Source organism: Geodermatophilus maliterrae, from assembly GCF_041018925.1.
Classification (GTDB): domain Bacteria; phylum Actinomycetota; class Actinomycetes; order Mycobacteriales; family Geodermatophilaceae; genus Geodermatophilus; species Geodermatophilus maliterrae.
The window spans coordinates 1-47,863 of record NZ_JBFNXQ010000033.1 but is presented as its reverse complement, the minus strand read 5'-3'; the positions used below and the strand labels follow the sequence as shown (position 1 = coordinate 47,863).

Annotated in this window: 50 protein-coding genes; 21 read left to right on the top strand and 29 right to left on the bottom strand. The window is 76.9% G+C overall.

Going from position 1 to position 47,863, the window contains the following annotated elements:
• The 3 genes from ABQ292_RS12290 to ABQ292_RS12280 all read left to right on the top strand — a co-directional run.
• Positions 1 to 460 (top strand): VldE C-terminal domain-containing protein (locus ABQ292_RS12290; RefSeq protein ID WP_499803278.1); only part of this gene is annotated, 460 nt, incomplete at its 5' end.
• A gap of 112 nt (positions 461 to 572) precedes the next feature.
• A complete protein-coding gene (locus tag ABQ292_RS12285) occupies positions 573 to 782 on the top strand; it encodes a hypothetical protein (RefSeq protein ID WP_369206670.1) in 210 nt (69 codons plus the stop codon).
• Positions 775 to 1,650: a DUF6807 domain-containing protein gene (locus ABQ292_RS12280; protein WP_369206668.1), complete on the top strand. Its 876-nt coding sequence runs from the start codon at positions 775 to 777 to the stop codon at positions 1,648 to 1,650. The genes ABQ292_RS12285 and ABQ292_RS12280 overlap by 8 nt, the downstream gene beginning before the upstream one ends.
• Here ABQ292_RS12280 and ABQ292_RS12275 read toward each other — a convergent pair.
• Entirely contained in the window at positions 1,613 to 2,185 is a 573-nt protein-coding gene (locus tag ABQ292_RS12275) for a dienelactone hydrolase family protein (protein WP_369206666.1), read from the bottom strand. The genes ABQ292_RS12280 and ABQ292_RS12275 overlap by 38 nt on opposite strands.
• Before the next feature lie 44 nt (positions 2,186 to 2,229).
• A complete protein-coding gene (locus tag ABQ292_RS12270) occupies positions 2,230 to 2,616 on the bottom strand; it encodes a WhiB family transcriptional regulator (protein WP_438940588.1) in 387 nt (128 codons plus the stop codon).
• Between the two features lie 325 nt (positions 2,617 to 2,941).
• On the opposite strand from ABQ292_RS12270, the gene ABQ292_RS12265 reads away from it, so the two are divergent.
• Positions 2,942 to 3,289: a YciI family protein gene (locus ABQ292_RS12265; RefSeq protein ID WP_369206664.1), complete on the top strand. Its 348-nt coding sequence runs from the start codon at positions 2,942 to 2,944 to the stop codon at positions 3,287 to 3,289.
• 20 nt (positions 3,290 to 3,309) lie between these two features.
• Entirely contained in the window at positions 3,310 to 4,569 is a 1,260-nt protein-coding gene (locus ABQ292_RS12260) for an RNA polymerase sigma factor (protein WP_369206662.1), read from the top strand.
• 6 nt (positions 4,570 to 4,575) lie between these two features.
• On the opposite strand, the gene ABQ292_RS12255 is transcribed toward ABQ292_RS12260, so the two are convergent.
• The 3 genes from ABQ292_RS12255 to ABQ292_RS12245 form a co-directional block, all read right to left on the bottom strand.
• Positions 4,576 to 5,226: a maleylpyruvate isomerase family mycothiol-dependent enzyme gene (locus ABQ292_RS12255; RefSeq protein ID WP_369206660.1), complete on the bottom strand. Its 651-nt coding sequence runs from the start codon at positions 5,224 to 5,226 to the stop codon at positions 4,576 to 4,578.
• 88 nt (positions 5,227 to 5,314) lie between these two features.
• The gene (locus ABQ292_RS12250) at positions 5,315 to 5,791 is read right to left on the bottom strand and encodes a hypothetical protein (RefSeq protein WP_369206658.1); all 477 of its coding nucleotides are present in this window, start codon (positions 5,789 to 5,791) and stop codon (positions 5,315 to 5,317) included.
• 69 nt (positions 5,792 to 5,860) lie between these two features.
• Positions 5,861 to 6,331: a heme-degrading domain-containing protein gene (locus tag ABQ292_RS12245; protein ID WP_369206656.1), complete on the bottom strand. Its 471-nt coding sequence runs from the start codon at positions 6,329 to 6,331 to the stop codon at positions 5,861 to 5,863.
• A gap of 227 nt (positions 6,332 to 6,558) precedes the next feature.
• Here ABQ292_RS12245 and ABQ292_RS12240 point away from each other — a divergent pair, with 227 nt between their 5' ends.
• From ABQ292_RS12240 to ABQ292_RS12230, 3 genes are all read left to right on the top strand, one after another.
• Positions 6,559 to 7,278, top strand: coding sequence for a hypothetical protein (locus ABQ292_RS12240; RefSeq protein WP_369206654.1), 720 nt, complete (start codon positions 6,559 to 6,561; stop codon positions 7,276 to 7,278).
• An 89-nt stretch (positions 7,279 to 7,367) separates the two neighbouring features.
• A complete protein-coding gene (locus ABQ292_RS12235) occupies positions 7,368 to 7,976 on the top strand; it encodes a DUF6529 family protein (RefSeq protein ID WP_369206652.1) in 609 nt (202 codons plus the stop codon).
• A 100-nt stretch (positions 7,977 to 8,076) separates the two neighbouring features.
• Positions 8,077 to 11,181, top strand: a complete 3,105-nt coding sequence (locus ABQ292_RS12230; RefSeq protein WP_369206650.1) for an FAD-dependent oxidoreductase — start codon at positions 8,077 to 8,079, stop codon at positions 11,179 to 11,181.
• A gap of 9 nt (positions 11,182 to 11,190) precedes the next feature.
• Here ABQ292_RS12230 and ABQ292_RS12225 read toward each other — a convergent pair whose 3' ends face one another.
• Positions 11,191 to 12,273, bottom strand: coding sequence for an FHA domain-containing protein (locus ABQ292_RS12225; RefSeq protein WP_369206648.1), 1,083 nt, complete (start codon positions 12,271 to 12,273; stop codon positions 11,191 to 11,193).
• A gap of 299 nt (positions 12,274 to 12,572) precedes the next feature.
• On the opposite strand from ABQ292_RS12225, the gene ABQ292_RS12220 reads away from it, so the two are divergent.
• Positions 12,573 to 13,904, top strand: a complete 1,332-nt coding sequence (locus ABQ292_RS12220) for a serine/threonine-protein kinase (protein ID WP_369206646.1) — start codon at positions 12,573 to 12,575, stop codon at positions 13,902 to 13,904.
• Here the strand turns inward: ABQ292_RS12220 and ABQ292_RS12215 are convergent.
• From ABQ292_RS12215 to ABQ292_RS12185, 7 genes are all read right to left on the bottom strand, one after another.
• Positions 13,820 to 15,187, bottom strand: coding sequence for a cytochrome P450 (locus ABQ292_RS12215; protein WP_369206644.1), 1,368 nt, complete (start codon positions 15,185 to 15,187; stop codon positions 13,820 to 13,822). The two genes, ABQ292_RS12220 and ABQ292_RS12215, sit on opposite strands and share 85 nt — an antisense overlap.
• Before the next feature lie 136 nt (positions 15,188 to 15,323).
• On the bottom strand, positions 15,324 to 16,229 hold the full coding sequence (locus tag ABQ292_RS12210) for an SCO6745 family protein (protein ID WP_369206642.1): 906 nt from the start codon (positions 16,227 to 16,229) through the stop codon (positions 15,324 to 15,326).
• Between the two features lie 10 nt (positions 16,230 to 16,239).
• Positions 16,240 to 17,451: an MFS transporter gene (locus ABQ292_RS12205; protein WP_369206640.1), complete on the bottom strand. Its 1,212-nt coding sequence runs from the start codon at positions 17,449 to 17,451 to the stop codon at positions 16,240 to 16,242.
• Positions 17,452 to 17,652: 201 nt separating this feature from the next.
• Complete coding sequence (locus ABQ292_RS12200; RefSeq protein WP_369206638.1) at positions 17,653 to 18,453, bottom strand: class I SAM-dependent methyltransferase; 801 nt, start codon at positions 18,451 to 18,453, stop codon at positions 17,653 to 17,655.
• Positions 18,454 to 18,962: 509 nt separating this feature from the next.
• Positions 18,963 to 19,232: a YciI-like protein gene (locus ABQ292_RS12195; protein WP_369206636.1), complete on the bottom strand. Its 270-nt coding sequence runs from the start codon at positions 19,230 to 19,232 to the stop codon at positions 18,963 to 18,965.
• A 10-nt stretch (positions 19,233 to 19,242) separates the two neighbouring features.
• Positions 19,243 to 20,595, bottom strand: coding sequence for a diacylglycerol/lipid kinase family protein (locus tag ABQ292_RS12190; protein WP_369206634.1), 1,353 nt, complete (start codon positions 20,593 to 20,595; stop codon positions 19,243 to 19,245).
• Between the two features lie 103 nt (positions 20,596 to 20,698).
• Positions 20,699 to 21,196: a hypothetical protein gene (locus ABQ292_RS12185; RefSeq protein WP_369206632.1), complete on the bottom strand. Its 498-nt coding sequence runs from the start codon at positions 21,194 to 21,196 to the stop codon at positions 20,699 to 20,701.
• A 139-nt stretch (positions 21,197 to 21,335) separates the two neighbouring features.
• Between ABQ292_RS12185 and ABQ292_RS12180 the strand changes: the two genes are divergently transcribed.
• From ABQ292_RS12180 to ABQ292_RS12170, 3 genes are read left to right on the top strand one after another with little or no spacing between them, the layout of a single operon-like run.
• Positions 21,336 to 21,719 (top strand): response regulator transcription factor, encoded by a 384-nt coding sequence (locus tag ABQ292_RS12180; RefSeq protein ID WP_369206630.1) that lies wholly within the window; start codon positions 21,336 to 21,338, stop codon positions 21,717 to 21,719.
• Positions 21,707 to 23,473, top strand: a complete 1,767-nt coding sequence (locus tag ABQ292_RS12175) for a sensor histidine kinase (protein ID WP_369206628.1) — start codon at positions 21,707 to 21,709, stop codon at positions 23,471 to 23,473. Before ABQ292_RS12180 ends, ABQ292_RS12175 begins: the two co-directional genes overlap by 13 nt.
• Positions 23,473 to 24,108 (top strand): response regulator transcription factor, encoded by a 636-nt coding sequence (locus ABQ292_RS12170; protein WP_369206626.1) that lies wholly within the window; start codon positions 23,473 to 23,475, stop codon positions 24,106 to 24,108. The genes ABQ292_RS12175 and ABQ292_RS12170 overlap by 1 nt, the downstream gene beginning before the upstream one ends.
• A gap of 24 nt (positions 24,109 to 24,132) precedes the next feature.
• Here ABQ292_RS12170 and ABQ292_RS12165 read toward each other — a convergent pair whose 3' ends face one another.
• Positions 24,133 to 24,459, bottom strand: a complete 327-nt coding sequence (locus ABQ292_RS12165) for a GYD domain-containing protein (RefSeq protein WP_369206624.1) — start codon at positions 24,457 to 24,459, stop codon at positions 24,133 to 24,135.
• Between the two features lie 120 nt (positions 24,460 to 24,579).
• Positions 24,580 to 25,056, bottom strand: a complete 477-nt coding sequence (locus ABQ292_RS12160; RefSeq protein WP_369206622.1) for a DUF5709 domain-containing protein — start codon at positions 25,054 to 25,056, stop codon at positions 24,580 to 24,582.
• Between the two features lie 304 nt (positions 25,057 to 25,360).
• On the opposite strand from ABQ292_RS12160, the gene ABQ292_RS12155 reads away from it, so the two are divergent.
• Positions 25,361 to 28,156 (top strand): helix-turn-helix transcriptional regulator, encoded by a 2,796-nt coding sequence (locus tag ABQ292_RS12155; protein ID WP_369206620.1) that lies wholly within the window; start codon positions 25,361 to 25,363, stop codon positions 28,154 to 28,156.
• A 25-nt stretch (positions 28,157 to 28,181) separates the two neighbouring features.
• Here the strand turns inward: ABQ292_RS12155 and ABQ292_RS12150 are convergent, their stop codons facing one another.
• Complete coding sequence (locus ABQ292_RS12150; RefSeq protein WP_369206618.1) at positions 28,182 to 28,781, bottom strand: TetR/AcrR family transcriptional regulator; 600 nt, start codon at positions 28,779 to 28,781, stop codon at positions 28,182 to 28,184.
• 205 nt (positions 28,782 to 28,986) lie between these two features.
• Between ABQ292_RS12150 and ABQ292_RS12145 the strand changes: the two genes are divergently transcribed.
• The 4 genes from ABQ292_RS12145 to ABQ292_RS12130 are packed head-to-tail and all read left to right on the top strand — an operon-like array spanning position 28,987 to position 31,359.
• Entirely contained in the window at positions 28,987 to 29,706 is a 720-nt protein-coding gene (locus ABQ292_RS12145) for an alpha/beta fold hydrolase (protein ID WP_369206616.1), read from the top strand.
• Positions 29,707 to 29,719: 13 nt separating this feature from the next.
• Complete coding sequence (locus tag ABQ292_RS12140; RefSeq protein WP_369206614.1) at positions 29,720 to 30,061, top strand: cupin domain-containing protein; 342 nt, start codon at positions 29,720 to 29,722, stop codon at positions 30,059 to 30,061.
• 15 nt (positions 30,062 to 30,076) lie between these two features.
• Positions 30,077 to 31,078, top strand: coding sequence for an alpha/beta fold hydrolase (locus tag ABQ292_RS12135; protein ID WP_369206612.1), 1,002 nt, complete (start codon positions 30,077 to 30,079; stop codon positions 31,076 to 31,078).
• Positions 31,075 to 31,359 carry a DUF6510 family protein gene (locus ABQ292_RS12130; protein WP_369206610.1) on the top strand — a complete coding sequence of 95 codons (285 nt, stop codon included), beginning with the start codon at positions 31,075 to 31,077 and terminating at the stop codon, positions 31,357 to 31,359. Before ABQ292_RS12135 ends, ABQ292_RS12130 begins: the two co-directional genes overlap by 4 nt.
• Positions 31,360 to 31,387: 28 nt before the next feature.
• Here ABQ292_RS12130 and ABQ292_RS12125 read toward each other — a convergent pair whose 3' ends face one another.
• The 4 genes from ABQ292_RS12125 to ABQ292_RS12110 form a co-directional block, all read right to left on the bottom strand.
• Positions 31,388 to 31,786: a CBS domain-containing protein gene (locus tag ABQ292_RS12125; protein ID WP_369206608.1), complete on the bottom strand. Its 399-nt coding sequence runs from the start codon at positions 31,784 to 31,786 to the stop codon at positions 31,388 to 31,390.
• 76 nt (positions 31,787 to 31,862) lie between these two features.
• The gene (locus tag ABQ292_RS12120; RefSeq protein ID WP_369206606.1) at positions 31,863 to 32,621 is read right to left on the bottom strand and encodes an FAD-binding oxidoreductase; all 759 of its coding nucleotides are present in this window, start codon (positions 32,619 to 32,621) and stop codon (positions 31,863 to 31,865) included.
• Entirely contained in the window at positions 32,591 to 33,196 is a 606-nt protein-coding gene (locus ABQ292_RS12115; protein ID WP_369206604.1) for a molybdopterin-dependent oxidoreductase, read from the bottom strand. The genes ABQ292_RS12120 and ABQ292_RS12115 overlap by 31 nt, the downstream gene beginning before the upstream one ends.
• Before the next feature lie 98 nt (positions 33,197 to 33,294).
• Complete coding sequence (locus ABQ292_RS12110; RefSeq protein ID WP_369206602.1) at positions 33,295 to 34,716, bottom strand: LuxR C-terminal-related transcriptional regulator; 1,422 nt, start codon at positions 34,714 to 34,716, stop codon at positions 33,295 to 33,297.
• Between ABQ292_RS12110 and ABQ292_RS12105 the strand changes: the two genes are divergently transcribed.
• Complete coding sequence (locus ABQ292_RS12105) at positions 34,678 to 35,202, top strand: helix-turn-helix domain-containing protein (protein WP_369206600.1); 525 nt, start codon at positions 34,678 to 34,680, stop codon at positions 35,200 to 35,202. The two genes, ABQ292_RS12110 and ABQ292_RS12105, sit on opposite strands and share 39 nt — an antisense overlap.
• On the opposite strand, the gene ABQ292_RS12100 is transcribed toward ABQ292_RS12105, so the two are convergent.
• The 4 genes from ABQ292_RS12100 to ABQ292_RS12085 form a co-directional block, all read right to left on the bottom strand.
• Positions 35,118 to 35,561, bottom strand: coding sequence for a VOC family protein (locus ABQ292_RS12100; RefSeq protein ID WP_369206598.1), 444 nt, complete (start codon positions 35,559 to 35,561; stop codon positions 35,118 to 35,120). The two genes, ABQ292_RS12105 and ABQ292_RS12100, sit on opposite strands and share 85 nt — an antisense overlap.
• A 61-nt stretch (positions 35,562 to 35,622) precedes the next feature.
• Entirely contained in the window at positions 35,623 to 35,811 is a 189-nt protein-coding gene (locus tag ABQ292_RS12095; protein WP_204694353.1) for a hypothetical protein, read from the bottom strand.
• A 30-nt stretch (positions 35,812 to 35,841) separates the two neighbouring features.
• The gene (locus ABQ292_RS12090) at positions 35,842 to 36,282 is read right to left on the bottom strand and encodes a VOC family protein (protein ID WP_369206672.1); all 441 of its coding nucleotides are present in this window, start codon (positions 36,280 to 36,282) and stop codon (positions 35,842 to 35,844) included.
• A 595-nt stretch (positions 36,283 to 36,877) separates the two neighbouring features.
• Positions 36,878 to 39,853 carry an ATP-binding protein gene (locus tag ABQ292_RS12085; protein ID WP_369206596.1) on the bottom strand — a complete coding sequence of 992 codons (2,976 nt, stop codon included), beginning with the start codon at positions 39,851 to 39,853 and terminating at the stop codon, positions 36,878 to 36,880.
• 236 nt (positions 39,854 to 40,089) lie between these two features.
• On the opposite strand from ABQ292_RS12085, the gene ABQ292_RS12080 reads away from it, so the two are divergent.
• Positions 40,090 to 40,761: a VOC family protein gene (locus ABQ292_RS12080; protein WP_369206594.1), complete on the top strand. Its 672-nt coding sequence runs from the start codon at positions 40,090 to 40,092 to the stop codon at positions 40,759 to 40,761.
• A 286-nt stretch (positions 40,762 to 41,047) separates the two neighbouring features.
• On the opposite strand, the gene ABQ292_RS12075 is transcribed toward ABQ292_RS12080, so the two are convergent.
• Both ABQ292_RS12075 and ABQ292_RS12070 read right to left on the bottom strand, forming a co-directional pair.
• Entirely contained in the window at positions 41,048 to 42,376 is a 1,329-nt protein-coding gene (locus ABQ292_RS12075; RefSeq protein ID WP_369206592.1) for a dihydrolipoyl dehydrogenase family protein, read from the bottom strand.
• Positions 42,333 to 43,313, bottom strand: coding sequence for an alpha-amylase family glycosyl hydrolase (locus ABQ292_RS12070; RefSeq protein WP_369206590.1), 981 nt, complete (start codon positions 43,311 to 43,313; stop codon positions 42,333 to 42,335). The genes ABQ292_RS12075 and ABQ292_RS12070 overlap by 44 nt, the downstream gene beginning before the upstream one ends.
• Before the next feature lie 6 nt (positions 43,314 to 43,319).
• Between ABQ292_RS12070 and ABQ292_RS12065 the strand changes: the two genes are divergently transcribed.
• Positions 43,320 to 44,729, top strand: a complete 1,410-nt coding sequence (locus ABQ292_RS12065; RefSeq protein ID WP_369206588.1) for an NAD(P)/FAD-dependent oxidoreductase — start codon at positions 43,320 to 43,322, stop codon at positions 44,727 to 44,729.
• 19 nt (positions 44,730 to 44,748) lie between these two features.
• On the opposite strand, the gene ABQ292_RS12060 is transcribed toward ABQ292_RS12065, so the two are convergent.
• The gene (locus ABQ292_RS12060) at positions 44,749 to 45,033 is read right to left on the bottom strand and encodes a hypothetical protein (RefSeq protein WP_369206587.1); all 285 of its coding nucleotides are present in this window, start codon (positions 45,031 to 45,033) and stop codon (positions 44,749 to 44,751) included.
• 262 nt (positions 45,034 to 45,295) lie between these two features.
• Between ABQ292_RS12060 and ABQ292_RS12055 the strand changes: the two genes are divergently transcribed.
• The gene (locus ABQ292_RS12055; protein WP_369206584.1) at positions 45,296 to 45,712 is read left to right on the top strand and encodes a hypothetical protein; all 417 of its coding nucleotides are present in this window, start codon (positions 45,296 to 45,298) and stop codon (positions 45,710 to 45,712) included.
• On the opposite strand, the gene ABQ292_RS12050 is transcribed toward ABQ292_RS12055, so the two are convergent.
• Together ABQ292_RS12050 and ABQ292_RS12045 are read right to left on the bottom strand one after the other, a co-directional pair.
• A complete protein-coding gene (locus tag ABQ292_RS12050) occupies positions 45,709 to 46,677 on the bottom strand; it encodes an NAD-dependent epimerase/dehydratase family protein (protein WP_369206582.1) in 969 nt (322 codons plus the stop codon). The two genes, ABQ292_RS12055 and ABQ292_RS12050, sit on opposite strands and share 4 nt — an antisense overlap.
• Positions 46,674 to 47,863: AMP-binding protein (locus tag ABQ292_RS12045; protein WP_369206580.1), on the bottom strand; the 1,190-nt coding region annotated here is incomplete at its 5' end. The genes ABQ292_RS12050 and ABQ292_RS12045, both read right to left, overlap by 4 nt.

Below are 47,863 nucleotides of genomic sequence, written 5' to 3'. Positions count from 1 at the left end.
GGAGGCAGCCGCGCAGGAGGCCGCCGAGGCCCCCGCCTCGTCGTCCGCGAGCTCGTCCGCCGCGGCTGCCGCCGGCTCGGGGACGGCGGCCACGGCCACCGCGCGCATCAGCAACAGCACCGGCCCTGTGCAGGCCGTGGTCCAGGCGGCCGCGAACGCCGTGGTCAGCAACGTGGCCGGCGCCGGCGGGATCACGCTCGGTGGCACCCGGGCCAGCGCCGCCGACCCGAACGGCCACCCGTCGGGCCTGGCGCTGGACTACATGGTCATGTCCGACACCGCGCTCGGGAACGCGATCGTGCAGTACCACGTCGCGCACTGGGACGAGCTCGGCGTCGACTACCTGATCTACCAGCAGGAGATGCTCAGCTCGCCCGGCGGCAGCTGGTCGCAGATGGCCGACCGCGGCAGCGCCACGGCCAACCACTTCGACCACGTGCACGTCAACTACGTGGGCTGACCCCGCCTGCGGGCCGGGCCCGACCGACCCCGGGACCGATCGGGCCACCGGTCTCGAGTGCTCGGCCTGACGATACGGTCGACGTCCGGACCGACCCCAGGAGGACGCCGGCATGGCGCCACCGAGCTCCGTCCCCACCGTGCTGACGGGCGTCCACGGCCGGGAGCACCCGGCCGACGTCGTGCGGGCCACGCCCGCCGGGGTCCCGGTGCACCCGGCCGGCACCTGCGACCCGCGGCCGCTTTCGGACGTCGAGCGCGCGCTGCTCCCGGGACCCGGCCTGCCGTGCGCGCGGGCGGGTGGCGCGGTCGTCCGTGGCTGAGCCGGCGCTCACCCTGCTGCGGCTCGGCGGCGTGGTGGTGGCCGGGTACGCCGGCGGCGGCGGGCTCGACCCGGCGCTGGCGCCGCGGCCGTACCTGCACCCGGTCCGCACCCTCGACGGCCGGACGGTGACCGACGCCCAGCCCCCCGACCACCCCTGGCACCTCGGCGTCTCGATCGGGGTCCAGGACGTCGGCGGCGCGAACCTGTGGGGTGGCCCGACCTACGTGCGCGGCCACGGCTACACCGCGCGGGCCGACCACGGCCGGATCGAGCACGCCGGCTTCCCGGCCCGGGACGACGACGGCTTCCACGAGGCGCTGCGGTGGCGCGGTCCCGACGGCCGGTTGCTGCTCGGCGAGCACCGCCGGGTGCGGGCGCGGCCGGTCCCCGCCGGCTGGGAGCTGGGGCTCACGACCGCGCTCACCAACGCGACCGGCGGGGAGCTGGCGCTCGGCAGCGCGGCCACCAACGGGCGGGCGGGCGCGGGCTACGGCGGGTTCTCCTGGCGGCTGCCAAGAGCGCCCGGGCCGTGGGTGCGCACGCCCGTGGCCGCGGGGGAGCAGCGCACGCACGGCTCGGTGGCGCCCTGGCTGGCGTGGACCGACCGCGTGGCGGGGTTCACCGTCGCCCTCGCCGGAGTCGACGACGCCACGCGCGCCGACCCGTGGTTCGTCCGGGTCGGGGACTACCCGGGCATCGGCTCGCAGCTGGCCGCGCGGCACCCGCTGGTGCTCTCGCCCGGCGGCACGGTGACGCGGGGCTTCCGCGCCCTCGTCGCCGACGGCGTGCTCGACGACGCCGCGGTGGGGGAGTGGGCGGGCGCGGGACTCAGCAGCGGGCGAGCAGGTCGAGCACCCGCCCGGTGAGCAGCGCGGCAGCGGCCGGGTCGTGGGACGGCAGCGAGCTGTCGGCGTAGCAGTGCCGGTCGCCGGGGTAGAGGAACAGCTCCCCGTCGTCGGCCCCGGCGACCAGCGCCCGGGCGGCGTCGACGTCGCCCTCGTCGACGAAGTACGGGTCGGCGTCCATGCCGTGCACCTGCACGGGGATGCCGGCCGGCCACGAGCCGAACACCGACGCCGGCACGCAGGCGTGGCAGAGCACCGCCCCGCGGGCGAGCGGCCGGTTCTGCGCCAGGCTCTGCGCCGGCAGCACGCCGAGGGAGAAGCCGGCGTAGACGAGTTCCGCGGGCAGGCCCTCGACCGCGCGGGTGCCGCGCTCGACCACCTCGCCGGGACCGATCTCCTGCACGTGCGCCGTGCCCTCGCCGATGGAGCCGAACGTGCGGCCCTCGAACAGGTCGGGCGTGTGCACGCGGTGCCCGGCGGCGCGCAGCTCGTCGGCGAGGGCGACGACGCCGGGCGTCAGGCCCCGCACGTGGTGGAAGACGACGACCTCGGCCATCTCGGGCCGCCCCGACAGGACGGGGAGTGCCGGCCGCGCGGCCGTCAGGCGCTGAGCGGGGACCGGCGCTGCAGGCGCACCCGGCGCCGCTCGCGCTCGGACAGGCCGCCCCAGATGCCGAAGCGCTCGTCGTTGGCGAGGGCGAACTCCAGGCACTCGGCGCGCACGGAGCAGCCGGAGCAGACGCGCTTGGCCTCGCGGGTGGAGCCGCCCTTCTCCGGGAAGAACGCCTCGGGGTCGGTCTCGGCGCACAGCGCGTCGAGCCGCCACCCCTCCGCGCCGCCGGGGTTCTCACCCATGGCGATCTCCGACCAGGACATCTCGTTCCAGGACGTCGTGGGCTGGTAGGCCGGCGCGTAGGACGGCTCGGGAGCGGGCTCGTAGGCGGCCGACTCGGTGAGCAGGCTGAGGTGGGGGCGGGAGGGGAACACGGGAAGCTCCTCGGTTCGGTACTCGATCGCACCGGCGGTGACGGACCGGTACGGGCTGGCTGCTGTCCGTCACGTTACGGATTCCCCGCGGCACTCCGCACTGGCAGGAACTAGCCGAAACCACGCCGTCGGGTTGTCGGATCGTGACCTGGCGTCCTCCGCCTCCCGTGTCGGGTGAGCCATGGCGGCGTGCGGGCGACGGTCCCACCAGCCGCGGATCGACGAGAACATCTCGATTCCTCGCCGGGAGCTGTCGATCCGGCCCGGCGGTGCGTGTCGGACAGACGAGGGCCCGAGAGGCGGGCCCCGACCGAGAGGGAACGAGATGTCCCAGTACCTGATCCTGATCTACGAGGACGAGACCCGGTACGAGACCGCGTCGCCCGAGGTGATGGGCGAGATCATGGAGGAGCACAACGCCTTCGCGGCCGGGGTCGAGGCGCACGGCGCGAAGCTGCTCGGCGGCGAGGCCCTCCAGCCGACCGGGACGGCGACCAGCGTGCGCGGCGGTTCCGAGGTGACCGACGGCCCGTTCGTCGAGACCAAGGAGGCGCTCGGCGGCTACTACCTGGTCGACGCGCCCGACCTCGACACCGCACTCGCCGTCGCCCGGACCGTCCCGGCGCGCTTCGGCGGCGTCGAGGTCCGCCCGGTCATGACCTTCGACGACTGAGCCCGGCCGGGCCGCACGGCATGACCGTCCCGGACACCTCCGCCGTCGCGGCCGCGGTCGCCGACGCGCACCGTCGCGAGTGGGCCTTCGTGCTCGCCGCGACGGTGCGCGTCACGCGCGACCTCGACGTCGCCGAGGAGTGCGTCCAGGAGGCGTTCGCGGCGGCGCTCACCGACTGGCGCACGTCCGGCGTCCCCTCCCGGCCGGGGGCCTGGCTGACGACGGCGGCCCGGCGCCGGGCCCTCAACGTCGTCCGCCACCGGGGCGTGGAGTCCCGCCACCTGCCGCTGCTCGTCGAGGAGGAGACCATCCCGGGGCCCGGCGACGCACTCGACGACGAGGGCGCGCCGATCCCCGACGACCGGCTGCGGCTGGTGGTCACCTGCTGCCACCCCGCGCTCGACCGGCCGGCCCAGGTGGCCCTGACGCTGCGGCTGCTGTGCGGTCTGTCCACGGCCGAGGTGGCCCGCGCCTTCCTCGTCAGCGAGTCGACCATGGCCGCGCGGATCACGCGGGCCAAGAAGAAGATCGCCGTCGCGCGCATCCCGTACCGGGTGCCGCCGGCCGCGGAGCTGCCCGAGCGGGTCGACGCCGTCCTGTCGGTGGTGCACCTGCTGTTCACCACCGGGCACACGACGCCGGCCGGGGACGAGCTGGTGCGCCGCGACCTGGTGGAGCGGTCGGTGGAGCTGTGCCGCATGCTGCGCCGGCTGCTGCCGCGGGACCCGGCCGTGGCGGGCCTGCTGGCGCTGCTGCTGCTCACCGACGCCCGGCGGGAGACCCGGACGGCGCCGGACGGGCGGCTGCTGCTGCTCGAGGAGCAGGACCGTGCCCGGTGGGACCGCGCGGCGATCGCCGAGGGCGTGTCCCTGGTCCGCGAGGCGCTGCGGGCCCGGCCGCCCTCGCGGTACGCGCTGCAGGCCGCCATCGCCGCCGTCCACGCCGAGTCGCCGAGGTGGGAGGACACCGACTGGCGGGAGGTCCTCGCCCTCTACGACGTCCTCGTCCGGCTGTGGCCCTCGCCGGTGGTGGCGCTCAACCGGGCCGTGGCCGTCGGCTTCGCGTCCGGGCCGGCCGCCGGGCTCGCCGCGCTCGACGCCCTGTCCGCCGAACCCCAGCTCGCGGGGTACGGCTACCTGCCCGCGGCGCGGGCGGACCTGCTGCGGCGGCTGGGCCGGGTCGCCGAGGCGCGGGAGGCCTACACCGAGGCGCTGCTGCTCACCCGCAACACCGTCGAGCGGGCCTTCCTCGAGGGCCGCCTGCGCGGGACCGGCGGCTGACCGCGGTCATCGACCGGACGTGCAGCGGTCGCGCAGGGTGGCGGCGCCGGGGCCGGTCAGGTCGCCGCCGTAGGCGCCGCGACCGGCCATCGCCATGGTCAGCGCCAGGGTCGTGCCGCGCACCGGGACGCCCTGCCCCGCGGTGAAGGGCCCGTCGGTCGCCTCCAGGTGCAGCCCCTCGATCGCGCGGCGGCTGTGCACCGTGAAGTCGCGCCGGGCGAAGAAGCCGGCTACCTCGGTGACGGCCTCGACCGAGGGCGTGCGCTCCAGGCCCAGCGGACGACGGACGTCCTGCGCGTGCACGACGACCTCCCCGAGCCAGGCCGCGGTGTGCCCGGACGGCGCCGTCGTGCTGTCGAGGACCCGCCGGAACCGGTCGAGGGTCTGCGCCGGCGTCGCGCCCCGCTGCTCGGCCAGGCGCCGCTCGTTGTGCAGGGCGGGGTCGAACCGGGCGCCGACCATGCTGGCGATCCAGCGCGCCCGGCCGACGCTCGCCGCCGCGGTGAGGTGGGCGACCACCTCCTCGACCGTCCACCGCCCGCACAGCGACGGCCGCGCCCACTGCGCGTCGTCCAGGCCGGCGAGGTCGTCGGCGAGGGCGGTGCGCTCGGCGTGGGCGAGCGACCACAGGGTCTGGCGGGTGGGGGAGCGGGTCACGGACACCTCCGGTCGGGTTGCGGCTGACAGGAGGAGGACCGCGCGCGGCCCGCGGAGTCATCGGTACCCGTCGGACCGCCCGGGCGGCTCAGTCGCCGATGCCGCACTCGTCGCGGAGGTAGGCGTCCACGTTGTCGCCGGCCGTGGACAGCCGGCCCTCGGCGTCCTCCAGCGCCGTGAGCGACTCGGGATCGGTGACGTCGAGGTCGGTGAACGCGTCGGCCATCCGGTCCAGGCCGCCGGCCAGCGCCTCCCAGTCGGCGGCGATCGGCTCCGGCGCCTCCACCGCGCGCAGCTCCCCGGCGACCTGGCGGAAGGCGTCGGTGACCGAGGGGTCGTCGTCCCCGACGCCGGCCAGCGCCTCGTCGACCCGCTCGTCGAGCCCGGCGGCCTGGGCGCAGAAGTCCTCCTCGCCGGCGGCGGTGGTCGTCTCCGCGGCGCCCGGGGTCCCCGACGCGTCGGCGGGGTCCCCGCCGTCCCCGCCGTCCCCGCCGCAGGCGGCCAGCAGGACGACGGCGGCCGCTGCGGCCACCCCGGCTCGGCACCGGATCGGGGTTCGGGACACGACGGCCTCCCCAGGGCGGTGGGACTGACCGTCCCGAGGGTCCGCCCGGCCGGCCCCGCTGACCAGGGGTCAGCGCCCGAGGTGGGCCCGCAGCGCCGCGACGACCATCCGGTGGTCGTCGAGCTGGGGCAGCCCCGACACCACGACGACGCCGACCGGGCCGACGTCCCGCACGACGACCGGGAACGCGCCGCCGTGCGCGGCGTACAGCTGCGGGTCCAGACCCGACGCCTCCTCGAACGTCGTCCCGCGCTCGACCCAGGACTGCCGGACGTACAGCGAGCTGTGCCCGAAGCGGTCCACCACCCGGGTCTTGCGCTCGATCCACGACGCGTTGTCCGGGGTCGTGCCGGCCAGGGCGACGTGGAAGAGCCGCTGCCCGTTGCGGCTGACCTCGATCGCGACCGGCGCGCCGTCCGCGCGGGCGGTGGCCACGAGGGCCGAGCCGAGCGCCCAGGCGTCGTCGTTGGTGAACGAGGTGACCTGCAGGTCGTCCTCCTCCGCGGCGAGCTCGGGCACGGAGGGGAAGGAGATGGCCATGGGTCATCCTGGCGTCCTCGCCCGGAGGGGACCCCGGGAGGGGCGCCGGACCGGCGGCCACCGGAGGCGCCGCGGCGGGGGCGCCGGGGTCCCGCCGATCCGACGCGGCGCCGAAACCGGTTCCGCCCTCCCGGCGACTCTGGCACGGTGGGCGCCGGATTCCACCCCGGCCGCGGGCCCGGGCCGCGGGGGAGATCACAGCGGTGACGTGGACCGGACGGTGATCCATGAGCGCACGACGCAGGCGCGCAGCCAGTCCCCTGGCCACCCTGGGGGCCGTCGTCCTCCTGACCGTGGTCCTCTTCGCGGCCAACAGCCGCGTCGACCCCGCGGCCAGCACGGCGCCGGCCTACCCGGGGACCGGCGGTGCGGAGACGTCGACGGCGCCCCCGTCCGCGGAGCCGACCACCGAGCCGTCCGCCGAGCCGACGCCGACGTCCGAGGCCCCGAGCCCGCCGGCGGAGCTGCAGGCCGTGTACGCCGGCGTGACCAGCGGCGGGGAGGCGACCATCGCGATGGCCGTCAACGACGACCAGGTCGCGGCCTACCTCTGCGACGGTGCCGCCATCGAGGCCTGGCTGCAGGGCACCCTGGACGGCGACACCATCACGCTGGCCGGCCGCAACGGCGCCGGGCTCTCCGGGTCGGTCACCGACGGGACCGTGTTCGGCACGGTGACCACGAGCTCCGGGCTGACGATGCCGTTCTCCGCGGCGGAGTCCCAGCCGCCCGCGGGCGTGTACGAGTCCCGCACGACCCTCGACGGGCTGGCGACGCGGATCGGCTGGGCGGTGCTGCCCGACGGGACGCAGGTCGGTGTCGCGACCGTCGGCGACACCAAGCGCGAGGCGCCGCCCCTGGACCTCACCGACGGCACCTTCGAGATCGACGGGTCCCCGGGCACCGCCGAGCCCATCACCGGCTCCGACACCGTCGTCGGCGGCTGAGACCGCGCCCCGACGACCGCCCCGACGCCCGACCGCCCCGACGCCCTGCTGGTCCCACCGACCGTCGCGCACGCGAGGAGACCACCGCCATGACCCACACCCGCCCGCCGGTCGACGCCCCCGCACCTCCCGCCGAGACGGTCGTGTCGCGTCCCCGGCCGCGCGCCGAGCCGCGCGACGCCTTCCGGCTGCCCCTGCTCAGCTTCCTGCTCGCCGGCTGCGCCGTCGCGCTCGTGCTCGGCGTCTACGCCGCCGAGCACGAGCCGGCCGGCTACTCGCTCGACGTCCCGGGGTTCTCCTCGCCCCTCTACGTCAAGGCCTGGCTCACCACCGCGGCCACCGTGTTCGGCGTCGTGCAGCTGCTCACGGCGGCCCGCATGCACGACGCCGGCGCCCGCCCGTGGACCCGCACCCTGCACCGGTGGTCGGGCCGGCTGGCCGTGGTGCTGACCATCCCGGTCGTCGTCCACTGCGTGTACGCGCTCGGCTTCCAGTCCGGCTCGACGCGCGCCCTGGTCCACTCCGCTCTGGGCTGCTTCTTCTACGGCGTCTTCGTCACCAAGATGCTGGCGCTCACCCGCCGCGGCCTGCCGCGCTGGGTCGTCCCCGTGCTCGGCGGTGCGGTCTTCACCAGCCTGATCGCGCTGTGGCTCACCTCGTCGCTGTGGGTCTTCACCAGCAGCGGCTTCCGCCTCTGAGGCGCCGCCCGGCGGCGCGTGCACACTCCGCGAGGGAGAGACCCATGTCGGCGTCCACCACCACCCCGACCCGGCGGGCCGAGCGGTGAGCAGCCCGCCGGTGATCGAGATCCGGGAGCTCGGCCGCGAGCCGCGCCGGATCGCGCTGACCCGCGCGCTGGAGGTCGGCCGCGACCCCGAGGGTCTGGCCCTCGCCGACGACCGGGTCTCGCGCCGCCACCTGCGGCTGGTGCCCAGCCCGGTCGCCCTGTCGCTGGTCGACCTCGGCAGCCGCAACGGCACCCTGGTCAACGGGCTCCCGGTCACCGGCCGGGTCACCCTGGAGGCCGGCGACGTCGTCCGCCTCGGCGCCACCGAGATCGTGGTCATCGGCCGGCCGGAACGCGTCCCCGTGCCCGCCGGCGCCCGTGAGACGGCCCTCGTCGGCGGCGCCGGGGCGGCCCTGCCACCCCCGCCGCCCCCGCCACCGGCGCCCCCGGCCGTCCCGTCGCGCGCGGCGGTGGCCTGGGACCGGGTCCTGGGCCGCACGTCCCGGCCGGGCGAGGACCTCTTCCCCGTCTACACCGAGATGCGTACCCACGTGCCGCTGTGGGTGTGGCGGGCGATCAGGGTGGTCAGCCTGCTGGCCTACGCCGCGCTGTGCGTGGCCCTGTTCGTGCGTCCGGCGGGCGGGTTGTTCGTCTTCTTCGGGATCATCGTGCCGCTGCTGCCGCTGCTGTTCTTCGTCGCGCCCGGCGTGTGGCGCAACGTCTGCCCGCTGGCGGCGGCCAACCAGGTGCCGCGCGTCCTCGGGTTCACCCTGGGACGCACCCTCCCCGAGGGCTTCCGCCGGCGCGCCTTCGTCGTCGCGATGGTCCTGTTCTTCGTCCTCGCCGGCGCCCGGCTGGCGGTGTTCAACGGCAGCGGGGCGGCGACCGGCGTCCTGCTCGCGGTGGTCATCACCGCGGCCTTCCTCGGCGGACTGCTGTTCAAGGGCAAGAGCGGCTGGTGCAGCCAGATCTGCCCGCTGCTGCCGCTGCAGCGCGTGTACGGGCAGACGCCGTTCGTCCGGGTGCCCAACAGCCACTGCCGGCCCTGCGTCGCCTGCACCACCAACTGCTACGACTTCGCGCCGATCGGCGCCTACCAGGCCGACCTGCACGAGGACGACCCCGTGTGGACCGGACCCCGCAGGCTCTTCGTCGGCGCGCTGCCCGGCTTCGTGCTCGGCTTCTTCGTCCTCGCCGGCGCCGGCGACCGGGCGCTGACGACGACCTACGGCGAGCTGGCGCTGTTCTTCCTCGGCAGCGTCGGGCTCTTCTACGCCGTCCAGGCACTGCTGCCGCTGAGCGCGTCGGTGGTCGTCGCACTCTGGGCCGCGGCGGCGATCAACCTCTTCTACTGGTTCGCCGGCCCGGTCCTCGCGGACTCCTTCGCCACGGTCACCGGCGTCGAGGCGCCGTGGCTGCGCTGGCCGGTCTCGGCGCTGGTGCTCGTGCTGTCGGTGCTGTGGATCGCGCGCACCGCGGTCAAGGAGCGCCAGTACCTGCAGCAGTTCCACCCCGAGCTGCTGCCGGTCGTCCCGGTCAGCCGGCCGGCGCCGGAGGCGGCCGCGCAGGCCCCCGCGGAGGAGGCGGACACCGCAGAGGTGCGCTTCGCCGGCGCCGACGCCGCCGTCGAGGGCGAGGTCGGGACCAGCCTGCTGGAGACCGCCGAGAAGGCCGGCCTGCCGATCGAGGCCGGCTGCCGGATGGGCGTGTGCGGCGCCGACCCGGTCGCCGTCCTCGAGGGAGCCGCCTGCCTGTCCGAGCCGGAGGACGAGGAGCTGTCCACGCTGCGCCGGCTGGGGCTGGCCCCGAGCACCCGCATGGCCTGCTCGGCGCGGATCCGGTCGGGGCCGGTGACGGTCTCGCTGACCCCCGAGCCCGGCGGCCCGGTCGACGGCGACGTCCCGCGCGAGTTCGACCGGTCGATCGTCAGCTGCGTCGTCCTCGGCAACGGCATCGCCGGGGTGACCGCAGCGGACTTCCTCCGGCGTGGCCACCCCGAGTGCGAGATCCACGTGGTCGGGCAGGAGCCGCACGCGCTCTACAACCGGATGGGCATCTCCCGGCTGGTCTACGGCCGGTCGGCCATGCAGGGCCTCTACCTGCTGCCGGAGACCTGGTACGACGACCACCAGGTCACCGCGTGGCTCAACACCGTCGCCACCCGGATCGACGTGGGGACCCGCCGGGTGTTCCTCGGCACCGGCGACGTGCTGCCCTACGACCGGCTCATCCTGGCCATGGGCAGCAAGAGCGTCGAGCCGCCCGTCGAGGGCTTCGGCCGGCCCGGGAGCAGCGTGCTGCGCTCCGCGGCCGACGCCGCCGCGCTGCGCAGCCACGTCCAGCGCCACGGCGGCCGCGACGCCGTCGTCGCCGGTGGTGGGCTGCTGGGCCTGGAGGCCGCGCACGCGCTGCTGGAGCTGGGCCTGCGGGTGACGGTCCTGGAGCGCGGGTCCCGGCTGCTGTCCCGCCAGATCGACCCGCGCGCCAGCGAGCTGGTCGACGCGTGGTTCCGCCGGATCGGGCTGCAGGTGCTCTACCGCGCCGAGGCCCAGGCGCTCACCGGCGAGCCGCGGGTCACCGGGGTCCGGCTCGCCGACCGCCGGGCGCTGCGCTGCGACGTCTTCCTGGCCGCCGTCGGCATCCGCCCGGACGTCGACCTGGCCCGCGAGGCCGGCATCCCGGTGGGCAAGGGCGTGCTGGTCGACGACCGGATGGCGACCGCGGTGCCGGGCGTCTTCGCGGCCGGCGACGTCGCCGAGCAGGCCGGGCGGGTGTGGGGCCTGTGGCCGGTCGCGGCCAAGCAGGGCGAGGTCGCCGCGGTCAACGCGCTCGGCGGGAACGAGACGCTGACCTCCGAGGTGCCCCCCACCCTGCTCAAGGGCGTCGGGCTGGACCTGTTCGCGGTCGGCCGCGTGGAGCCCGGGCCGGGCGAGGAGGTGGTGGTCGACGAGGACGCGTCGCTGCCCTCCTACCGGCGGCTGGTCCTCGCCGGGCGGACGGTCGTCGGCGGCGTCGTCCTGGGCCACCACCCCGAGGACGTCACCGCGGTGACCGCGGCGGTCAAGCGGCGGCTGGAGCTCGACGACGCCGTCCTCGCCGGGCTGCGCGCCGGCGACTGGCGGGCACTGCGCGACGCCGGCCGGCGCCGGCCGCAGTCGCAGCCGGCGCCGGCCTGACACCCGGGGTCAGCCGGCGTCGGCCGCCTTGGTCGCGCGGAAGGTGAACACCTGCGTGCCGACGCGCAGGCTCCCGTCGGGCAGCAGCGGCGTGGGCTCGGTGCCGATGCGGGTCCACTCCGTCGCTCCCGGGCCGGCGACGTAGGTGCCGCTGACCGAGGGTGCGTCGCGCACGTACACCCGGCCGCCGTCGACGGAGACGCGGGCGTGCACGCGGGAGACGAGGTTGCCCGGGTCGCGGATCACCACCGGCGAGGCCACGGCACTGCGCACGTCCGGGTCGTTGTGCGGCTCGCGGCCGAGGACGTAGTCCCGGTCGAGCAGGACCGTGGGGCCGCCCTCGCACACCAGCGCGCCCACCGGCGCCGGCGCCAGCATGGTCTCCTGCAGCCGGTCCGGCTCCTGCGCCTGCGCCGTCTCCTGCAGGTGTGCCGTCACGGACGGCTCGGTCCTCCGGTCGGCGGGGACGTCCGGGGGCCGGGCGTCGGTGAGCGTGTCGCGCAGCGGTCCGGACTCCCGCGGCGGGTCCTCGCCGGGCGCTGCGCCCCCCGCTGCGTCTCCGGCTGGGGCCGGGGCCGGGGGATCGCCGGCCCCGGCCGGGCTGAGCACGAAGCCGCGCGCGGGCACCACGCCGTCCCGCAGCGCGGACCGGGGGTGGACCGGCGCCGCCGACCCGGCCCCGCCCTCGACGGTCACCCGGGCGAAGGGCCCTGCGACGACGTGGTCGACCCAGGTCAGCGCCTGCCGCCCCGAGAGCCGCGTGGTCCCCGAGGGGCCCTCCACCTCGGCCGACACCGCGCCGCGCAGCAGCACGACCACACCGTCGGCGACCGGTGCGACCACCCCGAACGCGGTGCCGTCGGCCGTTGGCCGGCCACCGACCCAGCCGCCCAGCCGGGCGGCGACCGCGCTGCCCGGCTGGTCCTCCGCCGCGGCGGCCTCGACCAGTCCGAGCAGCTCCTCGGTGGCGGCGCCGCCGTCCGCGTCGTCGTCGCGGACCAGGAGGACGACGTCGCCGAAGCGTGCGACCAGGCCGTCCCCCGGGGCCAGCCCGACCCGTGTCAGTCCCGCCCGTGCCCCGGCGTCTGGCATGGCAGTTCCTCTCGACCGTGTGGACCGTGCCGCGCTCCTGCGCCCCGTGGTCGGCGCGCCCAGGCTAGGGCCGGACGGCGCCGCGGAACAGGACGCCGGACCCGCCGACGGAGGGCGTGCGCGACCGCCCGCGGAGGGGGCGGCGGCCAGTAGACTGCCCGCGCCAGCGATGCCGGAGCCATGGCCAGCCGACCCGTCGGCGGCAGCGCCGGCCGGGTGTCCGAGGAGTCCCCGTGGCCCACAGCCAGCCCGTGCCCGCCCCGCGTGGTGGGCTGCCCGGCCGCGCGGCGCACTGAGCGATGCAGGCCGAACGGCAGCGGATCGCCGACGCGCTCCCGGCGTACGACATCGGCGAGGTGCTCGGCCAGGGCGGCTGGGGCGTGGTGCTCGCCGGCCACCACCGCCAGCTCGACCGCAGCGTCGCGATCAAGCAGCTGCCCACGGCGACGGCCGCCGACGTCGCGGTCCGGCGGCGGTTCACCGCGGAGGCGCGGGTGCTCGCCTCGCTCGACCACCCGCACGTCGTCCCCGTGTACGACTTCGTCGAGCGGGAGGACCTCTGCCTGCTGGTGATGGAGCAGCTGCCCGGGGGGACGGTGCGCGACCGGGCCACGACGACCGGGTTCCCGGCCACGGGGGCGGTCGCGGTGTGCCTCGCCTGCGCGGCGGGGCTCAACGCCGCCCACGTGCGCGGCGTGCTGCACCGCGACGTCAAGCCGGAGAACATGCTCTTCGCCGCCAGCGGGGCGGTGAAGGTCACCGACTTCGGCATCGCCAAGGTGCTCGGCGGGCCCGACACCATGCTCACCCGCGCCGGGGACGTCGTCGGCACGCCGTCCTACGTCGCGCCCGAGCAGGTGCGGGGCGGGGAGCTGTCGCCGGCGACGGACGTGTACGGGCTGGCGACGATGCTCTACGAGCTGCTGGCGGGCCGGCTGCCGTTCACCGCCGACGGCGACGTCATGTCCCTGCTGTTCAAGCACGCCTACGAGGCGCCGATCCCGCTGCCCGACGTGGCCCCGGACGTCCCGGCCGACGTCGCCGCCGTCGTCATGCGCGGCCTGGCCACCGACCCCGCGGAGCGCTACGGGACGGCGGAGGCGTTCGGGGTGGCGCTGGCCGAGGCGGGCACGCGGGCCTGGGGAGCGCACTGGCTGTCCGCGGACGGGATGCCGGTCGTGCTGGGCGCCGAGCGCATCGTCGCCCCGACCCGCGGGACCGGGCTGACGCCGGGCGGCGCGCCGGCGGGGACGACCGGCGCCCGGCAGGAAGGCGCGACGGCGGCCCCCGCGGTCACGCCGGGGCCGGGCCCCGGTACGCCGCGGACCGACCCGGTGGCCCCCGGCGCCCGGGTGCCCGGGACGGCCGGCCGGGGGGACACCGGCCACGACGACCGGTACGACGACCGGTACGACGACCGGTACGACGACGGGGACGACGACGAGGCCCCGCCGCGCCGCCGTCCCGCGGTGGTGGCCGCCGTCGTCCTGCTGGTCCTGCTGCTGGCGGCGCTCGCGGTGTGGCTGCTGCCGCGGGTGTTCACCGTCTACGGCGCGCCGGCCGACGGGCCGGCGTGCGGTCGGCCGACGGCGGCGGTCTGCGCGGTGAGCACCACGGGCAGCGACTCGTAGCCGCGCAGGACGACCGTGCGGCGGCGGTGCCCGGCGCCGGCGGCGGCCAGGTCGGGGAACCGCTCGAACAGGGCCCGCAGGGCCACCTCGCCCTCCATCCTGGCGAGCGCGGCCCCCAGGCAGAAGTGGATGCCGCTGGAGAAGGCGACGTGGTCGCGGGCGTTGGCCCGGGTGACGTCGAAGACGTGCGGGTCGCGGAAGACCCGCGGGTCCCGGTTCGCCGCGGCGAGCACGAGCAGGACCAGGTCGCCCTCCCGGAGGGGGACGCCGTGCACCGTGGTGTCGCGCGTGACCCGCCGCCCGGTCCGCTGCACCGGGGAGTCGACACGGAGCACCTCGTCGACGGCGTTGGGCCACAGCGACGGGTCCTCGGCCAGCAGCCGGCGCTGGTCGGGGTGGGCGAAGAGCTGGGCCGCGCCGTTGCCGATGAGGTTGACCGTGGTCTCGAAGCCGGCGCCGAGGACGAGCAGCGCCGTGGACAGCAGCTCCTGCTCGGTCAGCCCGCTGCCGTCGTCGTCGGCCATGGCGACCAGCGCGGACAGCAGGTCCTCGCCGGGGGCGCGGCGCAGCCGCCGCACGTGCCCGCGGAACCAGGTGTCGAGCTCGCCGAGGTTGCGCTCGACGCTGCGGTGGGTGCGCCAGCCCACGCCCATGTCCAGGCTGGGTGAGGCGCCGTCGCCCCACGCGAGGAACTGCTCGCGCATCGCCACGGGAACGCCGAGCACCTCGGAGATGACCGTGACCGGCAGCAGGCTGGCGTAGCGGGCGACGAGGTCGGCGTGCCCGCCGTCGGCCGCCGCCTCGCGCTCGAGCCCGTCGAGCAGCTCGTCGGCGATCTGCCGGGTGCGCTCGCGCAGCCGGGCGACGGCCCGGGCGCTGAAGGCCCGGCTGACCAGCCGCCGGTAGCGGGTGTGCTCGGGCGGGTCGACGGCGAGCATCGACGGCGGGTCGATCGGGCCGGTGCTCGGCCGCGGTCCGGCCAGCCGCAGCGCCGTCCGCAGCAGGGGCGGCATCCCCTCGGTCCGGTTCCCGCCGATCTGGCCGAAGTCGTCGCTGCGCAGGACGTCGGTGCACACGTCGTGGTGGACGCTGACCCGCGCGAACGCTCCGCCGGCGAAGGGCGCGGCGGTCCGCAGCCGCTCGTAGTGGGCGAAGGGGTCCTCGCGCACGGCGGGGTCGAGCAGCACCTCGGCGTCGGGGTTCCCCGCCCGCGCCCGCGCCCGGATCGCCAGCCGCATCGCGCCGTGGGTCGCGGCCCAGCGGACCGCACTGCGCACCGTCACGTCGTCCTCCCCGTCCTCCCGGCGGACCCGGGTGCCCCCGCCGGGACCCCATCCTCCGTGGCGGAGCGCAGGTCGGGCCAGCGCGGAGTGAGCCGCCGACGCCGGTGCGGCCCGTACCGCGGGGGAGGGCGGTCGGTCAGCCGCTGATCCGCTTGTAGACGTCCGGGGGCGCCGCGCCGCCGGCCACGATCGCCGCCGACCACTCGTCGAGCCGGCGGGTCAGCTCGGGCAGCTCCGGGCCGATCGCGTCGAGGACGGGCGCGAGCGCGGCCTCGGTCTGCGCCTCGATGCGGTCCCGCAGGCGCCGTCCCTCGTCGGTGAGCCGGCCGCCGGCGACCAGCCCGCGGTCGGCCAGGCCGGCGTCGGCCTCGGCCATCGCCTCGGGCGACCAGCCGCGGGTGCCGGCGTAGGCGGTGTGCTCCCAGCCCACCCAGTACTCGGTCAGCAGGTTCATCTGCACGCCGGTGACCCCGGCGGCGACGTTGGCGGCCACGTGCACGTCGCCGCGGTACTCGCGCAGCAGCGTGGTGGCGTGCCAGAGCTGCCCGAGCGGGTCCTCGGGCCAGGGCAGCGACAGCTGGCCGGCGAACAGCGGCCGGCCGGCCAGGTCCCGCGCCGCGACGTCGGTGCCCCGGCGCAGCGCGGCGACGGCGCCGGTGACGTCGGCCCCGGGCAGCAGGTCGTGCAGCGCCTCCACCACGCCCTGCTCGCGGGCGGCGAGCACGTCGGCGCGCGACGCCGTGGCCCGCGCCTGCTCGTAGACGCCGGTGACCAGGCCCGGCTCGAAGACGCCGAACGCGGCGACGACGACCAGCGGAGCCGGCTCGCCCATCGGTGCGGTGCGGCCCCACACGTAGCCGGTCAGGAAGTCCAGGCCGAGGGCGGCGAGCCGGTCGTTCACCGGCCGGCCCCACCAGCTGATGGTCGCGATCGGCTCGGCGGCGTCGCGCAGCCGGCGGGAGGGGGAGTCGGGGACCCCGGCCGGAGGACGCTCGGCGTCCGGGGCGGAGAGGAAGACCTGCTGTGCCTGGGCGAAGTCCACGGGGGCATCGTCACCCGGTGGACGGGGCGGCACCATCCCCTCGGCGCCGGGGTCCGCCGCGGCGCAGCTCGAACCACAGCCAGGCGGCGATCGCGGCCGGCACGGCGACGAAGGCCGACACGGCCGGCACCGTGCCGACCCTCGACCCCAGCCACGCCAGCAACAGGGGGGTGCCGAAGCCGGCGTAGGCGAAGGCGTAGAACGCGCTGTTCATCGCGCCCCGGGCGTGCGGCGGCGCGAGCCGGGCGGTGAGGGTCAGTCCCGCGGTGAGGCACAGCCCGCCGCCGGCGCCCATCAGGGCCGACGACGGCAGCAGCAGCGGCTCGGACCCCGCGACGATCGCGGCCACGCCGAGACCGAGGCCCAGCGCGCCGAGGGCCATCCCGAGCGGCCCGGCGCCCCGCTCGGCCCGCCGGCCGACGCGGGCCGCCGCCGCGCTCGCCCCCAGGGCCACCCCCGCGATCACGCCGGCGTAGGCCACGCCGACGCCGTCCGGCACCACGAGCAGCGGCAGCAGGGTCGCCGCGACCGCCGGGAAGGCGAAGACGCCGACGGCGGTGGGCGCCAGCACCGCCCAGAACGGCCGCCGTGCCTCCGGCGGCAGGCCGAGGGTCATGAGCCGGCCCGGTCGCCGGACCTGCACGGTCTCCGGGACGGTCAGCAGCACGCCGAGGCCGACGACCAGGACGGCGACGTGCACCAGGTAGGGCAGCGTCGTCGGCGCGGGGCCGTACTGGGCCAGCACCCCGCTCATGGCCGGCGCGATCGCGAACCCCAGCGACGTCGACACGGCGCCGCGGGTGGCCGCCGACCGCTGCCCCTCGGGACCGGCGAGGTCCTGCAGCCACGCGTTGGCGACCGAGAACACGACCCCGGACACGACGCCCTGCAGCAGCCGGCACGCGTACAGCAGCGGCAGCGAGCCCGCGGCGGGGAGGAACAGCAGCGAGACCAGCCCGGCGACGACCGCGAAGGGCAGGACCAGGGCCCGCCGCCCGAACCGGTCCGAGGCCGCGCCCGAGACGGTCAGCGCCGCGACCAGGCCGATGGCGTAGCAGCCGAACACGGCGGTGAGGTCGGCGTCGGACAGGTCCAGGGTGCGCCGGTAGACCAGCAGCAGCGGCGTGGGGATGTTGGTGCCGAGGGCCACGGTGAACAGACCGAACGTGAGGGCGTCGAGTCGCCGCCGGAGGACTCGCTGCCCGGCTGCGGCCCCCGTCACGCGCCGGACGCTACCGGTCCCGCTCATCGGCTGATGGGTACGGCGACGAGCCCGCAGCGACGGCTCGATCCAGGTCGCCTCCGACGGCCACCGGCTGCACTCCTGCGCCGACGAGGACCCGGGCGAGGTCCTCCGCCACGTCGTCGACGACTCCGGCGGCACGTGCTCGTCGTGACCCCGAAGGGGGGGACCCGCGCCGGCCTAGAACCGGTAGTGCAGGACCAGCGTGCCCTTCCGCGACCAGGACGTGCTGCGCGCCGACAGCCGGTAGTAGGCGCGGAGGACCGGTGGGAACCGGGCGATCTCGGGTTGCCGGCTGATCAGCATCTCCTGCACCAGCTCCAGCCCGGGGTTCCAGCGTTCGGGTTCGCGCGGGTCGTCCATGCCGGGGAACTTCACCTGGTCGGCGACCGACTTCGTGCCCCGGGAGTGCCGGGCCACCCAGATCGTGAACCGCGTGTAGCCGTTGAAGACCAGCTCTCCGCTCGGGAAGTGGTCGATCAGCCGGTCGAACAGGGCACCCAGCTCCTCCTTGGCGAGGAATCCCATCAGGCCGTCGGCCGTGACGACGGCAGGCCGGTCGGTGGGCAGGGCGTCCAGCCAGTCCGGGTCCGTCACGTCCGCGCTGATGGTGTGCGCCTTCGCGCGATCCGGGACGACGTGCTCGCGGGCGGCCACCACCTCGGGGAGGTCGACGTCGTACCAGTCCACCGTGGGCGGCGGCGTGATGCGGGCCGGCCGCGTGTCGAACCCCGCGCCGAGGTCTAGCCCGACCGCATCCGGGTGGCGGGCGATGAACCGCGACGCGACCTCGTCGATCTTCTTGGCGCGGAGCGCCACGTTGAGGACGAGGTTGGTGGTGGTGTTCAACCGCTCGTAGTCGTGGTCCAGCGTGCGGACGATCTCGTCGGCGATCTCGTCGCCCAGGATCGGATGCGGCGAGCGGTTGTCCAGTGCCCTGCAGCAGAGCGTCAGGAACAGGCTGTCTTCGACCGGCGTCAAGGCCGGCAGGGGAGTCGCCATGGGTGCTGCCCTCTCGTGCTCGTGGCCGTCGCGGTGGGCAACGCCGACGGTCACCGTCGGCGCCGGGGAGGCGGCCGGCGGCGCGTGCGCCCACACCACTCTGACGGGGCCGGTGAGCCCGGCTCTGGACGGCGGCGTCCCGGGGACCCGGTAGGTCGACACCGGGCCCAGCTGGCTGCGGCCCCTCCGCTCCACTACCTCCCGGCCGCAACCCAAGCGCATCCCGGACCCGGTGTCACGAGTCCGGACCGGCTCGAGAGCAGCGACGTCCGCGCGCGGGACCGCTGTGAGGGGGTCACCTCCTGCCTCGGTGACGACCGGGTTCCACTCCGCATGGGCGGGCGGATCGGTCAGCACCCGCCACACGCGCTCGGGTGTGGCGTCGACGTCGACGAACGTCCTCGGTTCGGCGGTCATCGGGACCGTCTCCTGACGGTGAGCGCGGCCGGGAGGGGCGACGTGGCGTCAGGTGCAGGCAGCGGCCGCGGTCAGCCGACGACGACGTTCCACGGCCGGATCGTCCATGCGGTGACCAGCCCGTGGACGACGTAGGGGTCCTGCTCGGCGAACCGTTCGACGACCTCGCGCTCCGCCGTCCAGACCAGCAGGGCGCGGTCGTGGGGGTCGGGGAGCGCGCCGGCGAGCAGCAGCTCGCCCCGCTCGTGCGCGGCCCGCGCCAGCGCGAGGTGGTCCTCGCGCAGCGCCGCGCGCCGCTCCAGGTAGTCGTCGGCGAGGCTGTACTCCAGCAGCAGGTGCACGCCGCCACTGTCACACGGCGGCGTCCCGCTGCCCCACCGCCGGCGTCACCCGGGGCGGCAGCTGCCGCGGGTCGCCGCCGGCGGCGATGCGGGCGAGGGCACGCAGGGCCGCCAGCGCACCCACCGGCTCGATCGCCGAGGGGGAGGCGCCGGGGTGGTGGGCGGCGATGCGGACCCGCAGGGCGGCCGGGCGCGCCCGGAAGGTGACCGGCGGTGCCAGCACCGCGGCCTCCCCGTCGATCCCCGCCGCCACCGGCTGGGTCGCCTCGACGCGGAACTCGGGGGCCGCCCACTGGCGCACCGGGCGCCGCCCGCGCCGCTCACGGCTGCCGGGCGGGTCGACCACGGTCACCCCGAGCAGTCCCTGGTCGACGGCCGGGCGGGTCCCCGCGCCGGCGGCTCCGGCCAGCCGGTACTGGCCGTTGCCCACCAGGACCACCGCCGCGCCCTGCATGGTGCGCCCGCCCGGCGTCGTCCAGCGCAGGTCCTGCGCACCGCCCCGCGCAGCCAGGGCCTCGGGGACCGTGGCGAGCAGGGTCCGCACCTTAGCCGCGCGGTAACCGCCGTCCTGCACGGCCTCCGCGTACACCCCCAGCGAGACGTTGTTGACGAACACCCGGCCGTTGACCTCGGCCAGGTCGACCACCCGCTCGCCGCCGTCGACGAGGGCGTCGAGCGCGCCCACCACGTCGGTGCGGTCCACGCCGAGGTCGAGGGCGAAGTGGTTGCGCGTCCCCGAGGGGATGCAGGCGTAGGGGAGGCCGGCCTCGGCCGCGACGGCGGCCACCACGGCCTGGGAGCCGTCACCGCCGGCCATGCCCACGGCGTCGGCGCCGGCCTCGACCGCGCCCCGCACGAGCGCGGCCAGGTCCTCACCCGGCCGCAGCTCCACCACCGCGATGCCCCGCTCGCGCGCCGCCGCGACCAGCCCGGTCCGGGCCGCCCGGCCGTCGCCCGACCGCGGGTTGACCACGACCACCGGCCGGCGCGGTCGCTCGGCGGCGGGCAGCTCGACGTCCGGCCGGAAGGCCGACCGGGCCGCCGCGTACCAGACCACGGCGCCGAGCCCGAGCAGGAGGACGGTGCGCCGGTAGCCCGAGTCCGCCAGCACCACGACCCCGCCGGTCAGGGCGACCCCGGCGACGGCGAGGCCGGCGACCCGACCCCAGCCGCGGCGCAGCACCCCCTGCCACGCGCCCGCGGCGACCAGGGCGCCGCAGACCAGCAGGAGCAGGCCGCGCGGGAAGTCGTCCACCGCGGCCGCGACGCTCAGCACCAGCACCCAGGCCGCGGCGGCCAGGGCCACCGCGGCGGCGGTCCGGCGCCCCCGCACACGGGGGCGCGGCCGGCCGGGACGGGACATCGGTGGCCTCCCTCTCCGTGCTGCGGACGGGGCTCCGGGAGGGGCCAGTGTGACCCTCCGGCCGCGGGTCGGGAGCGCCCCCGGTCCCCGCGGACGGGAGGGCTCAGCTGCCGCACTCGTCGCTGAGGTAGTCGTCCACGTGGGCGCTCGCCGTGGTCAGGTCGCCCTCGGCCCGGTCGAGTGCCTCGATCGAGCCGAGGTCGGTGGCGTCGACGTCGCCGAAGGCGGTGGCCATCCGGTCCAGGCCGGCCGCCATCGCCTCCCAGTCCGCGGTGATCGCCTCGGGCGCCTCGATGCCACGCAACTCCGTCGCGATCTGACGGAAGGCGTCCGCGACCGACGGGTCGTCGCCCTCGAGGTCGGACAGCGCCGAGTCGACCCGCTCGTCGACGTCGTCGGCCTGGGCGCAGAAGTCGGCCACGTCGTCGGTCGGCGCCGTCCCCTCCTCGCTCTGCCCTGCCGCGGGCGTGGTCGCCGCGGAGTCGGCCTCGGGATCCCCACCACCGCACGCGGCGAGCAGGACGACGGCGGCCCCGCCGGCCACGCCGATGCGGAGCAGGTCCAGGCGGAACAGGTGTCTGGTGCGCACGGTGCGGGACATGGCTGCCTCCGGGAGCGAGCGGGTTCCGACCGCTCCGAGCGTGCTCCGGCGGACCCTCCCGGATCAGCGGGCTGCCCCCGGGGACGGGCACGGGGCTGACCCCGTGGTGGGGGGCGTGCGGCGTCGTCAGGCTCGATCCGTGACAGCGCGGGTGCTGATCGTCGACGACCACGCCCCCTTCCGGTCGCTGGCCCGCCGGCTGCTCGTGGCGGGCGGCTTCCAGGTCGTGGGGGAGGCCGCCGACGGCGCCGGGGCCCTCTCCGCGGTCCGCGACCTCGCCCCCGACGTCGTCCTCCTCGACGTCCAGCTGCCCGACCTGGACGGCTTCGCGGTCGCCGAGGCACTCGCCCGGAGGCAGCCCGTGCCGATCGTCGTGCTCGTCTCGAGCCGGGCGCTGCTGGACTACGGGCACCGGGTGGACGCCAGCACGGCGCGCGGGTTCATCACCAAGTCGGAGCTCAGCGGCGAGACACTGCTGCGTGTGATCGACGGACCAGGACGGCCGGTCCCGTGCAGCGGCTGAGGCCCCGCACCCGCACGGCGGTGGCCTCCGCGGGGGCGGCCGCCGGCGTCGCGGCGGCCGGCGCGCTGGTGTGGGGCGGCTACCGGGTGCCCGCCGACCTGCTCGCACCGACGCTCGTGCTGGACCTCGCCGTCGGCTGGTCCTTCATCGGGGTGGGTCTGGTGGCGTGGACGCGCCGCCCGGACAGCAGGACCGGCGTCCTGATGGTCGTGCTCGGCTTCGCCTGGTTCGCCCGCTTCGCGGTGGCGGTCGACACCCGGACCGGGTTCGTGGTGGGCGTCCTGCTCGGCTCGGTCCACCTCAGCGTCCTGGTGCACCTGCTGGCCACGTTCCCGGCCGGGCGTGTGCAGGACCGGGCGGAGCGGGTGCTGGTGACGGTCGGCTACCTGCTCTCCGCACCGCTGGACGCCGTCTTCCTGTTCGCCCTCGGAGCCCAGCGGCAGCTCGGGGACGGGCCTCCGCCCAACGGCCTGGTGATCGCGCCGAGCAACGGGGAGTTCGACCCCGCCGGCATCGACCTGGCCGTGCAGGGCGTGGTCGTCGTGCTGTTCCTGTCCCTCCTCGGCGTGGTCTTCAGGCGGTGGCGGTCGGCCGGCCCCGCGCAGCGCCGCAGCCTCACCCCCGGAGCGGTGGGAGCCGCGCTGATCGTCGTCACGATCCTGGTCGAGCGGACGGCGATCCTGCTGCTCATCCCGCCGGCCGTCGGGGTGGCGCTGGCCTGGTCGGCGCAGGTCGTCCTGGTGGTGTGGCCCCTGGCGCTGCTGCTGGGGCTCCTGCGCAGCCAGCTGGACCGGTCCGCGGTGAGCCGGCTGATCGTGGAGCTCGGCGCCGGGCTGCCCGTGCCGGAGCGGCTGGAGAGGGCTCTGGCCGACACGCTGCACGACCCGTCCCTGGAGCTGGCCTACTGGCTGCCCGAGCGCGGCGCCTTCGTCGACCCCGCCGGTGCCCCGGTCCGCGTGGAGCCCGTCCGCGGCCGGGCGCTGACCTACCTGGAGCGCGACGGCGAGCGGATCGCCGTGATCGTGCACGACCCGGTGCTCGCGGGGGAGCCCGAGCTCGTGGCGGCGGTCGCGGCCGGGGCGGGCCTGGCGGTGGAGAACGAGCGGCTGCACGCCGAGGTCCGCAGCCAGCTCCGAGAGGTCCAGGCGTCGAGGGCGCGGATCGTCGAGGCGGCCGACGGTGCCCGCCGCCGGGTGGAACGGGACCTGCACGACGGCGCCCAGCAGCGACTGGTCACGGTGGCCCTCGCGCTCCGGCTGGCGCACACCCAGCTGGACACCGCCGACAGCGGTGAGCTGGGCGCGCTCCTGGACGAGGCGGGCGCGGAGCTGGCCGGTGCCCTCGACGAGCTGCGCGAGCTGGCCCGGGGCATCTACCCGGTCCTGCTGACCGACGCCGGGCTGGGGCCCGCCCTCCACTCGCTCGCCGAGCGCTGCCCGGTGCCGGCCGTGGTCGGCACGGTGCCGGACCGGCGGTGGGCCGACGCGGTCGAGCAGACCTGCTACTTCGTGGTGTCCGAGGCGCTGGCCAACGCGGCCAAGCACGCGGGGGCCGGGCAGGTCGTCGTCGACGTGCGCGAGGACGGCGACGGCCTCCGTGTGCAGGTGAGCGACGACGGCGCCGGCGGGGCCGACCCGGGCGGCTCGGGCCTGCGCGGGCTCGCCGACCGGGTGGCCACGCTCGGCGGGGAGCTGTCGGTGCGCAGCCCACGGGGCAGCGGCACCCGCGTGATCGCGACGGTCCCGTGCGCGTGATGGTCGCCGACGACGCGGCGCTGTTCCGGGCGGGCATCGCCCGGCTGCTCGCCGACGCCGGGTTCGACGTCACGGCGGAGGTGGGGGACGCCGACGCCCTGCTCGCCGCGGTCGAGAGGGACCCGCCGGACGCCGTCGTCGTCGACATCCGGATGCCGCCCACGCACACCGCCGAGGGGCTGGAGGCCGCGCGGGTGCTCGCCGCCCGCCACCCGGAGGTGGGCGTCCTCGTGCTGTCGGCGCACGTCGAGCCGCACTACGCGATGCGGCTCCTCGAGTCCGGCGCGACGGGCACCGGGTACCTGCTCAAGGAGCGCGTCACCGATCCCGGCGAGCTCACCGACGCCGTCCGCCGGGTGGCGGCCGGGGGAGTGGTGATCGACCCCGGCGTCGTGTCCCAGCTCGTCGGCCGGCGTCGCGTGCGCAACCCGCTGGACGCGCTGTCGGAGCGGGAGCGGGAGGTGCTGGCCGTCATGGCGGAGGGCCGGTCGAACCAGGCGATCTGCGAGCGGCTGTTCCTGAGCCCGAAGACGGTCGAGGCCTACGTGCACAACGTGTTCACGAAGCTCGACCTGCACCAGGCGGCCGACGCCAACCGGCGGGTGCTCGCCGTGCTCGCCTACCTGCGCGCCTGAGCGACCCGGTCCCCGGACGGGACCTCACGACCCCGGCGGACGGTACCGGACCTGCTGTGCCCGGCGCAGGGCCTCCATGGTCTCGTCCACCGTCAGCAGCACCGTCGTCTCCATCGGGCTGAGCGCACCGCCGGCCCCGATCGCCAGGGCGACCGCAGCCATGGAGACGTTGTCCGGGGCCTCCCAGAGCGTGAAGCCGTCGTGGGCGCCGAAGGCGTACCAGAACCCGTGCAGCTGCCCGCCGACCGACTCGATGTAGGTACGGGCGGCCGCACGACGGTCCTCGGGCTGCTCGATGAGGCGCGCCCAGGTCTCCGGCGTGTAGCTGAACCTGGTCAGGTAGAGCGGCATCGGCTGGCCTCTCGTCGGCCCCCGCGGAGGAGCCGACGCTAGCCCCCGACGACCCCGCGGTGGGGGCCGCTGCGCACGGCGCGGCCGGCGTGCCACGACGGGAGCACGGTGCTGCTCGCGCTAGGACGGGTCCCGCCACGCGGACGCCCGGTCCGCATCCCGATCGGGGACGACGTGCACGGCCGCTTCCTCCGCCGAGGCGGCGCCGGAGTCGATGCCGGCGTCGACGGCGTGGAGTTCCGGCTCCTCGTCACCCCAGCCGCCCTCGCCCTCGACCAGCCGGCCGGCACGCCGGTCACCGACCTCGTCGTCGAGCAGCTCACCGTCGGTGTCCGAGGTGTCACCGAGCCCGTCGCCCTCGGGGCGGTCGGTCTCCGGCAGCTCGCGGGCGAGGCGGCCGCTCAGGCTCTCCCCGGTGGACTCCTCCCACTCCGTGGTGCCCCAGTCGTCGACCCCCCAGGGCCGTTCGGCCGGGGACCACCCCGTGTCGAGGACGTCCTCGACCCCGCCGAGGTCCTCCAGCGTGTCCCGGGCGTCCAGGACCCCCGAGTCCTCCTCCGGATCCGTCCCGTCGGTGCCGAAGATCCCGGTCCCCATGCCGACACACCCCTCAGGTCGGGGACGGGCGGTCGCCGGACGTGACGGGCCGGCCGGCCGCTCGTCCCGTGGTCCGGTCAGCATCCGTCCGGCAGCGCAGCCGGGCATCGGTCATCTGACTGAGCGCGCACGGCTCCGTCGTGACGGTGGACGCCCGCAGGCGTGTCGTGACCGGTCGTCGGCTCGGCGCGCGGAGTGGTTGTGAGGCGGGCAGCTGGCGAGAGACGCTCTCACTTCCACGGGCAGACAGCCGTCCGTCCCCTCCTCCCGGTCGGGTCGCCGGCTCCGAGCCGAGGGGGACCGGGTGGACGATGGCGGCTCCGGGCGCCCGGCCGGCTCCCTGGTCGGCCGGGCCGGGGACGTCGCAGTGCTGACCGCGTTCCTGGACCGGGCGGCCGGACACGGTGCGGCCCTGGTGCTCACGGGCGAACCAGGGGTCGGCAAGAGCGCGCTGCTCGACGTGGCGGCGCAGGCCGCCGGCACCTCCGGGGTCCGGGTGCTGTCCGCCGCGGGTGCGGAGTTCGAGGCGGAGGTGGGCTTCGCCGCTCTCAACCAGCTGTTGGTGCCGGTGCTCGGCGAGCTGACGTCCCTGTCCGACCTGCACCGCAGCGCCCTCGCGACCAGCCTCGGGTACCGGGCGGGTCCGACCGCGGACCGCCTGGTGGTCTCCACCGCGGCCCTCACGCTCCTGCGGGAGGTCGCCACCGGGAGGCCCGTCCTGGTGGTCGTCGACGACCTGCCGTGGCTCGACCGGGCGAGTGCCGGGGTGCTGGGCTTCGTGGCCCGCCGGCTCTCCGGCGCCCGCATCGGCCTCCTCGCCGCGTCCCGGTCGGGCGACGGTGACTTCCTGCCGTTGGCCGGCCTGCCGGAACACGAGGTGCGACCGCTGGGGGACCGGGCGGCCGAGGAACTGGTGACGAGCCGCTACCCGACGATGGCCCCCCGGGTGCGTCGGCGCGTCGTCACCGCGGCCCAGGGCAACCCCCTGGCGCTCCTCGAGCTGCCGGCCGCGCTGACCGGTCGGCAGCGGGTGGCTCTCGAGGCGCTGCCCTCCGTCCTGCCCCTCAGCCGTCACCTGCAGGCACTGTTCGCCGACCGGATGGGCACACTCCCGCCCGCCACCCGGCGGCTGCTGCTGCTGGCCGCCCTGGACGGCACCGGGGACCTCCGGGTCCTCGGCGCGGCCTCCCGCGACGAGGACTGGCTGGACGGTCTGGCCCCGGCCGAGGAGGCCCGGCTGCTGCGCGTCGACGCGGAGACCCAGCGCCTGTCCCTGCGCCACCCGCTCATCGGCTCGGCGGCCGTCGAGCTGGCGACCAGCGGCGAGCGCCGCCGCGCCCACGCCGCGCTCGCCGAGGTCCTCGTCGACCAACCCGACCGCCGGGCGTGGCACCTCGCCGAGGCGGCCGTCGGCCCGGACGGGCCGGCCGCGGACCTGCTCGACGAGGCCGCGGACCGTGCACTCCGGAAGGGCGACGGGGTCCGTGCCGTCACCGCGCTGCTGAGGGCCGCGGACCTCAGCCCCTCCGGTCCCGACCGGGCCCGCCGTCTGGCGAGGGCCGCCTACGTGGGCGCGCACGCGGCCGGTGAGCTGCGCCGTGTCCCGGACCTCCTGCTGCAGGCCCGGCGGGCCGATCCGGACGGCGGGGGCTCGCTGCAGACGGCGATGGCCGCCTCCTACCACCTCTCCACCGGGGACGGGGACGTCGACGGCGCCCACGTCGCGCTGGTGCGCGCGATCGAGTCCGCGCTGCTCGGACCCGTCGGGGTGGGCGACCTCGACGAGGCCCTGCACGGCCTCCTGGTCATCTGTCACTCCAGCGGCCGGCCCGAGCCGTGGCAGGCCCTGGAGTCGGCGGCCGCCCGGCTGGGGCACCGGCTGGGCCTCGCCCTCTCGGTCGCCCGGTCGACGTTCGGCGCCCCGGCACACGCCACCGCCGCGGACCTGCGGCAGCTGGACCGGGTGATCGCGGGCATCGACGCCGAGGAGGACCCGGCGCAGATCGTGCGGACCGGGCTGGCCGCCTCCTACGTCGACCGGCTCGACGGCTGCCGGCAGGCGCTGTGGCGGGTGGTGGGGAGCGGGCGGGAGGGCGGCGCCGTGGCCTGCGCGGTCGACGCCCTGGTCGTGCTGTGCCAGGACGCCTACGGCGCCGGGCGGTGGGAGGAGGCCCGCCGGACGGCCGAGGAGGCCGTCGAGCTGGGTGAGGCCCTGGGCTACCGGCTCCCCAGCCTCTCGGGCACCTGCTGCCTGGCGCTGCTCGCGGCCGCCGAAGGTCGTCACGAGACGGCCCGGACCCTCGCCGGGCAGGTCGTCTCCTGGGCCGGGCCGCGCGGTGTCCGCGCGCTCGAGCACTCCGCGTACCGCGCCCGTGCGCTGGCGGCCCTCGCGGAGGGCGACTTCGAGGAGGCCTACCGGCAGGCGGCGGCGATCAGCCCGCCCGGTGTGGTGGCCCCGCACGTGCCGGTGGCCCCGTGGGTCACCCTGGACCTGGTCGAGGCCGCGGTCCGCACCGGCCGGCGCCAGGAGGCCGAGGCCCACGTGGCGGCGATGCGGGGACTGGAGGTCTTCCGGCTGTGCCCCCGGCTGGTCCTGCTGGCGGCCGGGTCGGCCGCCCTCACCGCCCCGGACGACGGTGCCGCCGCGTGCTTCGAGGAGGCGATGGCGACACCGGGGGCCGACCGCCACCCGTTCGAGTCCGCCCGGGTCCAGCTCGCCTACGGCGAGCACCTGCGCCGGGTCCGGGCGACCGGTGCCGCCCGGCTGCACCTGGCCGGCGCGCTGGAGGCCTTCACCCGGCTGGGCGCCCGCCCGTGGGCCGTGCGGGCGGAGCACGAGCTGCGGGCGACGGGGGTGTCCCGGTCACCGGTCGCCCGGGCGGCACCGGTGGAACTGACGCCCCAGGAGCACGAGATCTCGATGCTGGCGGCGGCGGGGCTGACCAACAAGCAGATCGGCGTGCAGCTCTACCTCTCACCGCGGACGGTGAGCGCCCACCTGTACCGGGTCTTCCCCAAGCTCGGGATCTCGTCGCGGGCGGCCCTGCGCGACGCGCTCGCCCGGGTGCCGCAGGAGGTGGGCGGACGGGGTGCCGGCTGACCGCCGGGAGCGACGCTGCCCGGTGTCACGCCCCGTCGACGTCGAGGACCCGCCGCACCAGCGCGTACGCCGTCTCGGTGGCCGTGGGCAGGTGGTCGCTGCGCCCCTCGCGCCACGACCGCACGGCCAACCGGAGCACGACCATGCCGACGGCCGCCTCGGCGACGACGGCGTCGTCGGGTTCCCGCAGGCCGCGCAGCTCCGCCAGGCCGCGGGCGAGCTGCGTCTCGACGGCGCGCTGGTCCGCGAGCGTCCGTCGCATCAGCCCGTCGTGGCCGAGGACGATGCGGTCGCGCAGGGCGAGTGACGCCCGCTGTGACTGCAGGTGGTCTGCGAAGGACCGGAGGACCCGGAGGAGCTGCTCGTGCCGGCCGGCCTCCTCGTGCGCGGACCCGATGGCGGCCTGCATCGCCTCGTCGAAACCCGCCCGGTAGGCGAAGACGACCTCCTCCTTCGTGCCGAAGTGCCGGTAGAAGGTCGCCGGCCCGACCTGCGCCTCGCGGCACACGTCCTCGACGGTCACGTGGTCGTAGCCGTGCGCGGCGAAGAGGCGCAGCGCCGTCTGCTCCAGCCGCTCGCGCGTCTCCAGACGCTTGCGGTCACGCAGCGAGACGGTCGCAGGCATGGGGATCTCCGTGGGCGGGGTGGTCGGCGTCCGGACGGATTCTGCGCCGGTCCGGCCGTCGTCGGCCCACCGACGCCGGGACGCCCGCGAGCCGGACGCGGGGAACCGCGGCCCAGTCAGATGACCGATGCCCACGGGTGCCGGTGCCGCACAGACTCGGCCCCGCCGGACAGCCGTCGCGGCGGACCCGCCCGAGGAGCCTGACATGAAGCCCACCATCGTCCTGGTCCACGGCGCCTACGCCGAGTCGTCGAGCTGGAACGACGTCATCACGCCGCTGGTCGACGAGGGGCACCGCGTGATCGCCTGGGCCGTCCCGCTGCGCGGGGTCGCCCGGGACGCGGCCGCGCTCACGGACCTCGTCCGGAGCATCGACGGCCCGGTCGTGCTGGTCGGCCACTCCTACGGGGGCGCGCTGCTGTCCAACGTGCCCGCCGACGCCGGCGACGTCCAGGGGCTGGTGTTCGTCGCCGGGTACGCGCTGGAGCCGGGGGAGAGCTGCGGCGACGCGTCCTCGCTCGCCCCCGGCGGCACCCTCGGCCCGACCCTGACCCGCGTGCCGCTCGGCGACGGCGGGGTGGACACCTACATCGACCCGGCGCGGTACCACCACCAGTTCGCCGAGGACCTGCCCGAGGCGCAGACGACCCGTATGGCCGTCACGCAGCGCCCGGTGACCGAGGCCGCGCTCTTCGAGCCGTCGGGCGACCCGCCGCTGTGGCGGACGGTGCCGAGCTGGTTCGTGTTCGGCGAGCTGGACCGCAACATCCCGGCGGGCGCGCACCGCATCATGGCCGAGCGGGCCGGGTCACGGCGCACCGTCGAGATCGCGGGCGCCTCGCACGTCGTGGGCATGTCCCACCCCGCCGAGACGGTGCAGATGGTCCTCGAGGCGACCGACGCCTCCGCGTCCGCGGCTGTGTGAGCGGGGCGCCGAGATGGTCCGGCCGGCCGCCGGCGCGCGGTTCACGCGGACGGAGCTGCAGCGATCCCCGTCCCCGGTGCCCGGCTGGGAGATCGTCCAGGCCCTCGCCGAGATCCCCGAGGGCGTGGCGTCGGGTCGGCACAGCCACCCGGGACCCGAGGTCGGTTACATCGTCCGGGGCGACGTGGCGATGGAGTTCGACGACCGGCCCACCGTCAGGCTGCACACCGGCGACCCCTTCCTGATCCCGCCGGGCGTCGTGCACAACGCCCGTAACGCCGGCGTGGTCACGACGAAGATGCTCTCGACCTACGTCGTCGACGAGAGCCGGCCGCTCGCGACCCTCTTCGACTGACCGGCCGGACCCGTCATGACGCCACCGGGGCCGGCTCGCGGCGACGGTTTCGACGGCTACGCGCAGGCGCAGCTCGCCGTGGGGGAGGTGACGCTCCGGGTGCGGTCCGGCGGGTCGGGGCCGCCTCTGCTGCTGCTGCACGGCTACCCGGAGACCCACCTCATGTGGGGTGGCATCGCCCGGGAGCTCGCCGAGGAGTTCACCGTGGTGGCGCCCGACCTGCGCGGCTACGGGGACAGCTCGAAGCCGCCGACCGTGGCCGGTCACGAGACCCACGGCAAGCGGGCCATGGCCGACGACGGCGTGCGCCTGATGCGACAGCTCGGCTTCGACCACTTCGACGTCGTCGGGCACGACCGGGGCGGCCGGGCGGCCTACCGCATGGCACTCGACTCCCCGGACGCGGTGCGCCGGGTCACCGTCATGGACGTCGTCCCCACCGGTGAGGTGTGGGCGCGCGCCGACGCGCGCACGGCCCTCGGCTACTGGCACTGGGCGTTCCTCGCCCTGCCCGAGCCGATCCCCGAGACGCTCATCGCCCCGGACCCGGAGTTCTTCTTCTTCGACGCCGAGTTCGGCGGCGTCATCCGGGGCTTCCGGCCGGAGGCGGTGGCCGACTACGCCCGGTGCCTCCGGGACCCGGCCGTCGTGCACGCCGTCTGCGAGGACTACCGCGCCGGTGCCACCTGCGACCGGCGGGACGACGACGAGGACCGCGCCGCCGGTCGCAGGATCGCCTGCCCGCTCCAGGTCCTGTGGGCCGGCAGGGGCGCGCTGGCGTCCTGGTACGACACGCTGGCGGTCTGGCGGGAGTGGGCCGACGACGTGACCGGTGAGGCGCTGGACTGTGGTCACTTCATGGCGGAGGAGAGGCCCGCGGAGACGCTGGCCGCGATCCGCCGTTTCCACGGCGGGGGCCGCGCGGGGCAGGTGCCGCGCGCGGTGCCCGCCGTCCCCGACGGACAGGTGGGACGACACCCGCACCGGACGGTGCGGGAGACGGGAGGCACCCGATGACCGGGACCACGGACGCCGACGACCGCCGGCTGGACGGGAACGCGGCGGCCGGCGTCCTGTCCGAGGTGCTCGCCGTCGACCCGACGACGGCGATGGTCACCTGCGCGCACTGCGGTGGCCGGGCCGCGCTGGGCGGGCACCTGCTCTACGCCGACGCGCCCGCGCTCGTGCTGCGCTGTCCGACCTGCACGGAGGTGGTCCTGCGGTGCGCCTCCGACGAGGCCGGGCTGCGCCTGGAGATGAGCGGCGTCCTGCTGTTGTCGGCGCCGCCCCCCAGCTGACCGTCCCGGGGCGTGCGCCCCGGGACGGTCAGGCCCGTGCCCGGGGCCGAGGGCACCCGCGGACGTCCGCGTCGACGGCGGCGCGGCACAGGTCCATCATGTCGACGATCCCCACCAGCACCCCGCCGGTGACCACCAGCAGGTGGTGGATCCGGCCCGCCACCATCGACCGCAGGGCGTCGCCGACCGGCGTGCCCGGTGCCACGGCGACGGGAGGGCCGGACAGGACGTCGCTGACGCGGAGCTGCTCGAGGTCCCGGCCGTCGGCCACCGCCCGGGTGACGTCGGCGTCGGTGACGACCCCGATCGGGACACCGGTGTCGTCGGGCCGCACGACGACGAGGGCGGTGTCCCCCGACCGCTTCACGAGGTAGGCGGCCGCGGCCAGGTGCGCCCTCAGTTCCACCGTCGTGACCGGTGGGCGCATGACGGTCCCCACGGTGGGCGCGCGGTCGTGGTGGGCGCGGCTGTCGGGGGCACCGCTGCTCCTCCTGGCGGGGCGGTCACGCCGGGTCCCCGATGCCGCCGAAGCGCTCGAGCCGGATCGCCGACGGGGGGTGCCCGAGGTCCACCAGGGTGGTGGCGACGGTCTCGACGAAGACGGTGGGGCCGCACACGAACACCCTCGGCCGGGCGTCGGGCGGGAAGGCGTGCTCCTGCAGCAGCGCGCCGTCGACGCGCCCCGTGGGTCCCGTCCAGTCCGGCGGCGCGCCCCGCGTGAGGGTCACCGTGGCCCCGGGCCCGAGCAGGTCCCCGCCCAGGACGTCGTCGGCGGTGCGGGCGGAGTAGAGCAGCCGGACCGGGGTGGGGTCCCCGGCGCGCCGCGCGTGGTCGAGCATGGCGAGGAAGGGCGAGACCCCGGCGCCCCCGGCCACGAGCTGCACCGGCCGCCGTCGCTCGGCCGGGGTGGCGGCGTCGGCCGCGGCCGACCAGACGAAGTACCCGCCGATCGGCCCGCGCAGCTCCAGGTCGTCCCCGGCCTGCATCTCCTCGGTGAGGTAGGGCGACACCTCACCGCCCGGGAGGTCCTCCACGAGCAGGTGCAGCCGGGGGTCCTCGGGCGGTGAGGCGATCGAGTAGCTGCGCTGGGCGGTGTAGCCGTCCTCGGCCGTCAGCCGGACGTCCACGTGCTGCCCGGGCAGGTGCCCGGGCCAGCCGTCCACGTCGAAGACCAACCGCCGGACCCTGGTGCTCGCGGGCAGGTTGTCCGTCAGCCTGGCGCGCAGCCAGGTCAGTCGCCGCTGTACCGCTGCTCGCGCCACGGGTCACCGCGGTCGTGGTAGCCGAAGGTCTCCCAGAAGCCGGGCTCGTTCCGCGGCCGCACGGACAGCCCGCGTACCCACTTCGCGCTCTTCCAGAAGTACAGGTGCGGGACGAGCAGCCGCGCCGGGCCGCCGTGCTCGGGGGCGAGGGGCTGCCCGTCGTAGGTGTCGACCACCCACGCCCGGCCGTCGGTCACGTCGTCGAGGGGCAGGTTGGTGGTGTACCCGCCGTCGCAGAAGGCCACCACGTAGGACCCCTCGACGCCGGCGTCGGCCAGCAGGGTGTCGACCGAGACGCCCTCCCAGCGAGTGCCGAACTTCGACCACTTGGTCACGCAGTGGATGTCGACCGAGACCGACTCGCGGGGCAGCTCCCGGAACTCCTCCCAGGTCCAGGTCTGCGGGGCGGCGACCTCGCCGCGCACCACGAGGTCCCAACCCGCCAGCGGTGTCCGCGGGGTCGGGCCGGCTGACAGCACCGGGAACAGGTCGCCGGTGTCGTACTGGCCCGGTGGCAGGCGGTCGTCCGTCGTGGCCGACCTCCGGCGCCCGAACCTCCGGGAGACCAGTGACATGGCCGTCCTCCTCCTCGTCCGGTGTTCCTCGGACCCGGCGGGGTCACCCTCCGGGGCGGGCGGGGCGCGGCGCATCGGTCAGATGACCGTCGCGCCGGCTACCCGAAGGTGACGGCGTAGACCTCGGCGCCGGGGTCGAGGAACTCGATCTCGGCGGTGGCGGTGTCGACCGCGCCGGAGCGGCGGACCAACTGGTGCAGCCGGCCCTCGGCCACCGTCCCGGAGCCGTCGGCGCCGACGTCGAGTCCGGCGTCGGCGCCCGGCGGCCGGCCGTCCAGGAGCAGCCGGAAGCGCACCGGCGTCCCCTGCCGTCCCGGCGTGGCGACCAGGTGGAGGTCGCGGGCGGAGAAGCGGACGGTCAGCCGCCCGACGGGCTCGTGGGACACCGCCGCCTCGCGGGCCACCGTCCAGGCACCGGCCAGGGCCCAGTGGCCCAGCCGCAGCCGGTCGGGGGCGGAGTAGGTGCGCGGCCGGTCGGCCACGACCCCGCCCGGGGAGGCGAAGCCGGTGGTCCGGTCGTAGCCGAGGTAGGTCTCGGCCGATCGCAGGCTGTCCCAGTCGGCGGGGGCCTCGACGCCGTGGGCCTCGACGCGCACCGGGTACGGCCCGAGGTCGCCTGCGCCGGCCTCGGTGAGCAGCTGCCGCAGGACCGTCTCGGTCTCCTCGTAGCCGCCCTCGCCGAAGACGTGGTGGCGCAGCCGCCCGGTCGCGTCGACGAGGTAGAGCGCCGGCCAGAAGTGGTTGTGGAAGGACCGCCAGACGCCGAAGGAGTCGTCGACCGCGATCGGGTAGCCGATCGAGCGGGCCTCCGCGGCCCGACGGACGCCGTCCGCGCCGTGCTCGAAGGAGAACTCGGGGGAGTGCACCCCGATGACGACCAGCCCGGCGTCGCGGTAGGCGTCGGCCCAGGCGCGCACGTACGGGAGCTGGCGCAGCCAGTTGATGCAGGTGTGGGTCCAGAAGTCGACGAGCACCACCCGGCCGCGCAGGTCGGCGCCGGTGAGCGGGCGCGAGTTGAGCCAGTCGGTCGCCGCGGCTAGGGAGAAGTCGGCCTCGACCGGCCACAGCGCGTCGGCACCGTCGGCGTCCCCGCGGTCCTCGGCGCGGACGTCGTCGGAGCGGAACAGCTGCCCGAGACGGCGGGCGCGGTCCAGCAGGTGGTCGGAGCTCAGGTGGTCCGAGGTCATGGCCGGGGTCCTCTCACGGGCGGCGTGCGCCCCCACCCTCGGCCCGCGCCGGGGTCGCTCGCGCCCGTGGCCGTCCCTGGCGTGGCCCGGGGGCCCGGCCCCGGGCCACCCCGGAGCGGTCCCGTCCCCGTCGGGCAGCGCCCACCGCAGCTCCCGGCGCGAGGTGATGCCGAGCGTGGTGAGGACCTTGCGCAGGTGCCACTCCACCGTCCGCGCGCCGAGGAACAGCCGGGCGCCGATGTCCGGGTTCGACATGCCGTCCCGGGCCAGCCGCGCGATGTCGGCCTCCCGCGCGTGGAGGGCGTCGCGGACGTCCCCGGTGCGGGTCCGCACGGTCGCGCCGGTGACCAGCAGTTCGCGTCGGGCCTGCTCCGCGGAGCCCCGCAGCCCGGCGAGAAGGTCCGCCGGCGGCGCGACGAGGCGCGCTCGGAGCTCACGCCGCAGGAGCTGCACATCGCCCGGCTCGCCCGCGACGGGCGGACGAACCCGGAGATCGGCGCGTTGCTGTTCCTCAGCGCCCGGACCGTCGAGTGGCACCTGCGGAAGGTGTTCGACGAGTCGGGGATCACCTCGCGCCGGGTCAGGCCGCGCTGGCCGGCCGCGACACCGGCGGCCCCGCCGGCGGGGCACCGGCCACCCGCACGGCGTAGCCGCCGTCCCGGGCAGGACCGGCCCGGCGCCCGGCCGCCCCGTGCGGGGACGGCCGGACGCCCGGGCGCACAGGCGCGGCGGGCTCACCGGCCCGGGAGGCGCTGCGTGACCTCCTGCAGGACCCAGCCGTTGCCGTCCGGGTCGCTGAACACGGCGTGCGAGGAGTAGCTGCCGCCGGCCGGGTCCCGCCCCGGCAGCCGGACGCCCGGCTCGTCGGGGTGGAACCGCCCGGCCGCGCCGTGGAACACCTCGCTCACCGCGACGCCGTGCTCGACGAGCTGGGCGCGGGTGGCCTCGATGTCCTCGGTGACCAGCAGCAGCCCCTCCTGCGACCCGGGGACCATGCGGGTGATCCCGGTGCCGAAGCTGATCGAGCACCCCGACCCGGGCGGCGTGATCTGCACGATGCGGAAGTCGTCTCCCGCCACGATGTCGGCGTCCTCGCGCCAGCCCAGCCCCTTGTAGAACTGCTTGGCGCGGTCGACGTCGGTGACGGGCACGACGACGACCTCGAGCTTGACGTCCACGGGGACCTCCTCGGTGTGGTGGGTCAGGACACCGCTGCGGTGAGCGGCTGCCGGTCGGTGGTCACTGCCGGGCGCCCTCGACGTGGAGGGTGGCGTCGGCGACGGCCTGGTCCTCCGTCCGGCCCTCCTGGCGCGCCATGATGTAGGCGGCGTACCAGCCGGACCAGTGGTGGGGCGGTGAGGTCGGCTCGTACTCGCCGTGGTGGTCCTCGGCCTCCCGCAGGAGGGCGGTCAGGTTCTCGACGTCCATCGGTGGGTCCTCGTGGGTCTCGGGGCCGGGTCAGCGGCCGGGGAGGCGGGTCGTGATCTCCTGGAGCAGCCAGCGGTTGCCGTCGGGGTCGGTGAACGGGGCGTACGAGGCGTAGCTGCGGCGTCCGGGGTCCAGGCCTGCCGCCTGCGTCGCGGGGTCCGCGCGCAGCGCGAGCGCCCCGCGGGCGTCGTGGACGATCCCGCCGACGTCCACGCCCTGCGCGACGAGCTCGGCGCGGGCGGCCTCGACGTCGTCCACGGCGAGGAACAGGTTCCCCGCCGAGCCCGGCCGCTCCGATCCCATCCCGGTGCCGATGTGGATCGAGCACCCCGAGCCGGGCGGCGTCATCTGGACGAGGCGGAAGTCGTCCTCCAGGACGACGTCGGCGTCCTCGCGCCAGCCCAGGGTCTTGTAGAACTGCTTGGCCCGGTCGACGTCGGAGACGGGCACGACGACGACCTCGAGCTTCATGTCCACGACGTGCGCTCCTCGTCCTGGCCGGACCGGACCCGGTCGGGGCCGGTCCCGTCAGGCTGGCGCGGACGGTCCCCGTGCCGACCCAGGGGAACCCCCTGGTGTGCCGACTGGTCCCGGGACCCGGACGACGGCGGCCCGGCCCGGGCGCCGCCCCGGGACCGGTCGCCGCCCCGGACGTCGAACGAGAGGTGGCACCCCGTGCGTCCCGACATCGTCCCGGGGGCTGGCTCTCCCGACCACCGGCTCCCCGACCACACCTGCACCGTCCGCACGCTCGGCGAGCTGCAGGGCGACGACCCGATGATCCCGCACACCCTCGTGCTGAGCCCGGGCTGGTGGTCCACCCGGTCTACGACGGCTACCGGTCCTGGGGTCGGCCGTCGATCGACGACCTCTGGCACGACCTGCGCGCGGCCACCGCCGCGAGCCGCCCCGACCGGGACCTCGCCACGCCCGGGCTGCGGGAGGCCTGGGACGCCGGCGACTGGTCGCGGTTCCACGGGTGGAACCTCCGACCCCGCCCGTCGCCGGCGCGGACCGGCGGCGCGCCCGGCGCCCGAGGCGTGAGGACCGCCGCCGCCAGCCCGGATCAGGTGGGGACGCGGTCCGCGCCCAGGGGGGACCGCCAGAGGTCCCGGCGGGTGGTGATGCCGAGCTTCCCGAACACCTTCCGCAGGTGCCACTCCACCGTCCGCGGGCTGATGTAGAGGGCCGTGGCGATCTCGGAGTTGGTGTGGCCCCGCGCGGCCAGCCGCGCCACCTGGGTCTCCTGGGCGGTGAGCTCGGCGGAGGTCTCCACCGCGCGCCGGCGCACCGTCTCCCCGGTGGCCTGCAGCTCGCGCCGGGCCCGCTCGGCGAACGCCTCCGCGCCCATCGCGGCGAGGGCCTCGTACGCGGTCCTCAGCTGGACCCGGGCGTCGATCCGGCGGCCCTCCCGGCGCAGCCACTCGCCGTAGAGGAGCCGGGCCCGGGCGAGCTCGACCTGGACCCGCGTGCCCGCGAGCCGGTCGACGGCCTCGCGGTGCAGCTCCTCGGCGGCCCGGCCTCCGCGCAGCAGGGCCCGCCGGCTCGCCGTCACGCCCAGCACCCACTCGGTGCCGCTGGCGCCCGCCACGGCCGACAGCGTCTCGAGCGCCGCGGCCGCCGTCGCGGTGTCCCCGCTGCGCGCGCCGGCCTCGACCAGCTCGGCCAGCGCCCAGGAGGACGGGCCGTGCCTCAGCGGCCCGGCGGTCGCCTCCCGGGCCGCCGACACCGCGTCCGCGTACCGGCCGAGGCCGTTGCACAGCACGGCGCGGGCCCACTGCACCGTCGTCGCGCCCGTGTCCCCGCCCCGACCCGGCCGGCCCGCTCCAGCAGGCGGGAACCCGGCGGCATCCGCGGCGGCGACGGCCTCGACGGCCTCGACGGCCTCGTCCACCACGCGCTCGTCCCGCTCGCCGCAGCCCCGGTGGGCGGCCACGGCCGCCTCACCGTGCAGCGCCAGGGACGTCCGGCCGCCGGTGAGCTCCTCCACCGACCGGACCTGCAGCACCAGCGCCCGGGCGGCCGCGAGGTCCCCGGCCAGCAGCGGCACGAGCAGCCGCTGGCCGAGCGCGAGCGGCAGCGCGCCCACGGCGCCGCTCTCCCGTGCGACGGTCACGTGCCGGCGGGTCAGGGCATCCCAGCCGGCGTCGTCCCACAGCGAGACCGCCGTCGACGCGGCCAGCGGGGTCAGCCGCAGCGCCTCGGCCAGGGTGGGCTCCTCGCGGAGGAACGCCTGCACCGCCTGCCGCGAGACCGGGGCAGCGGCGGCGTACCCGTCGGTGACCAGGACCGCCAGGGCCTCCAGCAGCAGGTCCCCGCTGCGGGGCGCGTGCGGCGGCGGGGCCTCCCGGACGACGCGCGCCACCTCGCGCACGTCCGGACCCGTCGCCCGGCCGGCGGACAGCGCCGAGGACAGCGCGTCGAGGTAGGTGTCCCGGGCGAGGTCGGCGTCGAGCGGCTCGAGCCGGCGGGCCGCGGCGAGCAGCAGCGGCAGCGCGTCCTCGTCGCGGCTGGTGGCCGACCGCATCTGAGCCTCCAGCAGCTCCGCCCGTGCCCGCCCGGCCTCCCCGAGCGGGCCCGCCCGGGCCGTCGCGAGCAGGGCCGAGGCGTCCTCGAAGGCGCCGGCGACCACCGTGGCCTGGGCCGCGTCGAGCGCCCGCTGCACCCGCCGTGCGGGGTCGGGCGTGAGCAGGGCCGCGCGCTCGAGGAACGCGGCCGTGGCCGCGAGCCCGCCCTGCGCGAGCGCCCGGCCGGCCGAGCGCTCCAGGTCGGCGGCGACGGCCTCGTCCGTGCCCACCGTGGCCTGGGCGCGGTGCCAGGCCCGGCGGTCGGGGTCGGAGCCGGGGTCGGTGACCTCGGCCAGCGCGCGGTGCACCTGCCGGAGCTCCTCGCGGGGAGCCGCGGAGCGGACGGCCGAGCGGACCAGCGGATGGCGGAACCGCACCCGGTCGCCCAGCTCCACCAGCCCGGACGCCTCGGCCGCCGACACCGCGTCCGCCCCGATCCCCAGCCGTGCCGCGGCCCGCTGCAGCAGCCGGACGTCGCCCACCGGGTCAGCGGCCGCGACGAGGAGCAGCTGCCGGGAGGCCCGGGGGAGGGCGTGCAGCTGGTCGGCGAACCCCTGCTCCAGGCGGGAGACGAGCGAGCTCCCGGGAGCGCCGCCGTCGCCCCCGAAGGCGAGCTCGGCGGCGGAGGCCCCCCGGTGCAGCTCCAGGAGCGCCAGCGGGTTGCCGCGGCACTCCGCCAGGACGCGGTCGCGCACCCGGGGGTCCAGCGCCCCGGGCACCGCCGACCGCAGGAGGGCTGCCGCGTCCTCGTCCGCGAGCGGCCCGACCACCAGCTGCGGGACACCGGCGAAGGGCGGGCCGTCGCCGGCGCCGCGCGCGGCGAGGACCATCCCCACCGGTTCGGCGACGAGCCGCCGGGCGACGAACTCCAGCGTCTGCACCGAGGCCTGGTCCAGCCACTGGACGTCGTCGACCACGCACACGAGCGACCGCTCCTCGGCCACCTCGGAGAGCAGGGTCAGCACGGCCAGCCCCACGAGGAAGCGGTCCGGGGGGTCGCCCGGCCGCAGCCCGAACGCCGTGGCGAGCGCCTCCCGCTGCGGGCCGGGCAGCGCCGGCAGCCGGTCGAGGAACGGGTGGCACAGCTGGTGCAGGCCAGCGAAGGCCATCTCCAGCTCCGACTCGACGCCGGACGCGCGGGCCACCCGGCAGCCCGCGGCGCGGTGCACGAGGAACCGCAGCAGCGCGGTCTTGCCGATCCCGGCCTCCCCCCGCACCACGAGGACCTGGCTGCGGCCGGCGGCGACCGCCGCCACCAGGCCGCCGAGCCGCTCGCACTCGGCGCGCCGTCCCACCAGGCCCGGCCATGCGGCCGGCGGGAGGGCGCCCTCGCGGAACACCGGCCGGCCGGTCCGGGGTCCGGCGTCGGCCCGGCGGCCGGCCGGCAGACGGGTCCCGATGCCGGAGCGGCCGGACGCGGTGGCCGGCCGCACCGCGCTGTGTCGTGACGCCGTGCCGAGGCGTGCGTCTGCCATCGCGCCTCCTCGCCCGGACGGCGGGACCGCCCCGTCCCCCGCGGACGACGCTAGGGACGGCCACGGCCGCGGGCATCCGTCATCTGACTGGGGTCCCGGCCCGGGCCCGGTCCGCGCGGGCTCCCCGCCGCCTGCGGCGAGGGGACCAGGGGGCGGCCAGGGGGTCTCCCTGGTGCGACCCGGCGGCGGCGGACGCGACGGTCGTGCCGGCACAGCCACGACACAGGGAGGCCCGCATGAGCACCACGGAGACCCGCGACGCCGCGGGCACGACGACGGGACCGGCCACGGTCGACATGGGCCTCGAGGTGGTGGTCATCCCGGTCGCCGACGTCGACCGCGCCATCGACTTCTACCGGCGGCTGGGCTGGCGCTTCGACGGCGACTTCCGCGACGACGACGGCTTCCGCGGGATCCAGTTCACGCCGAGGGGCTCGGGGTGCTCGATCCAGTTCGGCACCAAGGTGACGCCGGCCGAGCCGGGCTCCGCACAGGGTCTGCACCTGATCGTGTCCGACATCGAGGCCGCGCGGGCGGACCTCGTCGCCCGGGGCGTCGACGCGAGCGAGGTCTACCACTGCGCCTCCGGCTACGCCTGCCGCTTCCCGGGCAACGACCCGCCCGTCCCCGGCCCGCACCCCGACCGCGGCACCTACGGGTCGTTCGTGTCCTTCGCCGACCCCGACGGCAACGGCTGGGTGCTCCAGGAGATCACCACACGCTTCCCCGGCCGGGTCGACGGCGACACCACCTATGCGTCGGAGGCGGAGCTGGTGCAGGCGCTCCGACGGGCCGCGGCCGCCCACCGGGAGCACGAGGCGCGCACCGGCGAGACCGACGCCGACTGGCCCGCCTGGTACGCCCGCTACCTGGTCCGCGAGCAGTCGGGTGAGCAGCTCCCGGCCTGACCCCGCACCGGCCGGGCCGGCCTACCGTGCCGGTCGGGCCACACCGACGGCCCACCTGCCGCGCCCCCGCTCGCGGCGGGTGGGCTGGGGTCGGCCGGGCGACCCGGCCGCACGGCACCGGACCCGTGCCACGAGGGGGCGCGACGGCGGCCGCGGGGTGCCACCGTCCTGCCCATCGCGCACCACCCCGGAACCCGCCGCCGGCGGCACCGGACCCGGTCCGCTGCCGGGACCGGGTGGACCGTCTCGACGGGGTGCTCGCGCCGGTCCAGGTGCGGGTGGTGGTTCAGGTGCGGGTGGTGGCGCGCAGCTCCAGCAGTGCGTGCAGGAACGCCTCCGAGAACGTCGGGAACGGCTGGATGACGTCCTCGAGCACCTCCAGGGGCACGCGCGCCCGGATGGCCAGGGTGGCCTGTTGCAGCCACTCACCGGACCCGGGGCCGAGGGCGTACGCCCCGGTCAGGCGCGACCCGTCCGAGACCAGCGTGAGGAAGCCGGGCTCGGTGTCGTAGGAGCGGGTCCAGGTCGCCGTCCGCGCCACCCCCGACAGCGGGACGGTCACCGTGACCGGGCCGTCGGCGGCCCCCACGGCGGCGGCCTCCGGGTCGGTGTAGGTCACCCGCGGGACGGCGGAGTAGTCCACGGCGCGCGGTCGGCCCAGGATGTTCGACGCCACGACCCGCGCCTGGTACTTGCCGACGTGCGTCAGCGGCCACGGGGTCATCACGTCACCGACGGCCCACAGCCCCTCGCGGGCGTTCATCCGCGCGTCGAGGCGGAGCTCCTCGAGACCGACGGTCTCCAGGCCGATGTCCTGCACCCGGGGACGGCGGCCGGTGGCCACCAGCAGCCGGTCCCCGCGCAGGGGCTCGCGGTCGGGGAACTCGAGTACGAAGTCCTCGCCGTCCCGGCGCGCGGCCGACGCCATCTGGCCGAAGTGCAGGCGCACCCCCTCGGCCTCCAGCGCCGTCCCCAGCGCCGTCCCCAGCGCACGCGGCTCACGGGCGAGCAGGTGGTCCATGCCCTCGACGATCGACGCCGAGCCGCCCAGCCGGGTGACGGCCTGGGCCATCTCCACGCCCACGGGGCCGCCGCCGAGGACGAGCATGTGGCGGGGGACCTCGGTCATGCTCGTCGCCTCGCGGCTGGTCCAGAAGCCGGGCAGCTCGCGCAGGCCCGGGACCGGCGGGATGAAGGGGTCCGAGCCGGTGGCCACGACGACGTGCTCGGCGGTGTAGGTCGTGTCGTCCACCCGCACGCAGCCGTGGCCGGCGAGCCGGCCGTGGCCGCGGATGACGTCGATGCCCTCGCCCTTCGCCCACGCGGCGGCGCTCGTGTCGTCGTAGTTCGACACCATGAAGTCCCGCCAGGCGAAGGCCGCGGCCGTGTCGACCGGGCCGGTCACCGCCTGGGCCGCGCCCGGTGCCCGCCGTGCCGCCGCCAGTGCCTCACCCGGCCGCAGCAGCGTCTTCGACGGGATGCACGCCCAGTACGAGCACTCACCGCCGACCCGCTCCCGCTCGACGACGGCCACCCGGAGTCCGCCCTCCGCGAGCCGGGCGGCGCAGTGCTCACCGGGGGCTCCGCCACCCAGCACGATGACGTCGTAGTCCATGGCTGCTCCTCGGGAGGTCATCACTGTCGCGGCTCCTCGCGTCGGTACCGGCCGGGGTCGGGAGTCCCTCGAGCGTCGCGGTCGGGCCGGGTCGTCGCGCCCGTGGAAGCCCCTGGTGTCCCCGCCCCGGCGGCAGGAACGGGGGTGCCGGGGAGGGAGCGGCCCTCCTGGCGGGCGTCGACGGGCAGGAGACACGTGAGGGACCAGGGGTGTCCCTGGCGCGAGGGCCGGCGGCGGGCCGGGAGGGTCGCGGCGGCGTCGGCGGTCGCCGCGCCCCGAGTCCGACGAGTGGAGGTCGCCCGTGCGTCCCCCCGGCACCTCCGGCGGTCCCGTCCCCGCCGCCGTGCTGCCCGCCGATGCCGGCGGCCGCCCGCCCGCCGGGCCCCGCCCGGGTCAGGAGGCCGACGGCGGGGTCCGGGGGTCCGCTGCACCGCCGTCCGGTGTGCCGTCCCGCCAGACGTACCGGTCGCGCTTCGGGTCCTCCCGGGACGAGCGCGACGCCAGGAACCACGGACGCCAGGAACCACGGGTGCCGGTCGGAGGAGTGGTCGGGCACCCAGTCGAGGAGCACGCGGAGGCCGCGCACGGGGCAGTCGGCGACCAGTCCGTCGAGGTCGTCGAGGGTGCCGAACAGCGGGTCGACGTCGCAGTAGTCGGCGACGTCGTAGCCGAGGTCGGCCATCGGCGAGGGGGACACCGGGGACAGCCACACCGCCTGCACGTGCTTCGCGGTCAGGTGGTCGAGGTGGGCCCGCAGGCCGCGGAGGTCGCCGACGCCGTCGCCGTCCCCGTCGGCGAACGAGCGGGCGTAGACCCGGTAGACGGTGCCGCGCCGCCACCACGGGGGCGAGCTCGTGCGCGGAGCGTGGGGCCGCGGGGCGCGCGGGCGGGGACAGTCATCCGACTGAATCGGTCCCGCCCGGGACGGTGGCAGCATCCGCGCATGACCGGCTCGCCGCGCCGCCGCCGTCCGTTCCCGAGGGCGCGGGAGGACGCCGCGGGCCCGACCGGGCGCCCGCCGCGGGTGGTGGTGGTCGGCGGCGGGTTCGCCGGCTTCCACGCCCTGCGGTATCTGCAGCGGCACCTGCCGCGCGGGACCGCGGAGCTGGTGCTGGTCACCCCCAACGACTACCTCCTGTACAGCCCGCTGCTGCCGGAGGTGGCCACCGGTGTCGTCGAGGCACGGCACATCGCGGTGTCCCTGCGGCGCACCCTGCCGCGCGTGCGGCTCGTCCTGGGCCGCGTCTCCGACGTCGACCTGACCGGCCACCGGGTCACCGTGCAGCGGGCCGGCCTGGTGCAGCGGCTCGACTGGGACCAGCTGGTCCTGGTGCCCGGGTCGATCACCCGGCAGTTCGACATCCCGGGCGTGCCCGAGCAGGCCCGGGGGTTGAAGACGCTGGTGGAGGCCGTCTACCTGCGCGACCACCTCCTCGAGCAGCTCGACCTGGCCGACGCCCAGCCCGACACCGAGGAGGGCCGGGCGGCGCGCGCGGAGATGCTCACGGTCGTCGCCGTGGGCGCCGGCTACACCGGCACCGAGTTCGTCGCCCAGGCCCAGCGCTGGCTGACCCGCATCGAGCGGCGCTGGGACCGCACCCGGGCCCGGGACGTGCGGTGGGTGCTCGTCGACGTCGCCCCGGCCGTCCTGCCCGAGCTCGGCCCGCGGCTCGGCGCGCACGCGCTGCGGGTGCTCCGCGACCGCGGCGTCGACGTCCGCCTGCGCACCAGCGTCGCCTCGGCCGAGGACACGCGCGTCGTCCTCACCGACGGGACCACGATCGCCACCCGGACCCTGGTCTGGGGCGCCGGGGTGGTGGCGAGCCCACTGGTCATGGAGCTGGGGCTGCCGACCCGCCGCGGCCGGCTGGTCACCACCCCCGAGCTGTCGGTCCCCGGTGCCGACGGCGTCTGGGCGGCCGGGGACGCCGCGGCCGTGCCCGACCTCGCGGTGGACGCGGCCGCCGACGGGCACCGGCCCGACACCCAGCCCACCGCCCAGCACGCGCAGCGGCAGGGCGTCGCCCTGGGCCGCAACGTCGCGGCCGCGCTCGGCCACGGCACCGCCCGCCCCTACCGGCACCCCGACCTGGGCCTGGTCGCCGACCTCGGCGGGCTCGACGCCGTCGCCCGTCCCCTGGGGATCCCGCTGACCGGCCCGGTGGCCAAGGTGGTCGCCCGCGGCTACCACCTCTACGCGCTGCCGGCGACGTCCAACCGGATCCGGGTGGCCCTCGACTGGGCGTTCCAGACGCTGCTCCCGCCCGACGAGACCCAGCTGTCGGTGGTGCGGGAGGAGGACGCCCGGCTGGCCACCGCCCAGGCCACCGCCATCTACCGCCCGACGGCGTAGCCGCGCAGCGCGTCCCGGGTCAGCCCTGCCCGGCCATGCGCCTGACCGTGCCGATCACGTAGACGACCGACAGCACGAAGAAGACCCCGCCGACCACCGCCTGCACCTGGTCGGCGTCGACCCGGGAGCGCCTTGCGACCGGTCCGGCGACGGCATCGGCCAGCTTCGCACGCCAACCCTGCAGTCCGGCCTTGCCCAAGGAGACGACGTCCACGGGCGGCAGGTACCCGCCCCCGCCGGATGTAGGCCACTGGATGGTCCCCGGCGCGCCGCCGGGCCGCCCGGCCGGCCGCGCCGCGGTCACCGGTCAGCAGCAGCGCGGTCGACAGCAGGACGGCGCGCCGCTCGGCGACGAACCGCCGGAACGACTCCCCGCCGTGCCTGCGCGTGCCGTCCCCGCCCACCCGGCCCCTCGCCGTCCGCACCTGCGCCCCGGCCGGTGTCCGCCGTCGACGGGGGTCCGGTCCTGCGCGGACCGTGCCCCACGGTCCCCGACCGGCCCGCCGCGCGCACCGCGGAGCCGCGGCGCCACCCGTGGCGGGCCCGCGGCCCTACGGTGCGGCGGCATGGCGCACCGGTCGACGCTCGCGGCGGTCTCCTCGGTCCAGCTGGCCGCACAGCTGGCGGGTCACGTCGTCGCGCTGCGGCGGCGCCGGCACTTCGACGTCCCGTTCATGGCGGGGAGCCCGGAGCACCTCGTGCGGGACTGGCTGTGGTTCGGCACCGCCTACAGCGCCCCGCCGTACCTGCTCGTGCCGCAGCTGTGGGCCACTGCCCGGCTGCTCCGCGGGCCCGGCGCCGGGTCCGACGACCGGGCCCGCTGGGTGCTGCGGTGGCTGGGCACCGGCCTGTCGGTGGGCTACCCGAGCGAACGGTGGACCCGCGCCCGGCTCCGCCCCGGCGGCGCCGACCCGGTCGAGACGCCGGTCGTGGTGGCCGGCTGGGGCGGCGCGCTCGCCCTGGCCGTCCTCGCCCGTCGCTAGGCCGCGGCGTACCAGGCGGCCAGGCGCGAGAAGCCCTCGTCCAGGCTCACGTGCGGCCGCCACCCGAGGGCGGCGCGCGTCCGCCGCTGGTCGAACCAGTGGGCGGTGGCCAGCTGCTCGGCGAGGAAGCGGGTGACCGGCGGGACCGTGCGCCGCCGCGTCGCCTCCCAGAGCCCCTCGACCGCGGCGCCGGCCACGTAGGCCAGGCCGAACGGCACCCGCCGGCGCGGTCCGGGGACCCCGGCGGCCCGGCAGAGCCGGGCGACGACCTCCGCGACGGGGCGCGGCTCGCCGTTGGAGACGACGAGGGCCTCGCCGTGCACGGGTCCGCAGGCGTCGACGGCGGCGACCAGGGCCGCGGCGGCGTTGTCGACGTAGGTGGTGTCGACCAGCGCCGCGCCCGCGCCGATGGTCGCCAGCCGTCCGGCTCGCGCGCGGGTGACGATGCGCTCGACGAGCTGGGTGTCGCCCGGGCCCCACACCAGGTGCGGGCGGACCACGAGGACGGCGAGCGCGGCGGAGTCGGCGGCCAGCGCGTCGAGCTCGGCCAGCGCCTTGGACCGGGAGTAGCGGCCGCGGGCCCGGGCGGGGTCGGCCGGCTCGGCGCCCACCCCGGTCAGCGCCGTCCCGGCGTGCGCCACGGACGGGGAGGAGACGTGCACCAGCCGGCCGACGCCGGCCGCCCGGCAGGCGTCGACGACGGCGCGGGTGCCGCTGACGTTGGCGTGCGCGTACTCCGACCACGGGCCGGTGACGTCGACCTTCGCGGCCAGGTGCAGCACGGCGTCCTGACCCCGGACGGCCCGGCCGACGACCGCCGGGTCGGCGACGTCGCCCAGCACCTCCGGGCACGGCAGTCCCGAGGGACGGCGCTGCAGGACGGTCACCTCGTCGCCGCGCTCGAGCAGCGCGGTGGCGGTGGCCCGCCCCAGCATCCCGCTCGCGCCGGTGACCAGGACCCTCACGACCGGCGGGCGCGCCGCGGGGCGCGGGCGCCGGCCAGCACGCGCGCGGCCCGGCGGCCGACCTCGGTGCGGTCGACCTTCGACTGGTGGCGGATGTCCACCGGCAGCGCCGCGGTGGTCAGCACCGCGGCGACGTCGACCCCGGCGGCCGCCCGCACGGCGTCGGCGATGTCCGGTCCGGCCAGGTCCATCCGCCGCCGGCGACCGGACGAGCCCCCCGACGGCACGACGGCGACCACGACGACCTGCGTCCCGGCCGGTCCGACGCCGACGGCGGCCGCGGCCGACACGCCGTCGACCCGCTCCACGCGCTGCTCGATCCCAACGGGGGTGACGACGCCCGCAGCGGTGGTGACGACGTGCTGCAGGCGGCCCTCGATCCACAGCCGCCCGTCGGCGTCGAGGTGGCCCACGTCGCCGGTGCGGTGCCAGCCGGGGTCCCGGGACGCCGCCCGCTCGAGCGCCCACAGCGCGTCGTAGCGGTCCTTGACGTGCGCGGACCGGACGCAGACCTCGCCCGTGACGCCGGGGCGGTCGGTGAGCTCGCCGTCGGCGGTGCCCTCGGGCGACAGGGGGCTGACCCGCACGGTGACCCCCGCCAGGGGGGCGCCCACGCACACGCCCTCGCCGTCCCCGGCGGCCTCGATGCCGGCCAGGGAGACGTCGGTGACCGGCAGCACCTCGGTCATCCCGTAGGGGGTGTGGGCGTCGGCGGCGGGGAGGACCGCCCGCAGCGCGCGCAGCAGCGACGCCGGGACGGGGGCGCCGGCGGACACGAGCAGCCGGATGCGGGCCAGTGCCGCCCGCTGCCCGGCCGACAGGTCCGGTGCGGTGGCCGCGACCCGCCGCAGCGCCGCGGGGGAGGCGAAGACCACGGTCGCGTCGACCGCGACCGCGGCGTCGGCCAGGGCGGTCGCGGTCAGCGACCCGGGGGCGGTGACGTCGACGTCCGGTACCGCTGACCCGATGCCCAGGGCCGGCCCGAGGATGGCGAACGGCGCGAACGCGGCCACCAGCCGGTCGCCGGGCGCGAGGGCGTAGGTGGAGCGCACGAGGTCGAGCTGCGCGGCGGCCTGGCGGTGCGTGTAGACGACGCCCTTGGCCGGCCCGGTGGCGCCGGAGGTGAACAGCACCGCGCAGTCGTCGTCGACCGGGACCTCCGCGGGCAGCGGCGCGGACCGGCCGA

What these genes read in the sequence shown, in the direction of transcription:
- ABQ292_RS12160 (WP_369206622.1), bottom strand. Translation starts at nt 25,056, where the DNA reads ATGGGGACCGGGATCTTCGGCACCGACGGGACGGATCCGGAGGAGGAC.
- ABQ292_RS12235 (WP_369206652.1), top strand. Translation starts at nt 7,368, where the DNA reads ATGACCCACACCCGCCCGCCGGTCGACGCCCCCGCACCTCCCGCCGAG.
- ABQ292_RS12275 (WP_369206666.1), bottom strand. Translation starts at nt 2,185, where the DNA reads ATGGCCGAGGTCGTCGTCTTCCACCACGTGCGGGGCCTGACGCCCGGC.
- ABQ292_RS12145 (WP_369206616.1), top strand. Translation starts at nt 28,987, where the DNA reads ATGAAGCCCACCATCGTCCTGGTCCACGGCGCCTACGCCGAGTCGTCG.
- ABQ292_RS12055 (WP_369206584.1), top strand. Translation starts at nt 45,296, where the DNA reads ATGGCGCACCGGTCGACGCTCGCGGCGGTCTCCTCGGTCCAGCTGGCC.
- ABQ292_RS12240 (WP_369206654.1), top strand. Translation starts at nt 6,559, where the DNA reads ATGAGCGCACGACGCAGGCGCGCAGCCAGTCCCCTGGCCACCCTGGGG.
- ABQ292_RS12090 (WP_369206672.1), bottom strand. Translation starts at nt 36,282, where the DNA reads ATGAAGCTCGAGGTCGTCGTCGTGCCCGTCTCCGACGTCGACCGGGCC.
- ABQ292_RS12065 (WP_369206588.1), top strand. Translation starts at nt 43,320, where the DNA reads ATGACCGGCTCGCCGCGCCGCCGCCGTCCGTTCCCGAGGGCGCGGGAG.
- ABQ292_RS12165 (WP_369206624.1), bottom strand. Translation starts at nt 24,459, where the DNA reads ATGCCGCTCTACCTGACCAGGTTCAGCTACACGCCGGAGACCTGGGCG.
- ABQ292_RS12115 (WP_369206604.1), bottom strand. Translation starts at nt 33,196, where the DNA reads ATGTCACTGGTCTCCCGGAGGTTCGGGCGCCGGAGGTCGGCCACGACG.
- ABQ292_RS12095 (WP_204694353.1), bottom strand. Translation starts at nt 35,811, where the DNA reads ATGGACGTCGAGAACCTGACCGCCCTCCTGCGGGAGGCCGAGGACCAC.
- ABQ292_RS12150 (WP_369206618.1), bottom strand. Translation starts at nt 28,781, where the DNA reads ATGCCTGCGACCGTCTCGCTGCGTGACCGCAAGCGTCTGGAGACGCGC.
- ABQ292_RS12080 (WP_369206594.1), top strand. Translation starts at nt 40,090, where the DNA reads ATGAGCACCACGGAGACCCGCGACGCCGCGGGCACGACGACGGGACCG.
- ABQ292_RS12075 (WP_369206592.1), bottom strand. Translation starts at nt 42,376, where the DNA reads ATGGACTACGACGTCATCGTGCTGGGTGGCGGAGCCCCCGGTGAGCAC.
- ABQ292_RS12185 (WP_369206632.1), bottom strand. Translation starts at nt 21,196, where the DNA reads ATGTCCCGCACCGTGCGCACCAGACACCTGTTCCGCCTGGACCTGCTC.
- ABQ292_RS12245 (WP_369206656.1), bottom strand. Translation starts at nt 6,331, where the DNA reads ATGGCCATCTCCTTCCCCTCCGTGCCCGAGCTCGCCGCGGAGGAGGAC.
- ABQ292_RS12130 (WP_369206610.1), top strand. Translation starts at nt 31,075, where the DNA reads ATGACCGGGACCACGGACGCCGACGACCGCCGGCTGGACGGGAACGCG.
- ABQ292_RS12125 (WP_369206608.1), bottom strand. Translation starts at nt 31,786, where the DNA reads ATGCGCCCACCGGTCACGACGGTGGAACTGAGGGCGCACCTGGCCGCG.
- ABQ292_RS12070 (WP_369206590.1), bottom strand. Translation starts at nt 43,313, where the DNA reads ATGCTGCCACCGTCCCGGGCGGGACCGATTCAGTCGGATGACTGTCCC.
- ABQ292_RS12085 (WP_369206596.1), bottom strand. Translation starts at nt 39,853, where the DNA reads ATGGCAGACGCACGCCTCGGCACGGCGTCACGACACAGCGCGGTGCGG.
- ABQ292_RS12265 (WP_369206664.1), top strand. Translation starts at nt 2,942, where the DNA reads ATGTCCCAGTACCTGATCCTGATCTACGAGGACGAGACCCGGTACGAG.
- ABQ292_RS12190 (WP_369206634.1), bottom strand. Translation starts at nt 20,595, where the DNA reads ATGTCCCGTCCCGGCCGGCCGCGCCCCCGTGTGCGGGGGCGCCGGACC.
- ABQ292_RS12140 (WP_369206614.1), top strand. Translation starts at nt 29,720, where the DNA reads ATGGTCCGGCCGGCCGCCGGCGCGCGGTTCACGCGGACGGAGCTGCAG.
- ABQ292_RS12135 (WP_369206612.1), top strand. Translation starts at nt 30,077, where the DNA reads ATGACGCCACCGGGGCCGGCTCGCGGCGACGGTTTCGACGGCTACGCG.
- ABQ292_RS12260 (WP_369206662.1), top strand. Translation starts at nt 3,310, where the DNA reads ATGACCGTCCCGGACACCTCCGCCGTCGCGGCCGCGGTCGCCGACGCG.
- ABQ292_RS12220 (WP_369206646.1), top strand. Translation starts at nt 12,573, where the DNA reads ATGCAGGCCGAACGGCAGCGGATCGCCGACGCGCTCCCGGCGTACGAC.
- ABQ292_RS12170 (WP_369206626.1), top strand. Translation starts at nt 23,473, where the DNA reads ATGGTCGCCGACGACGCGGCGCTGTTCCGGGCGGGCATCGCCCGGCTG.
- ABQ292_RS12285 (WP_369206670.1), top strand. Translation starts at nt 573, where the DNA reads ATGGCGCCACCGAGCTCCGTCCCCACCGTGCTGACGGGCGTCCACGGC.
- ABQ292_RS12225 (WP_369206648.1), bottom strand. Translation starts at nt 12,273, where the DNA reads ATGCCAGACGCCGGGGCACGGGCGGGACTGACACGGGTCGGGCTGGCC.